Raw genomic sequence first — 57,671 nt, forward strand, 5'->3', positions numbered from 1 at the left:
TCCTCGCCTTGGCCGAACAGGGCACATTGCCGCCCGGTCCCGTTTTGCCCCGTCCCGGTATCCCGAAACCCGATGTGCGTATCGGCGTCGCCAAGGATGGTGCCTTCGGATTCTATTATCCCCGGGACCTGGAACGCTTGCGGGAAGCGGGAGCGGCACTTGTGCCGTTCAGCCCAGTTCGGGACAGTGTCTTGCCGCAGGTGGACGGGCTTTTTATCGGCGGGGGCTTTCCGGAAACCCACCTCGCCGAACTCTCCGCCAATCAATCGATGCGGGATGCCATAAGAGATGCCATCGAGGCGGATATGCCGGTCTACGCCGAATGCGGGGGACTCATGTATCTCTGTCGCTCCATCCGCTGGCGAGGCGAGGCAGCCGAAATGGCGGGGGTAATGCCGGCGGATGCGGTGATGCATGAAAAGCCGGTCGGGCGGGGCTATGTGCGTCTGCAGACGACCGGTCGGGAGCGATGGCCCAATGCTCCCGCAGCGTTGCACGCCCATGAGTTTCACTACTCGTCACTTGAGAATCTCGCTCCAGGCCTTACCTATGCTTATGAAGTAACCCGCGGAGCAGGCATCGACGGGCACCACGATGGATTTGTTTATCGCAACCTGCTGGCCAACTATGTTCACCTGCAGGATGTCGAAGAGCATCACTGGACCCGCCGCTTCGTCGATTTCATCCGGGGGGTGAAGACAAAACGGGAAACCACAGAGAACACAGAGTGATTGACAGGGTGCAAGACAAAACGTACGAGGTTGAGACGTGGACGTCCGGCAGGCATTTGAATCTCGCCCCTCGAATCTCGTATCCGAAGTCTCCTCTGTGCTCGCCGTGGTTCAAGCAGAGATTTAATTAACAGGAGGAACCGAATGATAAAACTGACTGCCGCGGCTGCCGAACAGGTCCGCAACTCGGCGGAACAGGTGGATGCCAAGACACTGTCCCTGCGTATCGCCGCCAGGAAAAAACCGGATGGCAGCATGGATTACGGTATCGGCTTTGACGAATCCAACGATGAGGACATGGTCTTCAACTGCGAAGGTATCGAAGTAGTGATGGCCCCGGAGTACGGTCCCCTGTTGTCGGGCGCCACCATTGATTTCGTCGAGATCGAGCCGGGCGAGCATCGCCTCATCGTCATGAACCCCAATGACGCGAGCTTTGTACCGCCCAAGGAAGTGTAAGTGGCACACCGAGGGTGACAGGAGAGCACCCTCGTGCATCGATCCAGGTCTTATCCCGAAACAGTCTCCGGGGATGGGGGCTCTGTGGTAATATGAGCTGGTTATTCGGCGCAACTTACACAGACCAACCCTGTCCATATTATAACGATGACACAGGCGCGAGATATCGGCGATGCCGGCCGCTTTGACCCCGTTGCCGCCCACGACAAGGCGGCGGCTCAGCGACGGGAGGGATTCCGTTTGCTGAAATACAAGCGGTTTGTGCTGCCGCTGGCCGGTATCGGGCTGCTTATACCGCTGATGGGGATAACCGGCGTCCTGCTCGCCCATTATCCCGCTTACACCGATACCCTGTTCACCGCACTACTCCTCTTCACCGCTAGCGGGCTGGGGCTTGTCTACTTCCTCTTCAAAGCCCTCTACGGGCATGTGCTGACACCCGTCTGGCGTCTCAAGGATTGGGTGGCACGCATACGTAGCGGTGATCACGAAGCCCGTCTGACGGAACACGGCAATGATGAGTTCGACGGCCTCTCGCACGATCTCAATGCGATTGGTCAGTTTCTGGAGACACTCTCGCACAACCTGGACGAAGAGGTTCGCCGCCAAACAGAACGCATCGCCCAGAAAACCAACTCGCTACAGGTTCTCTATGACGTGGCGGCCAGCCTCAACGCCTCCCGGGACCTGAAGGATCTCCTGACCCGTTTTCTGTACACCATGCGGGACATCGTAAATGCCCACGCTGGTACCGTACGCCTGCTGACGGACAACAATCAGATGGAGCTGGTCGCGTCCATCGGCCTCGATGACGAAATAGTGGAACGCGAACGCATGGTCCCGGTTCAACGCTGCCTGTGCGGGAGCGCCCTGTCCGAGGGTGAAGTCCTGTTTCAGCAGGACTTGAAACCGTGTACCCAGTTCGTCGGGCGCCCCATGCTGGAAGACACGTCCCTGGAAATGATTGCCGTTCCGCTACAGTACCGGGGTAAAAATCTCGGCGTCTATAACCTGTTCGTCAACCGCGCCGAATTCGAGGCCCGCGACGAGGTCAAGGCGCTGTTCACCAGCATCGGCAGGCACCTGGGCATGGCCATCGAAAAGGCTCACCTCGACAATGAAGCCAAGCGACTGTCGATCATGCAGGAGCGAAATGCCCTAGCCCATGAGCTGCACGACTCCCTGGCCCAGACGCTGGCCTCCCTGCGCTTCCAGACCTCGATGCTGGATGAGACCGTCGACCAGCAGAGCATGGAAGACATCCACTCGGAAATCCAGCAAATCAAGGGCGGCCTGGATGAAGCGTACACGGAGCTTCGGGAGCTGTTGGCACACTTCCGCGCCCCCATGAATGCCCGCGGCCTGTTGCCGGCTCTGGAAGACCTGATCGGCACCTTCCGCAAGCAGACCGGCATGCATATCCTGCTGCAAAAGGAGTGGGAGTCCACCCGTCTTCCCGGCAATATGGAGATGCAGGTGCTGCGAATCGTCCAGGAGGCACTCGCCAACATTCGCAAGCACAGTCGCGCCCATACAGTGCGGGTAATGCTCAAGTGTAATAACGAAGGCCAGTACCACGTACTGGTAGAAGATGACGGCGTGGGCATGAGTCGCCCCGCCTTCACCGGACACCCGGGCGAACACATCGGACTGTCGATCATGCAGGAGCGGGCCCGCTACCTGGGTGGTGAATTGCGTATCGAATCCGAAGAGAGTGAAGGCACACGAGTACAGCTCAGCTTCCGTCATCCGGATCCGAATACTGACCGTCACAATCAGCGATTTGCCCTGATTTAGTGATCGAAAAATTCCAAAGAACGCACAAAAGAACAAATACAGCTCGAAGAAGTTGGATTGGCAACAACTGTCGCGGCCCGACGCAAGTGCATAGCCAAAAATCAACGACCTGGAACACGGGAACCGTATTTCGAACGCTACGGCGACACGTTTTCCGGACAAGTCGTCCCCAGGAGACTGTCCTTTAACTGGATTGAGAGACCCCATGCGTGTCTTGTTGATTGACGACCACACCCTTTTCCGTAGCGGTCTTGAAACGCTACTCGAACGTCATGGCATCGATGTAGCCGCCGCGGTGGGTGACGGGCGCGAAGGTCTGGAAAAGGCAAAGGAATTGCAGCCCGAGATCATTCTTCTGGACATGCGCATGCCCGACATGAACGGACTCGAGGTGCTGAACGCCCTGCGCCGCGAAGGACTGACCATGCCCATCGTCATGCTGACCACCTCCAACGAAGAGGAGGACCTGGTAGAGTGCCTGCGCAATGGCGCCCAGGGTTATCTGCTGAAAGATATGGAGCCGACAGAGCTGGTCGAAGCCCTCCGCGAAATCGTCGGTGGCAAGACCATCGTCGCCCCCGAACTGGCGGGCGTACTTGCCCGGGTCGTTCAGGGCGACGGCGGCCTGACTGTGGAAGCCCCGAAGACGGAAGCCAATCCCTTCGACGAACTCACTCCGCGGGAGAAAGAGATCCTCTGTTTGCTCGCCGAAGGTCAGAGCAACAAAGTCATCGCCCGCAACCTGGGTATCTCCGACGGCACCGTCAAGCTTCACGTCAAGGCCATCTTGCGCAAGCTGGACGTCCATTCCCGAGTCGAAGCAGCTGTGATGGCCGTAGAGCAGAGTCTCTGCCCAAAGGAGTAACCGATTCGCGCCGAGCTTGTACGGAAGCGACTGGCAGATTAAGGGATGGAGACGCATGCAGGGCTGCATGCGATAGATGACCTCAAGCACAAACCGTGCGGACCCGTAACCGGCCCCGCACGGCGTGCCCTCGTTCAAATCGGGTCAAACCGTTACTCGGGAACCTGCCCTGCCCTTGCGGCGGGTCCTTTCACCGCTACGGTCGGCGCCACGGCTCTGGCGCTTCTTTCCGTTTGCCTGCGAGCGTTCCTGACCGGCAGACCGGCCCGCACCTCCCTTTCCACGACGGCCGTTTTCAATCGGCTCGGGCTTGATGCTCGGGTCCGGCTCGTAACCTTCGATGACCACCTTGGGGATGTCGCGTTTCAACAGACGCTCGATGCCCTGCAGCAGCTTCTCCTCGTCGACACACACCAGAGAGGCGGCCTCCCCTTCCCTGCCGGCACGGCCGGTACGGCCGATCCGGTGCACGTAATCTTCCGAGACATTCGGCAACTCGAAGTTGACTACGTGCGGCAGCTGGTCGATGTCCAGACCGCGTGCCGCGATATCGGTAGCCACGAGTACCCTGACCGCACCCTTCTTGAAGTCCGCCAGGGCCCTGGTACGTGCTCCCTGGCTCTTGTTGCCGTGGATTGCGGCCGCACTGATTCCATCCTTCTCCAGCTGACCGGCCAACCGGTTGGCACCATGCTTGGTACGGGTGAAGACCAGCACCTGGCGCCAATCCCGGGAGCCAATCAGGAAAGAGAGCAATTCCCGCTTGCGGTGGCGATCCACCGGATGCACGACCTGCTCCACCTGTTCGGAGGCGGTGTTGCGCCCGCCGGCCTCGATGAGTTTCGGCTGACTAAGGATGCCGTTTGCCAGCCTTTTGATCTCGTCGGAGAAGGTGGCGGAAAACATCAGATTCTGCCGCTGCGTCGGGAGCAACTTCAGCACTCGGCGAATATCGTGGATGAACCCCATGTCGAGCATCCGATCGGCCTCGTCCAGGACCAGCACCTCCAGTGCGGAGAGATCCACCGTGCCCTGTCCCACATGGTCGAGCAGGCGTCCCGGGGTGGCAATCAGGATATCGACACCGCGCCGCAGTTTCTGAATCTGCGGATTGATGCTGACGCCGCCGAAGACCGCCGCGCTCTTCAGGGACAGATGTTTCCCATAGGTCTCGACACTCTCACTCACCTGAGCCGCCAGTTCGCGGGTCGGCGTCAGGATCAGAGCACGTACGGCCCGTTTCTTTTTTCCGTGGGAAGTGGAAAGCCGCTGTAGCAGCGGCAGGGTGAAACCGGCTGTTTTGCCGGTACCGGTCTGCGCACCGGCCATAATATCGTGGCCTTCCAGAATGATCGGGATGGCCTGGCGCTGCACGGGAGTGGGTTCACTGTAGCCCTGATCGGCCACGGCACTAAGCAATTCGGCCGAAAGGCCGAGCGAATCAAATGACATATTGGAATGAAAACTCTTGGGTTGGGCCAACCGCGTGACAAGAGCCGACAGGCTCCTCACCGGCCCGGTCCAGGCAAATCGAATGGGGTGTGCTTCGAGGTTTAATCGGGGGATCGACCGCGAGCGTCGCAACGCTGACCGGATGTGCGGCGACTACGGGGCACTATACAGTAATGACAGAGAAAGTATACCTACGGGGCTGAAGATCGAATTCGGCGGCAGCCAGGAAAAACCGTGAAAAAACCGCGAAAACCCTGCTTCAGGTGTAATTTTTCATGTTCTTCCGGCCGCCCCCCGGACGTTTGCGCTGGGTGATAACGCCCTTGACTTGATCCAGGCTCTCCAGCTGATGAGCCGGGTAGGCGTGGTTTTCCGCTTCCAGATAAAGCCGGTCGTCGGCGACCATACGCAGCTTGCGGAAGATATACTCTTCATTGTGCAGGGCGACCACATAGGAGCCGTCTTTGACCAGATTGTGTGGCTCGATCACCACCACGTCACCCTCCTGGAACTCGGGTGCCATCGAGTCACCGAGGACCATCAACACGTACGGTTCCTTGCCTTCGCAAGGAGTGCTGAACGCCTCGAGACGCTCATCAATCTCGGGCTCGTCTACCGACTTGATGGGAATGAATTTCTCGACTGCCATATCTCACTCCGTTTTGCCAGGCTGGCCTTTTCAGCTAGCCGAGTGGACTCATGGACTTCTCTTTGAGCTCACCGGTCAAAGCACGTAAAATCCGCCGTTTCCGAAAGACCCTTAAGGCCTACGGACATGAAAACCTTTACCGACCTGATTGCAGAGCACGTTTCCGAAGTCGAGGAATTGTTTCCCTGGGACCTCGTCGACCGCCTGGAGGAAAAACCCGACCTCCTGGTGTTGGACGTGCGTGAACCCTACGAGTTCGACGCCATGCATATCAGCGGCTCTATCAATGCGCCTCGGGGTATTCTCGAAGCCTCCTGTGAGTGGGACTACGAGGAGACCATCCCGGAGCTGGTTCAGGCCCGGGACCGCGAGGTGGTCGTGGTCTGCCGATCCGGCAACCGCAGCGTACTGGCCGCCTATACCATGCAGCGCATGGGCTACAAGAACGTGTATTCCCTGAAGACCGGTGTTCGCGGCTGGAACGACTACGAACAGCCGCTGGAGGACAAAGACGGCAACCCGGTGGATATCGACGACGCCGACGAATACTTCACACCAAAGGTCAAACCGGAACAGCAGCGGCCCAAGTCCTGAACGGCTTTTTGCCACAGAGGACACAGAGGGCACAGAGCAAGAACAGATTTTTAAGTAGTTCTCGGTGAGCTCGGTGGTCTCTGTGGCTTAAGCCGTTTTCGCTTTATTCAGCAGTAACGCCTTTCTGAGCTGTTTCACCACGGCGTCTCATCTCTTCCGATCGGAACCAACCCAGCTTTTCGTGCAGCTTCACCACATTGCCGACGATGATCAGCGTCGGTGGCTTGATGTCGCTATTCTGGATGACGTCGGGCATGGTATTCAGTGTACCGGTAAAGACCCGCTGTCTGGGGGTGGTCGCCTGCTGGACCAGTGCGATCGGCGTCTCCCCGTCCATACCGTTTTCCATGAGCTTGCTGCAGATCACCGGCAGCCCCTTCAACCCCATGTAAAAAACCACGGTCTGGTTGGGCTGTGCCAGTGCCGACCAGTTGAGATTCATGGAGCCGTCTTTCAGATGTCCGGTGACGAATACCGCTGCCTGTGAGTAATCGCGGTGCGTAAGCGGAATGCCGGCGTAGGCAGACGTTCCCAGGGCCGCAGTAATACCCGGAACCACCTGGAAATTGACCCCCTCAGCCGTAAGCGTCTCGATCTCCTCGCCGCCCCGGCCGAACACAAACGGGTCGCCGCCTTTCAAGCGACAGACGCGCTTGCCCTGCTTGGCGAGGTCCACCAGCAGTTGGTTGATCTGATCCTGCGGCACGGAGTGATTATCCCGCTCCTTGCCTACGTAGATGCGTTCAGCGTCCCGACGCGAGAGGTCCAACACCTCCTTGGAGATCAGGCGATCGTGAACGATTACATCCGCCTGCTGCATCAGCCGCAGCGCGCGAAACGTCAACAGGTCCGGGTCACCGGGACCACCACCGATCAGATAGACTTCACCTACCTCCCGGTCCTCGCCCTCGACAATCGCCTGCTCCAGCGCCTGTTCCGCCTCCTGATCCTTGCCGGCAAAAACGAGTTCGGCGACCCGTCCCTCGAGGATGCCTTCCCAGAAATTGCGACGCGCATTGACGGTCGAAAAACGTGCCTTGACCGGATCGCGGAAGCGCTCAAGCATGCCCGCCAGCCGGCCATAGGCGATGGGAATGGCCGACTCCAGCTTGGCCCGCAGCATGCGCGCCAACACCGGCGATGCGCCTCCGGTGGAAACGGCGATCTGTACCGGCGAGCGATCGATAATCGAGGGCATCACAAAGCTGCACAGCTCCGGATTGTCCACCACGTTCACCGGAATACTCCGCGTCTGGGCGCATTCCGAGACCTCGCGGTTGACCGCCTGGTCATCCGTCGCCGCGATCACCAGCATGATACCGTCCAGATCGGACTCCTCGAAACGGCCCGGCCGGTAGTCGATACGACCCTCTTCCACCTGGTCGTTCAAGGTATCGGTCAGTTCGGGGGCCACCACCGTGACCTTGGCGCCCGCCTCCAGCAACACGCCGGCTTTGCGCGCTGCCACTTCACCGCCGCCGACCACCAGGGCCCGGCGGTCGCGGATATTCATGAAAACCGGTAGCAGATCCATATCAAATATTCAAAAAGGCTAATATGCGGAACAGTTTAGCGACTGACCGGGGATAACCCAGCCCCCCTTTGGAGATAGGCGCCCGACGTACAAAGGCCGCGCCGACCGGACGACGGGCTAAAGCCCGATCTACACCATCGGACCACCAGATCCTCCTGTAGGTCGGGCTTTAGCCCGTCATTGGAGTTCAATGGGTGAAGCCCAACCTATCCAAAACACCCGGAAATAAGAGCCATTGTCCGCCCATTTGGCTGCCAATGGAACCTTCGGAACGCCTTCTCCGGGTCCTGGCGCTGCCGTCGGGGCCGGCGATGCGTGCCTTGCCAGAGAGGACCATCAGGTCCACGGGGAAGTCGGAGTAGTATTTTATCGGCGTGGCGGTGCTGGCCACGATGGCGGCGGTGGTGGCGCTGTAGATCCCCAGACCGTTACAGAAGTCGTACCCCGGGCGCCACAGGGTGTAGGGCAGGTTCCCCGAGCCGTGGGGGTTGAAGCGCCGGTACTGCAGGGTGAGATAGACGGGGGGTGGAGTAGGAGAAGGTGAAGCCGGGGACAGGCCGACGCGTGACCCTACTCAGGTGCGAGCGCTCAACTGAGCGCCTGCGCCATCCTAAGTAACGCCTTCCCCGGTGCGTCCTCCAGTACGTCCCGCAACTGTTCCCGTAGCGGTTCATCCAAGAGGTCCGGTCTTCCCACGCCGTCTTCCTCGGCCTCATCGTCGTCCATGGCCCAGAGAATCTCATTCGCTCCATCGGACCACCGTTCGAACACACCTTCTCCCTCATAGGACCAGTACACCAGCACTTGGTCAGCCCCAAGTCCCGCGGCACCCTCCATCATGGGCGCGATGTCGTCATGCAGATCCTCCTCCTCGTGAGGGTCGCCAAACTCCACCAACACGGCGTTATCCAGCCGTGTCAGCTCCCACGGATAGGCAAGGAATTCGAAATGCTCCACCCACCGGACTTCATCGGGCTCAACCTCATCAGGGAAGCTCGGTCGAGTGTCCTCCTCAAGAAAAAACAGGAAGCGCTCCAGTGATGAGGTGTTGGAAAAACGGGCGTAAAGAACAAAGGGGGTGGCATGTGCCATGATGTTATTCTCTTGCTCAGTCAGTGCACCCAGTCTCCCGGGCCAGGGCGTCGCCTTCCTCGTGGCCGCGGTCGATAACCTCGACCACTTCCGGCGGCAGTTCGGCACGGACCTCCGCCAACACGGCTTCCACTTCACGGGCAACGGCCACCTGCTCGGGGAGACTTTGGGACGCGCATTGCAGGCGGTAACGGGACCACTTTGCGGGTTTCGTCAATGGAAGAACATACCCTCGGAAACGTTCATCCTCTTTTGCCGCGTCGCGGAAATGTGTTTGTGTTGGAGCCAAGGTATCACCCCACTCTCTGACCATATACTGCACCATGTGATGCGGGTTTGGCGTGTCGCGGGCGAGGAAGTCGACGATCGAAGCGTCGATTTTTCCGTAAGAACTTGCCGCACGTGCAAGGTACATGGGCTCGCCCAGTTCAGGAAAATCTTCCCGCCGAAACCTTGTCGGGCCGAAGAACCGGTAGAGGCGCTCGTCCAGCCCATCGAACAGGGAACCCTCGTCAGGATAGCCCCGCAGCACCTGAAGGCGGAGACTGCGGCGGGCTTCTTCCCAAAAAAAATCAAAGTCACTACCCGCTTGGTAGGACGCTTTAATCGCGTCCCATGCACGTTCACTGGTGTCAGCACTCAGCCAACATTCGTATAGCATACCCTCCATCAGGGTTTCTTCCGCCATGATGGGGCGAGTATCCGCATAGTTTTCAATGTCGGAAAGCTCCTCTTCCCACTCTGCCGGCGCCGCCCCCGTCAAATAGTAGCTTTTAAGCAGTGTCAGCTCGTCCTTGCCGGTGATGAGCAGGTTCTTCCGAAGCCGCTTCTGCACCCCCTTCCAGCCTCGCTTTCGCTCAGCCATCCACGTCTTGTCCTCAACCCGCCATGCACTGAAATCACGTTCACTCATGCCTGCCCTCATTACCCCTGGTCAAACACCACATCGTTACGGATGAACTCGTCAATCTGCGATTCATCAAGCTGCTCAGTAAGAATGCTTTTTCCAGTCCCTAACAGCCACTCCCGTGGGTTCCGGGGACAGTATACCTATCTCCCTTTGCGGCTCTCGGACCCGGTGATTTAGCGGCCAGCGACCTGCCAGTGATGACCTCTAGATGCCTGGCGAACGCCTTATTGCCGAGCGGCCTTCCCGTTCTCGTGTGCCGTTCGATGATTTCTCCATCGTCCCTATGTGAGTCGGCCAATCGGATATTCTATCCAGCATCGGCTTTACTCTCACCAAAGAGTCGTCTTTGCCCAGCAGGTGCGCCAAGGCGCTCGACCACTTCCAGTCGGCCGGGTGTTCGCATAGCTTTTCCTTCACGGGGTTGAGTTCGATATAGCGAACAGTGGATAACAGATACGATTCGTCCATAACGAACGAATAAAAGCGCTCTTGCCACAGATTCCGCGCCAGCTACTGCGAAAGTTGATACGGCGGGGTGTAGCGGCGGTGTGTCTCCCCAATCGCTGCACACAATCCATCCTCGTGCTTCGGCACCAGTACAGGGCTGGACATGGTCCGGCATCAGGCAGTAGGCCCAGACTTCCGTTTCAGCTCAGCGCTAAACTCAGCCATGAGTCCGATGTAGTAGCGATAATCGTCCTCACGGAAAAACGTCTTCTGGCGGCGATTACCGCGTTGGGTGACATGGTGGGGGGCATCCGGGACTGAGACGCAGCCTATCCAGGCCATAATTCATCTCCTTGTCGGCTCGGTTCAACATGCCACGGCGGGAGGTTGTATGGATATAGATATACTGTCCCCGGAACTCGGACGGGTTTCGCTAATCGCTTACAGTGAGCCAGCCCCCTGAGATCCGGGAGTTAACATTATGGCTCCCTAACTTGATTATCATTTCCCAAATCACCAAACAGACTCTGACCTAACGCAAATTCCAGATTTCGGTCATTCTCTACACTGTTGAGATAATACGTAAACTCAACACGGGAAACGCCTCCTCGAACGCTCCGAAGCGAAAAGCGCACATCTCCATACATTTTTCCATACAAGGCATTTCCCACGTTACCATCTTCATCTTGAGTGGTCCGGATCCGAAAAAAGTACTTTTTAATCCGACTCGGCTTTACAGCCCTTTTTAGCCCGAACCCCTGCTTCCACAGCTTTTCTTTTATATCGTAACCCAGCACTGGCGCTTCATAGGGCACCTTGAAGAGGCTGTCTGGATAAATGTACTTTATCGTTTTCGCTCCATCATCTTCGTTGGAAAAACGTACTCTAAGTTCCCCATAAGCGTCATCAATGTTTCGAAAGGCCCCTTCGTAACGAAACAGAAAATCGCCAATAACACCATTTCCATAAGGAGACACCCAATCGGCCTTTTGCAAATCAAAACCAATCCACTTCTCGGCGACGGGGATTTCGCCCGAATACTTGATGGCGTACAACGGTATTGGATTGCGCTTTTCACGGAGCATTATGGTCACTTCTCGGTCACGAAACACCTCTTTACCATTGACCGCCTCCCATGGCATCACCTTTTTCCCGCCGGGGTAATAACCCGGCTTTGACACCGAAAAAGGTACCGCATACACCGACCGGCCTGATACGGTAGCGACGCCTTCCTCATCGGTAATTTCCACATCCGAGTCAAAGTCGATTGCACCGTAATATGTTGCCCCAACCCTTGCATCGGATACCGGCACCCCGGACTCATCCACAACTTTCACTTTAATGTTCGTCAAAGGTGGGGAAAACGCAAAGGATGATGAAACCACCAGCAACAGCAGCAACGCGAACCACCTCATCGGTCCAGCCTCCCAACGGCAATCATCTTTTTCCACATCGGATTGGTATAATTCAAAGCCACCACACGAAAGTCACTGTGCCACCAAGGCCTTATGCCGTTAGCTTCTGCTGGACGTTCCGTTGTCCAGCGATCGTTTTTCATATCCATCATGTCAAAGTTATTTCCGAGAACCTCTACCTCCTCCACCGGATTTGCCGCCGCCGCAAACGACCTTGCAGGAACCGCCTCCGCCAGCATCTTGAACTGCACCTTTTCGTCTTTCGCGAACTCGTCCGCCCCGGCATCTCCATTTGGAGCGAGCAGGACATCACCATCAAAGTCCTCGACGAGCGAATCCTCCTGCTCAAACCGTTTGAAAAACGGCTCCATGCGCAGGTCAGACTCGGTCAGTTCAATCGCCTTTTGCGGACCGAGCGGCAACCAGTACGGGGGGTCTACCAAGGTCTCGCCATGGGCCTGATTGTATCCCCAGCCGCCGTGCTGGCTACCCATCGAAGTAAAGATGAACAGTGAAGAACTCCCCTTGGCAATCTCCTGCGCCACCCAGCTGTGCCGACCTTTTTGGTTGTTAAAAGTGAACACTTTAATAATCACATCCCAGATGCTGCTGCTGACGGTTTCATTGGGGTTGGGGTTTTCGACCACATCTTCGCCGCTGGAGTAGAAGTTGTAGGTCTTGGTGCCCAACACACTCCGGAACCGGTCGGCCCAGGTCAATGATTTGCGCGAATCGGTAAACAGGTTATGCCAGCCGTCCGCAAAGAGCTTGTCCGAACCGTCCAGCTCCCGATAGGACTTCCAGGAATCTTCTGTCATGCGACCAAGCATCTCCACTCCGTCCCACCCATGGGACTGATCGCTGGCGTAGGCCTCAATCGGAACGGCGGCATTGATCATGTAGTAACGGGTCGCGGGAAAGTCCGCATTGGCGATGGCGCTAGAGGCGACCATGTTCCCGAGGCTATGGATGCATGTGCTTCTATTTTCTGGCAGCTAGCTTCGATTTAAGGCGTAACTGTTCGCTCTGTCGGCAAGATTGGGTAAAACGCACCGGTAGCGGAAACCATCAAGGCTCCCTTACCTGCTGCTCATGCTCCAAGTTTTCGAATAGATTTCTGCCGACGGCAAACTCCAAGTTCCGATCATTAGGCGTTGGATTGAAGTAATAGTCGAACGCCACACCAGCAGCGCCTCCTTTTTTCGTTTTAAAGAAGAAACGTATGTCACCGTATATTTTCGTATAATTAGCACTGACAAGCTCGCCGGCATCATTGGTGCGTGAGCGCACTCTCAAGAAATAGTGCTTTCGTCGGGACGGTTTGTGCTCTTCGTCTACGTCTTCAGACATAGCCAATGCCCACCACTTCTCGGCATCCGAATAACCCCTCTGAGGGGCCAAGTGCGAGAGCCTCATCCGGCTTGCTGCATATACCTGCTCTGACACGTCAATCAATCCGTCACCTTGACTGGAAAAACGCAGCTTCAAGGTTCCTTTCGCATCCCAAAAGCTCCGCATGTATCCTTCATACATCAATTCAAAATCAGTTATTACACCCTTCCCATAGGGAGAGACCCAATCAGCCTTCTCCAAATCAAATCCAATCCACTCCTCGGCGATGGGGATTTCGCCTGAATACTTGATCGCGTACAGAGGTATCAGGTTGCGCTTTTTACGCAGAACTACGGCAACTTTTTTTGGTCCCGCTTCTGTTTCGTCCGCCGGCGGCATTATTTTTTTTCCTCCGGGGTAATACCCCAGCTTCGATACCGAAAACGGCACCGCATAGACGGTTCGCCCCGAAACGACAGCTATTCCTTTTTCGTCAGTCAATTCAACATCGGTATAGTGATCTGTGGCACCGTAATAGACAGCCCCCACCCTGGCATCCGGCACAGGCGCTCCCGATTCGTCTGTCACCGTGACCTCAATCCTCACCACCGGAGCTGTAAATGCCCAAACCGGTTCAAGAAAAAGCAGCAGAAATAACGCAAACCATCTCATTCGCCAAGCCCTCCAAGGGCGATCATCTTCTCCCACATCGGGCTCGTATAGGTTAAAGCCACAGCCCGGAAGTCACTGTGCCACCAAGCACGGATCCCATTGGATTCCACCGGGCGCTCAGTCGTCCAGCGCCCTTGGTTTTTGAAGCCCATCATGTCGAAATTATTCTCCCCGAAGGTATCCAAGGGCTCCAAGGGATTAGCCGCCGCCGCAAACGATCTCGCCGGAATGGCTTCTGCCAAGAGCTTGAACTGTGTGTGCAGCTTGGCCGCTTCAGTATCGGCCGCGCTGTCCTGGTCCGAAGCAAAGAGGACATCGCCGGTGTAACTGAAAACCGCATCGTCCGGCTCGAACCGGCTGAAAAACGGCTCAAGGCGGAAGGTCTCTTTGTCGAGCGAAAGCACTCCACTCTGCCCGTCATAGGCTCCGTTGTAGCCCCAGCCGCCGTGCTGATGCCCCATCAAGGGAGCGATAAGCAGCGAATCACTGCCTTTGGCGATTTCCTGCGCCACCCACGTGTGCCGACCTTTTTGGTTGTCAAAAGTGAACACTTTAATAATCACATCCCAGACGTTGCTGTTGACGTTTTCACTGGGGTTGGGGTTTTCGACCACGTCCTCGCCGCTGGAGTAGAAGTTGTAGGTCTCCGTCCCCAATGCACCTCGGAAGCGATTACCCCAGGTGAGGGCCTGCCGGGCATCGGTAAACAACGTGTGCCACTTGTCAGCGAAGAGCTTATCTGAGCCATCCAAGCCGCGGTACGGCTACCAGCTATCTTCGGTCATCAACCCAACCATTTCGTTACCGTCCCGTCCATTGGCTTGCGAATGGGCGTAGGCCTCAATCGGAACGGCGGCATTGATCATGTAGTAACGGGTCGCGGGAAAGTCCGCTTTGGCGATGGCACTGGAGGCGACCATGTTCCCGAGGCTATGGGCGGCAACGGTCACATCGCCGGAGACAAAGCTCAGCCGCTCGCGCAGCTTGTGCCCGGTGATGAAGGCGTATGGCTGCCACTCCAGTGCATCTCACGGCTCGAACTCCTCCGTGACCGCCAGGATGTCGTAGTCCGAGGCGTGACCCAAGCACCGGTCGGGCTTCAGGGCCGCCGCCTCCTTCCAGTCCCCACGGGCATAGGAACCGAAAAGGATGACGAACTGCACCGCTGGGCAGCCCTCGCGGATGAGAGTGACGAGGCGCTGCAGGTCTTCCTGTTTACGGATGGACAGGTGGGAAAGGGGGCTTCATGTGCTTCTATTTTTGGGCAATCAGGGCCTTTGTAGCGTACAACTTGCCTTCTCGGCAAGATGAAAAACATCGGTTGCGAAAGCCGTTAAGGCTCTCTTACCTGCTGTTCATGCTTGAGGTCTTTGAAAAGATTTTCCCCGACGGCGAATTCTAAGTTTCGGTCATTGGGGGTCGGATTCAGATAATACATAAATTTAATGCTCGATACCCCGCCACGGAGACTCCTCAGGGAGTACTGAATGTCGCCATATAGCTTGCCATAGAGAGCACTTTCGATTTCTCCTTCTTCCGAGGAGATCGTTCGGATACGAAGGAAGTAGGTTTTCGCTTCGTTGGGGACTAATCGCCGGTCCATGTCATAGCCAATCGCCTGGAACCACTTCATCGCTTTCGACGAATATCCGCTGACAGGCGCCTCATAAGGTGTTTTGAAACTGCTATTCGAGTACAAACGAGTGATCTGTTGCATCCCGTCATCTTCATTGGGATATCGCAACTTTAGTTCTCCATGTGCATCATTGATGCCTGCAAACTCACCCTCATAACGAAACAGAAAATCCGACGAGACACCCTTTCCATGGGGGGAAACCCAGTCAGCCTTTTGCAGATCAAACCCCACCCACTCCTCGGCCACGGGAATCTCTCCCGAATACTTGATGGCGTACAGCGGTATTGGATTGCGCTTTTCACGGAGCATTATGGTCACTTCTCGGTCACGAAAAACCTCTTTACCATTGACTACTTCCCGCGTATTCACTTCCACCCTGCTTCGGTAATACCCAATCTTGCCTGCCTTCACCCGTACCGGAAAAAACGACCGCCCAAGTAGTTTGACATAGCCTTTTTCATCCGTGACTTGTCGCTCGACATGGCCATCCCCGGAAACCACGCCCAAAAAGTCACCCCGTACTGAGACACCCTCTACCGGAACTCCATCTTCGTCGACCACCGTAACGTCCAACTCTACTTGCGGCGTCAATACAGCACTTGCTGGCGATGCAACCAGCACCAAAACCATCAACAATCCACGCATGTATTCAATCCCCCAACCGTGATCATCTTAACCCACGTGGCCTGCGTATAGGTCAACGCCACCGCACGGAAGGCGCTGTGCCACCAATCTTCGCCACCAGGTTCATCTAATCGTTCGCTCGCGGCTCAAGGCGGAAGGTCTCCCGGTAGAGCCAAGCCACCCCACTCCGCCCGTCATAGGCTTCGTTAGAGCCCCAGCCGCCGTGCGGATGCCCCATCAAGGAAGCGATAAGCAGCGAATCGCTGCCTTTGGGGATTTCCTTAGAGACGCTTGGTCAAAGCACCCGGCACAGATCGGTCAGCGGTAGGCACGCTTCCAGAAGGGGGCGCTTCTGAAATGCTTATAAGAGAACATTTCTGAATTGGGCTGACAGGATCGGGAGCAAGGCTCTCCACGTACGTATAAGCCCAACAGAGTCCACCAAAGCCGCGGTAGCCATCAGGGACAACTGTTAACGATTCGGTTCAATATGGCTGGCGCCGCCCATGTAGGGCTGGAGGGCAGCGGGGATGGCTACGCGACCGCCTTCATCCTGGTAGTTCTCCATAACGGCTACCAGGGCGCGGCCGACGGCGAGGCCGGAACCGTTCACGGTGTGCACCAGCTGCGGCTTTTTCTCCCCGGGATTGCGCCAGCGGGCCTGCATGCGGCGGGCCTGGAAGTCGAGGAAGTTGGAGCAGGAGGAGATCTCGCGATATTTGCCCTGGCCCGGCAGCCAGACCTCCAGGTCATAAGTCTTGGCCGCGGAGAAGCCGATATCGCCGGCGCAGAGGTTCATCATGCGATACGGCAGCTCGAGGCGCTTGAGGACCTCTTCGGCATGGCTGGTCAGTTCCTCCAGGGTCTCGAACGAACGATCGGGACGGACAATCTGAACCAGTTCGACCTTTTCAAACTGATGCTGACGGATCATGCCGCGAGTATCCTTGCCGTAGGAGCCCGCCTCCGAGCGGAAACAGGGGGTATGGCAGGCGAACTTGAGCGGCAATTCGTCGGCGGCCAGGATCTGGTCCCGGACCATGTTGGTGACTGGAACCTCAGCGGTCGGAATCAGGTAATAGCCGAAATCACCCTCCAGTTTGAACAGCTCCTCTTCAAACTTGGGCAGCTGGCCGGTACCGCGCAGGCTGTCGGCATTGACCATGTAGGGGACGTAGGTCTCGCGATAACCGTGCTCGCCCGTCTGCAGGTCGAGCATGAACTGAATCAGCGCCCGATGCAGGCGAGCCAGGGGTCCGGTCATCACCGTAAAGCGGGAACCGGTCAGCTTGGCGGCGGTGTCGGAGTCCATCTGGCCCAGGGCATGACCCACATCCACATGGTCCTTTGGCTCAAATCCGAACTCGCGCGGCTGCCCCCAGCGGCGGACCTCGACGTTGTCCTCTTCACTGCGCCCCTCGGGCACCGACTCGTCGGGCAGGTTCGGCACTCCCATGAGGATGCCGTCGAGCTCCTGCTGTATCTCCGAAAGACGCGACTCGGCCGATTTCAGCTTGTCGCCCAGATCGGCTACCGCATCCAGCAGCGGCTGAATATCCTTTCCTTCGGCCTTCGCCTGACCAATGGCTTTGGAGCTCTGGTTGCGCTCGTTCTGGAGTTCCTGGGTCCTTGTCTGGATCGCCTTGCGCTCCGTCTCCAGACCAGCGATGGCATCGGTATCCAGTTCGAAGCCCCGGCCCTTCAACTTCCGGGCGACTTCTTCCAGTTCACTACGCAACAGTCTCGGATCCAGCATTTCTTACCTTTTCTGTTTTGGTTTAACCACGGGGAATTACTGATAACCACAGAGGACACAGAGGTTGAAATGGTCTTTGTAGTCCTCCGTGATCTCTGTGCCCTCTGTGGTGAAAGAATGTTTTTAAACCCCCGTGCACCCCATGGTTTTTATTCGTTGACCCGGGCGTTCCAGGTGAGCATGTGGCCGGGTTTGATGGTGTCGCCCAGGTGGTCGATGATGGCCTCCATCTTCTCGGGCGTATCGAAAAACTCCACCACTACCGGCAAGTCCAGAGAGAGGTCGACCCATTTACTGGTATGGATTTTTCCGGATTCACCGTATCCGGCAATGCCCCGAAAAATGGTGACGCCGCGAACCTGTTCCCAATCGTGCAGCCGTTTGAGCAATACCTCGGCCTGCTTGTTGCCCTCGCTGAGATAGATCCGTGCGATGGTCACTTCGGTACCCTTCATAGCCACTGCCTCCCTGCCAATACCCCTGCCCAGGCGGCTGCGACGCAGAGTACCGCACTGAATGCCACGTTGCCGAATGCCTTGAGCGGCTCACCGCCTTCAAGCAGGTGGATGGTCTCGATGGAAAAGGTGGAGAAGGTGGTGAAGGCCCCCAGAATCCCGACCATGAGGAAGGCTCGCCACTCCGGCGCCAGCACCGAGCGCTCCACCAGCCAGATAAAGCACCATCCCATGGCCAGGGAACCGATGATATTGACGGCCAGCGTGCCCCACGGGAAACCGCGCCCAACGGCATTATAGACCCATCCGGATACCCAGAACCGCAGCAGTGCCCCGATAGCACCGCCGCCGGCGATGGCAAGCGCCTGCAACATCGTTCAGCCCACCTGACGACAAAGCAGTCATTCTAACCGATAGGAGATACGAGATAGAAGGCGAGGGGCGATGCTAACCGCGGGGGGCTACGGGGCACACGGAGTCAAAGAATTTTAACCACAGAGGTCACAGAGGACTACTATTTTTACCTCTGTGGTATCAGTAATTTCCCCGTGTTCTCCCGTGCACCCCGTGGTTAGAGATTCGGGTGCTTGTGGGTGGGATCTTCGTAGATGTGGTGGTGGTCCAGCACATGCACGGTGGAGGCCTGGGGTCCCTCTTCGCCCTTTTCTTCGGCAAACCATACCTCGGACCCCACCTTCAGATGCTCGAAGGCATCATCCACGACCGAATTGCGATGGAAATAGATCAGCCTTCCATCAGCCGCGTCGATAGTGCCGTGATCGTCAAACAGTTCCGTCACACGACCGTGGGGTGGCGGCTCATGCAGCTTGACGTCATTGCGTAACCGGCCCACGTAGCCATCCAGTTGCTTGTAGATGGCGTCGAAGGCGTCCCGAATCACCGCATTCATATCGGTATGACGGTGATGCTCGTCCGGGCTGCGGCTCGCGACCAGCTCCCCATCGGGGACTGTCACATCGACCCGCACGTGATACAACTTGCCCTTGTGCTTGTGGCGATGGGGTGCCTCCACCATCACCCGGCAACTCATCACCCGATCAAAGTAGCGGTCCAGCTTGGACGCCTTTTGCCGTATGCGCTGCTCGATGGCCGGAGACGGTTCCATATCGCGAAACGTGATTTCCAACGGCAATTGCATGACGCCTCCTCCCTGAATGGGGCTGTCGGAGTTTCCTCCAATTATAGGGCACTTCCATTGATCCAACGCGGATTCTGTTAATCCAAAAGAAGAACCCATGGCAATGGTCCCTTCCTCCACTGCCATCAATGCGATTCCGCTCCAGATCCAGAGCCAGGGTAAACGGCTCCTATCCCTTTTGGACTATTGCACTAATTCCCGAGCAATCTAGTCTACTTTACTAGAGTCATTTTAAGAGTGGGTCTACCTACTGCTGCCGCGGGGAGGAGACCCGGACGGCTTGGGAAAACACGTTTACCGTTATGGGAGATGGATATGGCTAAGAAGATGCACGAAACACCCATGCTTGATCAGCTGGAAAGTGGCCCCTGGCCCAGCTTCGTAACCAGCCTGAAGCGACTGGCCGACGACAACAACATGATGGTCGACCTGCTCGGACAGCTGGAGACCTCCTACGAAACCAAGAAAGGCTACTGGAAAGGCGGAACGGTCGGGGTACTCGGCTACGGCGGCGGTATCATTCCGCGTTTTACCGAACTCAAAAACGATGCAGGAACTCCGCTCTACCCCGACGCGGCAGAATTCCATACGCTGCGTGTACAACCACCTGCCGGCATGCACTACGACACCCAGACCATCCGCAAGATGTGCGATATCTGGGAGCAGTACGGATCCGGCTTGATCGCCTTCCACGGACAGTCCGGGGATATCATGTTCCAGGGCTGCACCACGGAAAACGTTCAGCCCGCCTTCGATGAGCTGAATGAGATGGGCTTCGACCTCGGTGGTGCCGGTCCCGCCGTGCGTACCGGTATGTCTTGCGTCGGTTCCGCCCGTTGTGAACACTCGTGTGCCGACGAGCAGCGTATCCACCGCATGCTGGTCAATGCCTTCCTGGACGACATGCACCGCCCCGCTCTGCCCTACAAGTTCAAGTTCAAGGTTTCGGGCTGCGGTAACGACTGCATGAATTCCATCCAGCGAGCCGATATGGCCATTATCGGTACCTGGCGCGACGACATGAAGGTCGACCAGGGTGAGTTCAAGAACTATGTCGAAGCCAAGGGCCACAAGTGGCTCGTCGACAATGTCATCTCCCGCTGCCCTACCCAGGCCTTGTCCATTAACGACGACGACACCCTGGAGGTCAAGAATCAGGATTGCGTACGCTGCATGCACTGCATCAACGTCCTCACCAAGGCGCTCTCTCCCGGCGACGACAAAGGCGTTTCGGTGCTTATCGGCGGTAAGCGTACACTGAAAATCGGCGACCTGATGGGAACCGTCGTTATCCCGTTCATGAAACTCGACAGCGATGAGCAGTATGAAAAGCTGGAGGAGATTGCCGGCGATATCATCGACTTCTTCGCGGAGAACGCCCTGGAGCACGAGCGTACCGGCGAGATGATCGAGCGTATCGGCCTGGTCAACTTCCTCGAGGGCATCGGCCTCGATCTGGATCCCAATATGATCCAGCGGCCGCGTGAAAATCCCTACATCCGCATGGATGGATGGGACGAAGAGGCCGCCAAGTGGTTCGAACGGAAAGCCGCACAGGCGAGCTAGAACAACTGACCACCACGCTTCACAAGGGCGCCTCCGGGCGCCCTTTCTGTTGAGGGCCGTCTCTTCAATCCAAACCTTCGGGCTCGCGGCCGCTTTGTCTGCTGGAGCTACAGCTCGCTCATGGCAACCACAGCCACTCGTTGCGCCTTGTCAGCGCATAAAACGGTTCGCGAACAGAACCGTGCTGGCTTACCAGCAGTGCCCTAGTGGGGTTTTCCATGCCGGGAGGTGAATTCACGATGCCAGCCACTTAGTGCCTTGGCGGGCATCGGCCTGGCGAAGTAGTACCCCTGCACGTCCTCGCACTCCAGTCCGCGCAGCAGCGAGAACTCCGAGCCGGTCTCCACCCCCTCGGCAATAACCCGGAGACCGAGGTTCTTTCCCAAACCTATGATGGCCTCGGTGATGGTAAGGTCGGCGGGGTTCAGCTCCATGGAACGCACGAACGACTGGTCCACCTTCAGCCGGTCGATAGGAAAACGGCGCAGATAACTCAGGCTGGAGTATCCGGTTCCGAAATCATCGATCGACAGCCCCAGCCCCATCGCTTTCAAGCGTTCCAGGGTACGGATCGTCGTCTCCACGTCGCGCATCAACATTCCTTCAGTGACTTCCACCTCGATGCAGGCCGGATCGGCACCCGTCTCCCGCAGGATACGGGCAAACAGATCCGGAAAATCAGGTCGATGAAACTGGACGGCCGAGACATTGATGGCCATGGTAATGTGCACACCATCATCGGCCCAGACACGCTGCTGCCGACACGCCTCGCGCAGAACCCACTCCCCGATGGCCACCATGGTGCCACTCTCTTCGGCGACTGAAATGAAATCGGACGGCATGACAATCCCTTCCTTGCGGCGCCAGCGCAGCAAGGCCTCCACGCCGACCAACTGCTGGGTCACGGTATTCACCTGTGGCTGGTAGTAGAGGGTCAGTTCATCCCGCTCAACCGCGGTTCGCAAGTTGTTTTCCAGGACCAACCGATCCCTGGCCCGTGCATTCAACTCGGGGATAAAGAACTGCATATTGTTACGGCCCTGCGCCTTGGCATGATAAAGCGCTGCACCCGAATTACGGATAAGCACCTCCACGTCATTGCCATCGTCCGGATAGACACTGACGCCAATACTGGTGGTCATCCGCACATCCGTGCCGTCAATTCCGAAAGGAGTGGAAAGGGTATCCCTGACGCAGTTGGCGAAGTTCACGGCATCAGTGGGTTCCTTTATCCGAGAGAGCGTGACGATGAATTCATCGCCGCCACCGCGGGCGACGATATCGTCGGAGGCGGTGCAGCCGGGCAACTTTTCACCAAGCTCCCGCAAGATTTGATCGCCGGCACCGTGGCCCAACGATTCATTGATGGTTTTGAAGTGATCCACTCCCACCGTCAATACCGCCATTCGATACCCCTCCCGGCTTGCGTGGGCGATGGCCTGCTCAAGCCATTCCCGTAGCAGGCGACGGTTGGGAAGGCCCGTCAGCAGATCATGGCGGGCGAGAAAATCGATGCGCGCCTCGGCCTCCTTTCGTTCGCTGATATCGGAGAACATGGCCACATAGTTGATCACTTTCCCCTGCTCATCGTGGACGGCGCTGATTGCCATCCACTCGGGATAGATCTCACCATCTTTGCGACGGTCGTAGATTTCACCCTGCCAATGGCCCACCTCGTCGATGGTTTCCCAAATGGCCTGGAAAAACGCGTGGTCGTGGCGACCGGAAGAGAGGAAATGGGGATCGTGCCCAATCGCTTCAGCCGGCGAATAGCCGGTTACACGGCTGAAGGCATCATTCACCAGGACGATTCGCCGCTCGGCATCGGTAATGAATATCCCCTCACTACTCGACTCGAACACCTTGGCCCACAGCCGCAACCGCTCTTCGACCTGCTTGCGTTCCGTGATATCAATAAGCGTACCGGCCATTCGCAGTGGCCGCCCATCCCGCCCCCTGCGCACGACCAGGCCACGGGCCAGCACCCATGCCACCCGTCCCGATTTGGTCTGTATCCGGTGCTCCGAGCGGTACTGCGGCACCTCGCCCTTGAGGTGCGCTTCCAGTGCCGCCTTCACCTGCGGAAGATCTTCGGGATGGATAAGCTGCTCCCAACTTCCCAGGTCTTTGTTCAGCTCATCCGGTGCATAACCAAACAGCTCGGTGAAGCGCTCACTGAAGTAGCTCTGGCCAGTTTCGAAATCGATATCCCAGAAACCGTCCCGGGAACCTTCCAGTGCCAGTCGCAACCGCTCCTCACTGCTGCGGAGTGCCCGCATTGCCTCGATCTGTTCGGTCACATCGTCATAAACCACTACCACCTCGTTTGTGGGCAGACGGTAGAGCCAGATTTCGCGCCAGCCCCGGGTGTCGTCGTCCCGGTAAAATTGGGGCTCAAGATGTAGTGGCTCTCCGCTCTGCCACACCCTGCGCAAAGCGGAAGGTATTCCTATCGCATCGGCCCCGGGAAACGCGTCCGCCAGTGAACGATCAATCACATCAACCCGGTTGGCTCCCTCGATGCGCTCCAGAGCCTTGTTGACATCGGAGAAGACGAAATCGTCACGCTCCGGCCGGTACTGGAAAACGGCCACTCCGCTGTTCATGTTGTTGAAAAGTTGCCGGTAGCGATATTCACTCTCGCGCAGCGCTGCCTCGGCCTGACGGCGGTTCGCCTCAAGCTGAAAGCTGTCGAATGCAAACGAGATGTCGAGCGCCATTTCGTTGAGCAACTCCAGCAGCTCCGCATCGAAAAAGCCGCTCTCCCGCGCACAAACGGCGAGCACACCCACCGGCTGGCCACCTTGGCGCAAGGGCAACGCGGCCCCCGAACGCAGCCCCCCCGCCGCCACTAATACCTGTCCGTCCACGGCAGCCGGCTCTGCTCCGAAGTCGTTACTGAACTGCAGCGCATCCTCACGCATTGCACCCAGGATCAGTCTGGGAATGCCCGTTACCTCCGCCTCCAGTGAAAGAACCAGATCACTACAGGGTGCAATGTCCCCATAAGAAGCGGCCGTGTAGAGCCGCTCATCCTCCCGCATGCCAATCCAGGCAACGCGAAAGCCGCCGTAGTCGACAGCAATACGACAGATGTCCGCCAGCAGGTACTCCCGGTCCCGCTCCCGCACAATCGCCTGATTGGTTTCACTGAGTGCCGCATAGAGATTGGTCAGGTGACGGATCCGCGCCTCTGCCGTTTTACGTTCGGTAATGTCGCGAACAATCGCCTGCAGGTAGACGGCCTCTTCCACCTGAATGGCGCGAGCACTAACTTCCACCGGGAATTCACTGCCGTCGGCTCTCCAGTGAACGTTTTCATACCGCTCCGCCTCACCGGGCGTCGGGGGTTCGCCGCTCACCCGGTTGAGCGGGGTTACACCCTGGTGACACAGGTCCCCCCAGTGCCGACCAAGCAACCCGTCACGCCCGTACCCGTAGGTCTCCACAGCCCGATCATTGGCTTCCACGATACGGCCGCGGTTGTCGGTGAGCAGTATGATGTCGTTGGCGTATTTGGTGAGGTAATCAAAGTGCCGGGCCAGCGCCCTTTCTCGCAGTGCCGTCCAGTAGCGAAACGCACGGAAGTCGGCCTGCTGCTTTCGCCACCAGGACGCGGCAGCGACCGTCATACCCAGCAGTATCAGAAGAAAGATGCCCGTCAGGTGAAAGGCCAGTTCATCTATGGGTGCAAACACTTCCTTTTGATCGATCTTGGCCACAAGGGCCCACGGGCTGAATCGGACCGGACGGGTTGCGGCAAGGACCGGCTCACCTCGATAGTCCACACCACTGAAAAACCCCTCCTCCAGAATGGCTTGTGCCCCTACTATTCCCGGAGTATCCCGGGGCAAGGCCAGCGGCGCCTCCGCCTCCAGTAGCTGGCTGATAAAAACCACCTGCCCATTATCGGCGCTCACCAGCAGCAGCTCTGCAGTAGGGCTTGCAGTGGGCCAGGCGGTCAGGAGAGGATAAAAATGTACGTAGGGTACGATGTGCACGATCAATACACCGGCAACGGCATTCCCCTTGAGGAGCGGAATGGAAAGCGTGAACCGAACCGGCTGGTCGCCCCCATCCGTGCGCCTGTAGTTGCTGAAATAGACCTGCCTGCTCTCCACCGTCCGATCCACGTCTTCTGAAAACCGGCCCCCGCGCACCTCTCCCGCCTCCACCACTACCGTCCCGTCGGCAGCCACTATCTGCACGGTCTCATAACGGTCCTGCTCGGCGAGGGCCTGGAGGGATTCGGTCAGGTTCCCCTCCTGCTGCAGCGAAATGTCTTCTCCGTCCAGCAACTGCAGTGCCGTCCGGCGAAAGGACTCCCGCTCGAGCAGTAGTTGCATGTCACTGACCCGATCTTCCTGCCAGATGGTAACCTGCTGCGACTTGTTACTGACGACGGCATCCAGCTCCGCCCAGGTCTGCTCCAAGGCTTCAGTGTGCTGCTGGTTCCAGATCCCATACGCCGCCAACGCCAGCAGGATTACGGCTCCGACGAACGCGAGAATGAACCGCGGACGAAAGCGTTGCAGATCGGGGGGGCGACCAGGAAAATCATCCCTCTCCGATTCAATATGAGTGGAATCCGGTAGTTGGGGCTCCTGTCCCCGCATTCTGCTTTGTCCCCTCCTACGAATAAAGTCTGTCCGGGCGTGCCCTTACTGCCGGCAACCCGGGTTTGGTCTCCGTATAACTTTAGACTTATCCGTGCCGGTCAGACTTCGGCCAAACCGGTCGATATCCACGTGGGGCCGAACCGAGCACTGCTAAACTCGGGAGATGAAAGGATTTCGTCTTCGCTACTCGGGATCCGGCGATGAGTGACACCCGCCCCCTGGCGCACTCTCTGGAGCCCTTCAATGAACACCTCGAGTCGATCTTCGAGGCGTTTTATGAACGCCTGATGTCGGACCGTCACTTCTCGGTCTTTTTTCGTAACGACAACGAAGTCCGAAGCCTGGTGGTCCGCCAGAGGGAACATCTGCGCGCGGCCCTGTACGAAGACGAAGCACACCTGAAGACCCGCTACCGGGAATTGGGGCACCTCCATCATCGTATCTTCGTTCCCTATCCCGACTTCTCCGTCGGCATCGATTTTCTGGCCGAACAATTTTACGCAGTGGTCTCCAGGATGCCCGACAACACCAACTGTTCGGCCGAACAGGTGTTCCAGTTTTTCCACAAGGTCAAGAACTACACCGCCAGGGGATATCTGGACTGTATGCTGGAAGAGGACAAGGCCAATCTGGAAGTCTTTATCGAGCATATGCAGGAGTCGCGGGAGAGTCTTTCGGGACTACTCATGAAGCGTCTCTCCTGGTTGAACCGGATGTTGCGGGCCATCGAAAGGGAAGACGAGGATATCCTGCCGGATCTGGAGATGGACAATTCGGAGTTCATCGAATGGATCCTGAGCGACGATGCTGCACGCTACATTGTCCGTGACGAGGATCGGATCAAACTGTTCGATCTGAATCGACGCATCTTTACCGACGCACGAAACATCTTCTATTTCATCAAGACGGGGCACTATACCGAGGTGCTGGTGATGTTCACCACCATCAGCAAACACCTGTTGACCCTGACCCATCTGGTGACTGTATTCATTGCCAATTACAAGATGCGGCACATGGTCCGTGACCCGCTGACCGGCCTGCTCAATCGCCAGACCATGAAAGACAATATCCGGCAGAAGCTTCGACTCTCCGTATTGAGTCAACGGCCGATCTCCGTGATCCTGACGGACCTGGATGATTTCAAGCAGGTCAACGACCAATTCGGTCACGTCGCCGGAGACTGTATTCTGAGGCGCAGCGCCGAGATCCTGCAGCGGTTCATACGCACCAGTGATTCCGCCTACCGGTTTGGTGGCGAAGAGTTTCTGTTGCTGCTGGAGGACACTGACGAAAAGGGCGCCCGGGTGGTAGCCGAGAGCATCCGTGAGGCCGTCGCCGATACACTCTTCCAGTGCGAGGAGCATCAACTGCGCATCACCATGAGCCTGGGAGTCGCCACCAACCAGGGCAGCCGCCAGTATTCCCCCGTCAATCTCATCAGCATTGCCGACGCCGGGCTCTACCGGGCAAAACGAGGTGGCAAGAACCGGGTCGGCTCGTGATCCCCACAACGCCCGGCGCGGCCGAGCAATCCCTGTCGCCGACGCAGAAGTGTGACACGTTGGCCCTGCTCCAGGCTTTATCTGGCTTGACCTGAAAGGGCACGTGAGGATAATAAAGCCAATAGTCGCAGATAGGGAACTGCCTGGATGTACCGGTGTAAAAGCAATAACAGGGTAAACGGCGGCAAAAATCGGCAACTGGCACGGCATGCGGTTTCATCGGCCACTTTGAAAAAACCTCGTGAAAACACCTCAGGGGCCGCGGTACGCCCCCTCCCTTCCCCGGGTTGCCGGAGATCGACCCGAATCTCCGGATTCAGTTTCCCTGCCCTCGCCGGATCCCGTCTCACCGCCACGACCAGGCGCCTGAGAAAAACCTAGGGAACTCTCTCGTTCGAAGTCGAGTAATCGCTCTCTCACCTGCCCTACTCTCAACCCGGCAGTAATGATATCCGCATGTCGCCACCGCCATTGAAAACCAGCCGATCCCATGTTGTCCGCTACGCGGCGATTCTGGCGTTGGCCTGGACGGTCACAATTATCGTGCTGGTGTTGTGGGATTCGCACCAGGACAGGCGTATCACTGAGGATTTGGCCTTCAGCGAAGGAAATATCCACTTCGACAAGGATCAGGCATTCCGCCAATGGGTCAACTCCCATGGCCGAATCTACGTACCAGTCACCGAAGAGAACCCACCCAATCCCTACCTGGCCCATGTCCCCGAACAGATCATCAAGTCTCCGTCCGGGCAGGTCTTTACACTGCTAAACCCCGCCAGCACCATCCGCCAGATCGAAACTCGCTTTAGCAAGCTCTATGGCGTGGCCGGCCGGATTACCGGTTTACAGCCCCTGCGCCCCGAAAACGCGCCGGACCCGTGGGAACGCAACGCTCTGGCACAATTGCGTGAAGGTGCTGAACAAATCCACGAATTTACACAGTTCAACGGACAGCCGTTTCTACGCCTGATGCGGCCGATGGTGATTCAGGAGGAGTGCCTGCTGTGCCATGGTCAGCAAGGCTTCGAGGTAGGCGAGATCAACGGCGGCGTCAGCATCAGTGTCCCCATGGAGGGTTATCTGGCTCGGGAGCAGAAGGAACAGTTCGAGCGAAATGTCAGTTTCACGTTCCTGTGGCTGCTCGGACTCATCGGTATCGGTGTAGGAGGACGGCGCCTGCAGGTTCATGACCACGGGCGTGTCAGCGCTCTCGAACAGGTGCGCCAGGGAGAAGCGCGTAAACGCGCTATCCTCGATTCCGCCCTTGACTGCATCATCACCATTGATGGTGACGATCGGGTACTGGAGTTCAATCCCGCTGCCGAACGGGTGTTCGGATACAGCCGTAACCAGATCATCGGCCGGGAGTTAGCAGAAATGCTGATCCCACCCCATTTGCGCGAATACCACCGCCAGGGACTACGGCGCTACCTGGCAAATGGCGAGGCAAAGGTCATGGGACGACGTATAGAGACCACCGCGTTGCGTGCCGATGGTGAAACATTTCCCGTGGAGTTGGCCATCACCCATGTGGAGCGTACCGAACGACCGCTGTTTACCGCCTACATTCGCGACATCAGTGACCAAGTGGAGGCTGAACATGCACTTCGGGAAAGCGAAGAGCGGTACGCCTTGGCAGCCCGGGGCGCGAATGACGGGCTCTGGGATTGGAATCTTGTCACAGATCGGGTCTACTACTCCGAGCGCTATCAGGACCTGCTCGGGCTGAAGCAGCAGGAACACACGGCATCACCCGAGCACTGGCTGGAACGAATCCACCCGCAGGATCGCCTTGAGGTGACCGCCGACCTCGAGGCTCACCTGGCCGATGCCAGTGCCCACTTCGCCAGTGAACACCGGGTGTGGCACGAGGATGGAGCCTATCGCTGGGTACTCGCCCGTGGACTGGCAGTCCGGGATGAAACGGGCAAACCCTACCGTCTTGCCGGTTCATTGTCGGATGTCACCGAACGTCGAGTGGCCGAAGAGCAGCTGCGTCACGATGCATTCCATGATGCCCTCACCGGACTCTCCAACCGCGCTCTGTTCCTGGACCACCTCGATATCGCCGTGCGCCGGGCGCAACGGGTGTCCCACTATCGCTTCGCCGTTCTGTTCCTCGACCTGGACCGCTTCAAGCTCATCAATGACGGGCTTGGACACCTGGCCGGTGACGAACTGCTGGTGACCACCGGCCGGCGGCTGGCTGAATGCGTTCGCCCCGACGATACCGTGGCCCGGCTCGGTGGTGACGAATTTGCCGTACTGGTCGAGGATATCGAGGAGCTGGAAACCGCAGAGGAGCTCGCTCGACAGATCATCGATATGCTTTCACGGCCGGTTTCCGTGGGTGCACAGAGAGTGACGACAACCTGCTCGATTGGCATCGCCTGGAGCCGTAACAGCACCGGCTACAGCCGCGGTGAGGAATTGTTGCGCGACGCCGACACTGCCATGTACCAGGCCAAGCTGCAGGGTAAAGCCCGTTACGCCGTATTCGAAACAGGAATGCACCTGAAGGTGCTGAGTCAGCTGCAGCTGGAAAACGATCTGCGGGGGGCGCTTGATCGTGGAGAGTTACACCTCGCCTATCAGCCGATCATCAATCTCAACAACGGGCGCGTATACGGCTTCGAGGCCCTGTTGCGGTGGATGCATCCTGAGCGTGGCCAACTCTCCCCGCTGGATTTCATCCCCGTCGCGGAGGAATCCGGACTGATCGTTCCCATCGGACGCTGGGTGCTCAAGGAGGCGTGTCGGCAACTGCAGAAATGGCAGGCGCAGTTCGACCCATGGCTGAGCATGAGCATCAATGTCTCCCCCATGCAGTTTACGGAGGCATCACTATCAGAAACCGTTGCCAAACTGCTCCAGCAGCTGCAGCTGAGCCCGGAAACCGTCAAACTGGAATTGACCGAAAGTACCTTGCTGGACAACGAGGATGTCAGCAGCCGCCTGCATGCGCTGCGCGATCTCGGGGTTGGATTGTGCATCGACGACTTCGGGACCGGCTACTCTGCGATGAGTTATCTGCACCGGTTCCCCGTCACGGTGCTCAAAGTGGACCGCGCCTTTGTCAGCCGACTGGTTAGCGGCGGCAAGGAGACCGTCGCCACGATCGTCGCCCTGGCCGACAGTCTGGGGCTGGAGGTGATCGCCGAAGGAGTGGAGACCGGGATCCAGGCAGACCTGCTGCGTACTGTCGGCTGTCGACTGGTTCAGGGCCACTACTTTTCACGTGCACTCTCCGCAGGCGAGATTGGCTCCTTTCTGGAAGAAAGCTTGTGGTGCGCCGGCAGCCGGTAATCGTCACTTTCCTTGCGGCTCCATCTGCAGACCTGCAGTTCCCACCCCCTGGCCGTGCAGCACTATAGAGTCACGCCCCATCGAATCCGAACAACGATGTTTTTGTTCGCCAGCGGGTTAACGCAAAAACAACAAGTTAGGAGCAATTATCCATTTCTAACGGCGATCAGGAGGAAAAATTCGCTGAGTTCGACAATACTTCTGCGTTAGGAACCGTTACGGACAACAACGGCAGGATGCTTATGACTAACCGGAACTGGACCGAAGCACAACTGAAAGCCGATTTGGAAGAACTTCATCAACTGTTCGACCGGGCGACCAGGGAATCCCGTGGGAGCCCCGATGATATCCTTGCCCAACGGTTGTTCCAACAGCTGATTCGGCGCAGACGGATGCAAATCGGGACCATTCGCCAACGTTCGGCCTGTGTGGGATGTGACATCGGGGGCCCCACCTCCGCCGCCTCTGAGCCCGGAGAGGCCTGTCGCCGAGCCTAGTGGTCCATGCGGAAAATAGTGTGGCACTCAGAGCCCCACTAATGCACCAAGGCAAGGCGCGCTGCGCAGGGAATGGCGCACCGGGGCCGGATGCCTGTAGGTCGGCCTTTAGGCCGTAATCGGGTTCCGACGTGCTAAAGCCCGACCTACATCGCCGACGACAGGACCAGCGCGCCCTTTGATGTGCAGGGATGCACGAATACCGCGAGCGCAAGGATGCGCAGGAGCGGCCCAATCAGCGCACAAATCCGCCGGGAGCGGATTTGGACAACCGTAGGCTGGGCCCGAAGGTTGGCCCCCATGGACGGGGGCCGCAACGCAGCATTGGCCCATTAGAGGGGCTGACTTCGGGCCGGCTCACAAGCCCCCTCGGCTGCGTTGCAGTCGCTTGAATTGGCTACGGCTCCTTCGCCTTGCCGAGGGCGCTTGTGAGACCGGCTGAGCGTTGCACTATTTTCCGCATGGACCACCAGGAGCCTGTCCGAGAACAGACTGACCTACTGCGGTCAAACTCTTTCCTGCTGGCGGAGCGGACAACCGGTTCCGGGGCTGGCGCCCTGACCGGACGCACGAAAACGATACTGTTCTAAACTGCCGGTAACGGAAAAGACACGGAGGTCTGACCCATGAAACTCTGGCTGATCGTCGGGGCATTGACCGCCCTGTCGGGCGGGGTACACGCAGCAGCTCCCGATTCCGCTCCAGCTCCAGGCCGCGACCTGCACGCCATGGCACCTGCGCAGCTCATCAAACGCGATGTCTACACACGATTCGATGAAGACCTCGGCAAGGTGAAAAAGATCGTCGTTGACGAGCAGAGCCGCCGACCCTATGTGGTGGTGAAAGTTGCCGGCTTTCTGGGTCTGGGTGTCCTGCACATTGCCGTACCGACCTCCGATATCCAGCTCCAGGACGAGGGCCTGATCATCTCCAGCGAGGTAAAAAAAGAGAAGGTCGACCGCGAATACCCCTACCTGGAAGAGCATTTCGCAGAAATCCCGACCCGCCGTCCGATAGCCGAACTCAGCCGTGAACCCAAAGCGGAGCCCCATGGTCCCATAGTGACACGGGTCCAGCATTGACCTGTCCATCCGTCGGCAACAGGACCGCCTGCAACGAAGTCCCTTTCACCATCAAATCCGGGACGTGCTGGCGTACCTGTTGCAGATGCGCCAGTGCGTCCCCGGAAGGTACGCTCCGCTACCAGACGCCTCGGCCAATCAGATCGCGTTGAGGTTATAGACCGGTTTTGTTGTAGAACCCGGCACTGCAACGCCCCGGCGGGTGAACTGGCGGCGGCTCTGTGTTAATTTCCCCCGCTCTTTAGGCTCCGTACTATCCATCCAGGTAACACGTTCCCTTGCTGATGACCCTCAAGCTATCCGACAGCGACCGCCTTTTGGCCGGTTTCAATCCAGATTATGTTCACCGAGGGCACCGCTACGTCCGTGATCGACGGGTTTTGGAGACCGCGACCGAGGAACGGGACAGTTCGCTGGTCGTCACAGGGCGGGTTCGCGGAAGTGGTCAGCACCTCTACAGTGTCCATGTGCATATCGATGAAGGCTTTGTGAATGGTACCTGTACCTGTCCGGTTGCGTGGAATTGCAAACACGTAGTCGCAGTACTGATTGCGGCAGCAAGGCAGGAGACCACCCTGAATCCACCTGCCCGCGCGGACCGCTACGCACTGCCTGATGCGGACGAAGAGGAGAGCTACCCGCCCGAGATCGACAACCGGCTTCTTTATCTACTCCAGCTCGGAAGCGCGACCAATACCCTGATCATGCGGCCGTTTCGATCACGCCTCACCAGAAGCGGCGCATACGGCACCCTCTCCCCGTTCCGTCCAAGCCGTGTATGGGAACCGTTTCCGCCCCGTTATCTGCTGAAGTCGGATATCGCCATCTTGCGGAATCTCATTCCTGCCCACAACGTCTCGGAGTTTCCCGAGGGGGTTCCGATCCCGCCGGATGCGGTGCCCCTTGTAGAGCGCATGATCGCTTCCGGCCGCTGCCACTGGGCACATGTCGCCAATCCCGCTTTGCGGCCCGGCAATCAATGCCGTGCCGAGGCCAGCTGGGAGTTAATGCCGGACGGCCGCCAGCGGCTGATACTGAGCGCAGGTGACACACCGCTGGTGGCACCGGCGCTAAATCCCCCCCGGTACATCGACACGGTTGACCACGTCTCCGGCCCACTGACCAGCGACCTGCCCGAACTGCTGCTGGCCGAACTGGTGAAACGCCCATTTATCACCGCCAACGAAGTCGACGATGTCCTCGATGACTGGGAACGGCGCTTCGCTGATATTGCTTTCGCCCGGCCCCGGCGCCTCTCCGTGCACCGGCTGCCGCCCACGCAGCCTACCCCGGTTCTGCACCTCTACAATGCCGAGGTAACGGACTACCAAGGGACCCACAGACTGCCCGCTGCGCGTCTCAGCTTTGATTACGACGGCCATCTGCTATCGTGGCCCGGCGAAGACATCGAACAGGTGGTGTCGGGTGAAAAAATCGTACGGCTCGATCGGGACCAGGAGTTTGAAGAGGACGCCGCGCTGCGCCTGCGCGACCGCGGACTCCATCCGCTGTTCGCATTTGAGGGGTTAAGCGCCGCTCCCGATGACAGCAGCGCCTGGGTACCGTCGAACAGCGCTGGGGAACTGGAATCCTGGCTCGCGCTGCAAACGGACTTGCCGACGCTGCAGGCCGAAGGATGGCGCATCAGCATCGGTGACGACTTCAATTATCGGGCGGTGACACCCGACGCATGGTACGGCGATATCGAGGCCGACTCAGGCCGTCAGTGGTTCGATCTGGAACTCGGCATCGAGATCGAGGGCGAACGCATTTCGCTGCTGCCGATGCTGCTGGAGTGGATCGAACAGATCCCTGCCGGCGCCCTCTCAGGCCTGCTGGAGGAGTTTCCGGATGATGAAGGACTGCCCATTCGCCTGGACAACCGGCGCATCGCCTACCTGCCGATAGCGCGACTGAAGGGCATACTGACCATCCTGGTCGAACTGTTCGACCCGGAGGTTCGGCTCAAGGATGGTCGCCTATCGCTGCCCGCCTTGCGCGCCGGCGAACTGCCGCTGCTTGAGCGCAATGACTGGAACTGGTCGGGTGGCGACGAATTACGCCGCCTTGGCGAGCGGCTGCATGCCTTCTCGGGTATCACGGAAGTCCCGCCGCCCACCAGCTTCAAGGCTGCACTTCGCCAATACCAGCAGACGGGGCTCGACTGGCTGCAGTTCCTGCGCGAATTTGGCCTGGGCGGTATCCTTGCCGACGACATGGGTCTTGGCAAAACCGTGCAGACGCTTGCGCATCTGATGGTCGAAAAGGAGAGCGGCCGACTCGACCGCCCTGCCCTGGTGGTCGCTCCTACCAGCCTCATGTTCAACTGGCGCGCGGAGGCGGCCCGATTCGCCCCGAGCCTCAAGGTGCTTACCCTGCATGGCCCCGATCGTGCAGACCGCTTTCGCCATATCACCGATGCCGATCTGGTACTGACCACTTATCCGCTGGTCGGGCGCGACATCGATACTCTGGGCGAGCACCAGTTTCACCTGCTGATCCTCGATGAGGCACAGGCGATCAAGAACCCGCGCGCCAAGGTAAGCCACCATGTACGCGAGCTCTCCGCCCGCCACCGGCTCTGCCTCACCGGCACACCGATGGAGAATCATCTGGGCGAGCTCTGGAGCGTATTCGACTTCTTGTTGCCCGGACTGCTCGGCAATGAACGCCAGTTCCGCCGCCTGTTCCGCAACGCCATAGAGCGCCAGGGCGACGACAGCCGCCGCGCCGCCCTGGAGCGCCGCATACGCCCCTTCTTTCTGCGCCGCACCAAAGCCGAAGTGGCCCCAGAACTGCCACCCAAGAGCGAGATCCTCCGCTCGGTCGCCCTGGAAGGCGCCCAGCGGGACCTCTACGAAACGGTACGTCTGGCGATGCACGGCAAGGTTCGTGCAGCCCTCTCCGAGCAGGGACTGGATCGCAGCCGAATCGTCGTGCTGGATGCCCTCCTCAAGTTGCGTCAGGTCTGCTGCGACCCGCGCCTGCTGAAGGGTACGAAACGTACCGGCCGTACCGGCTCGGCCAAGCTGCGGATGCTCATGGAGCTACTGCCTGAGATGCTTGAGGAGGGCCGCCGTGTCCTGCTCTTCTCGCAGTTCACCAGCATGCTCGCGCTGATTGAGGAAGAACTGAACAAACGCCGGATCCCCTACGTCAAACTTACCGGGAAAACCCGCGACCGGGAAACACCGGTGGAGCGCTTCCAGAGCGGTGAAATCCCCCTGTTTCTGATCAGCCTCAAGGCCGGCGGTACCGGTCTCAACCTCACCGCGGCCGACACGGTCATTCACTACGACCCCTGGTGGAATCCCGCAGTGGAGGATCAAGCCACCGATCGCGCCCACCGGATCGGCCAGCAGAACAAGGTTTTCGTCTACCGGCTCATCACCGAAGGCAGCGTGGAAGAGAAGATCGTCCGCATGCAGGAAGAGAAGCGAGGGCTGGTCGAGTCCCTGTTCAGCGCCACCGGACCCAAAGCCATCGATGCAGGCGATCTCGAAGCCCTGTTCGAGCCACTCGGATAACGCGGCCAAACGACACTCCCGGATAGTCGTTCAGACCGGAAACGGCAGTTAGCAGGCGTTTGCAGGCCATCAATGCATCGGGCCAAGTAAAAGCAGTTGGGATTGGCGGCACTTTCCGGCCATTTCTCAATCCAACCATCAACAAAAGCTTGCATCTGACCTTGACCTACATTTCCCCCAAGGCGAATCCAAATTACCTCGCTCACAGGGGTCACTGGCAGAGTCGGGTTTTTCCACCGAAGGTTCAAAGCCCCGCCAGCTGCCAGAGAGACCGTTCCGCACCAGGCGGAGGAGGCCACCAATGCCGCGCGCCACATTGCTTGTGCTGCTGTCGATTTTCGGCATCGCCGGCGCCGAACCCTTGAAGCTGGGCGTCCACCCCTATCTGCCCGCGACCGAGCTGGTCAGCCGGTTTACTCCACTGGCGGAGTACCTGGAGGACACACTCGAACGACCGGTCGAGATTGTCGTATCCAGCAGCTATGAATCACACATCGAGCAAGTTGCCACCGGCGAATTTACGCTTGCCCTCCTCGGTCCCATCCCGTATGTCGTTCTGACCCGGGATCACGGCACACCGCCCATACTGGCGGCACTGCAAATCGACGGCCATGCGATGTTCCATGGCGTGATCATCACGCGCGAAGAATCGCCCCTGCAGAGGCTTGAAGATCTCGCCGGCAGGAAATTCGCCTTCGTCGACCCGAACTCGACCATGGGCTATGTAGTGCCGCTCTCGATACTGGAGCGACATGGGATCCCGCTGGAGAAGCTCGACCGACACGCATTCCTCAACAGCCACGAAAACGTCGCCATCGGCGTACTCCTGGGCCGCTATGATGCCGGTGCCGTGAAGGACGAGACCTATGGAAAATACCGGGACCGCGGACTGCGGGCGCTCGCGGTTACCTCGGATATACCCGAACATCTGTTTGTGGCCGGCTACCAGGTGGAACCACAATTGGTGAAATCCTTGCGTGCAGCACTGCTCAAGTTGCCGCAGACGCCGGATGGAGAGGAGGTCTTGCGTGCAATCAAGCCGGACCTCACCGGCCTGGTACCCATCCATAACCGCCAGTATGACGCCCTGCGCCAAATGCTGCAGTCCATAGGCACGGCTGGGGAGTAGTCGATGCTATTGAGTGCAGAAAAGCTGCGGACCCTGGTCGGACTGACTCTGGTGCTGGCCGCCTTTCTGCTGGTAGCCGATATCGTGATCTATCAGCACCAGCGCCAGCTACTCTATACCGAAGCACACGAAAACCTCACCCGGGAGCTCGACCTGGTGGGCGGCTTTGTGCGTGAGGCCGCCGTACGCGATGACTACGCTACCATCGAACGCTTCCTGACCCGATGGGGACTGCAACACCCGAAATCACTGGTGGAAGTGGAGGCGGTGGCACCCAACGGGTTCGTGCTGGCCCACTACCAAAGGGATGGTCCCCCTGCCGAGGATGTGGTCGAGGCGACCCGAGTAGTACATCTCGACGAAACGCCGCTGCTTACACTGCGGGCCGTCAAGGATGCCTCCCGGGTAAAGCGGGGGCTGACCAGCCTGATGGGCCAGCTGGCGGGAAGTTCGCTCGTGCTGCTGGCGGCGCTGGCCACCATTCTCTGGTATGTCGTGCGCCGACTGGCCCTGCTTCCCATGGAGCAGGAGATCCAGCGGCGCCGGCATGCGGAATCACTGCTTACCCTGCATCGCGATCGTCTCGACGAACTGGTACAGACCCGCACGCAGGAACTGGTGGAGAGCAACAGACAACTGATTCGGGAGATTGAGGAGCGCGAAGGAGTCGAGGCCTCGTTGCGCGAACGTGAACAGGTACTGAGCCAGACGGACCAGGCACTGCGCGCCCTGCACCGCATCAATGCCACCCCCCTTGCCCATGAGGAAAAAATCGACGCCCTGCTCGAACTCGGCACCCGACTGTTCGGCCTGCCTGTCGGCACCCTCTCGCGCATCGAAGGCGACCATTACACCATAGTGGCGGTCAGTGCCCCGCCGGACACCGGGCTAGCCAGGGGGGCCACGTTCCCCCTGCAGGAGACCAATTGCGGGATCACGGTCGACAGCGAGGAGCCAGTGAGCTTCCATCACGCCGCACAAAGTGATCGGCGCGGGCACCCCTGCCGCTCGCTGTTCGGAATCGAGGCCTATCTGGCGGCACAAGTGGAAGTGGCGGGCCAACCATACGGAACCCTCAGCTATTCCAGTCCGAGCCCGCGCGAAACGCCCTTCTCCTCCACCGACCTGGAGATCGTCAAGCTGATGGCGCAGTGGCTGGGTGCCGAACTGGAGCGCGAGCAGAGCGCCCGTCAGCTCGCACAATTGGCCAACTACGACACATTGACCGCTCTTCCCAACCGCAACCTGTTCTACGATCGGCTTCAGCACGCCCTGGACCGCAGCCTGCGCAGCAATACCCCGATAGCCCTGCTTTTCCTCGATCTGGACGGCTTCAAGCACGTCAACGACACCCTCGGTCATGCCGCGGGCGACAGCCTGTTGCAGGCGGTCACCCGGCGCCTGAACGAGTGCGTGCGTCGGGACGATACTCTGGCCCGCCTCGGTGGCGATGAATTCACCATCATCATGGAGGGGGTTCGACACGCCGAGGAAGCCGCTGTACTCGCCCAAAAGGCCTCCGCAGCCATTGCCCACCCGTTCGAGATAGCGAACCAGGAGATTTTCATCACCACCAGTATCGGTATCGCCGTCTATCCGCAGGATGGACAGGACAGAGAAACGCTGGTTCAACATGCCGATGCGGCCATGTACAAGGCCAAGGGACAGGGACCCAACAACTACGTCTTTTTCACCGAGGAGATCAGTATCCTTGCCAAACAGCGCATGCAACTCGAGCACGGGCTGCGACGCGCGTTGCGACGCGGCCATTTCGAGCTCTACTATCAGCCGCAGATCGACATGACCAGCGGACGCATGGCTTCCATGGAGGCCTTGCTGCGCTGGCACGATCCCGACCGCGGATTGCAGATGCCTTCGGAATTCATCGGTACAGCCGAGGAGACGGGACTGATCGTGCCCATTGGCGATTGGGTGTTACGCACCGCCTGCTCTCAGCATCGCGCCTGGCAAAAGATGGGACTGGAACCGCCGCCGATAGGGGTAAACCTGTCGGCCCGCCAGTTTCTCCAGAAGGATTTGCCGCAGCAGATCGCCGGCATCCTCACCGAGACGGGCCTGGAATCCCGGCATTTGGTTCTGGAGCTGACCGAAACCGCCCTGCTGCACGACGTCGCTGCCAGCCGGGAGATGCTCGTGGAACTGCGTGATATGGGACTGCAAATCTCGATCGATGACTTTGGGGCGGGCTATGCCTCGCTCAACTACCTGAAGCAGCTGCCTCTGGACACCTTGAAAATCGACCAGTCCTTCATCCGTGAACTGGCGGACGATTCACAAGATATGGCGATCGTCTGCGCCATCCTGACGTTGGCCGGTCGGCTCAATCTCACCACCGTTGCCGAAGGCATTGAGACCAGACCACAATTCGACTTCCTGCGTGAAAACGGCTGCGAAGTGGCGCAAGGCTTCCTGTTCAGCCGCCCGGTGCCTGCAGCACAGCTCGAGTTCCTGCTGCGGGAATATTCGGGCAAGGCCATATTGTCGGCAGAAGAGGAGACCCCCAATGGGCAGAGGGGGATGTTTGAAGGCGAACCGGGCAAGCGATAACCACGCCGAATTTTTTCGCTGCTCAAACGACTTGCATTAGAATGAACATTCGATCTAATATCAGGACATGCCTGCCAATTTAGCCAGAAACCGAATTGATACCCGCTCCAAAGTGCTGGAAGCGGCCCTGCATCTGTTTGCCGGAGGCGGATATTTCAACACGTCTGTGCATGATATCCAGAGAGAGGCACAGGTCAGCATCGGTTCGATTTACCACCACTTCGGGGACAAGGAAGGGGTCGCCCGTGCGCTCTACACAGAGCTTCTGGAACAGACGGATGGCGAACTGAAGCGCATCAATGAGCGCGGTGGATCAGCGCAGGAGCGCTGTCGAGCCGCAGTGGCACTGCTTTTCGAAATGACGGAGGCCGAGCCCAAATCGATGCAGTTCATTCTGCATGCCCAGCACCGGGAGTTTCTCCCCAATGAACCGCCCATCTGCTCCTCTGCCCCGTTTCGCCGGATGCGGGAGATGGTGGAGGCTGGCATCCAGTCGGGCGAAATCCGGCCGCTGGATGCAATGATTGCCGCAGCCTGCCTGTTTGGCGGTCCGATCCGCCTGATCCATTTGCGCCTCGATGGCGTACTGGCGGCACCGCTGCAAGAACATCTGGAAACGGCGTGGGACTGCGCCTGGAGGGCAGTGGCCGTGTGATACGGCCGCTGTTTTTTTCGTCGACCGATTAGAACGAATATTCGTTCGAATCAAGGGAGCAAAACATGAAATCACTTGCCATGGTCATTCGCGACGACGGTTACGACAAAATATTGACCCCGCTGGCCTTCGCCTATCTCGCCTCCGCCGAAGGGGTCGAAGTGGACATGCTGTTCGTGAACTGGTCGGTGCGGGCCCTGACCAAAGAGGGAGCCCGCTCACTCCGGGTCGAGGGCAGCCATGCGGACCAGGACGCCTGGGTCCGCGAACAGGTCGCCAAGGCCGGCCTGCCCAGCGACATTCACGAGGTGCTGAAAGCCCTGAAGGAGACCGGCTGCGTTCGCCTCTACGGCTGCAGCCTGGCCGCCACTATTTTTGGCGTTAATGACGACAACCTCATTCCCGAGGCCGAGGGTATTGTCGGAGCCTCCTGGTTCCTCAATGACAAGATGACCCAAGCCGATCACTGCCAGTATTTCTGAATCCGGAGAGATGCTATGAACGACTACACGATCACCAGTACCGTCGATACCTCCGGTACCTGCTGCCCGATGCCGATGGTCAACACCAACCGGGCCATCAAGAACGTCCAGCCGGGCGAAGTCATCGAGATCATTGCTACCGACCCCGCCACCGAGCAGGACATTCCCGACTGGTGCCGACGAATGGGCCATACCCTGATTAAACAGGCCCGGGTAGGAGATACCTACCGTTACACGATTCAGAGGAGCCAGTGATGCGAACAGCACAGAAAACGCTGATCGGATGGCTATTGGGTCTGCTGATACTGACGGCGACCGCTACTGCGGGCGCAACGATGTACAGCGACAGTGCCGCGCTGAAGGGTGTCGATAATGGGCAGGGCGTGTTTCTTTTCGACTTCGACAATCCACAGAAACTGGCGTTTTACCTGAACGTCGTCGCCGGAACCCACGAGAATTTCCGACGGCAGGCGGTGGAGCCGAATTTTGTGGTGGTCTTCATCGGCCCGACGGTGAAGTACCTCACCACCGAACCCGACGATGAAATCGACATGCGGTACCAACAGGAAATGGCCAATATCGCGGCAGCCATCGAGCGGCTCGACGAACTCGGGGTTCGGCTGGAGATTTGCTCGATTGCCAACGAGGTTTTCGGAGTGGACAACAAAACCGTACTGCCGGGACTGGAAGTGATCGGCGACGGCTTCGTCTCTCTCATCGGCTATCAGCAGCAGGGCTATCACCTGGTGCCGATCTTTTAGGTCCGGGTCCGGCCTCTGCCGCTCCGGTCAGTCGCCACCGGGTTCAAAAATGGTGAAGCCCCGGCTCCAGAAGGAGCCGGGGCTTCGGCGTTGGCGTCCCCAAGGGGAGTCGAACCCCTGTCGCCGCCGTGAAAGGGCGGTGTCCTGGGCCTCTAGACGATGGGGACACTGTTTGGTGGAGCTAGGCGGGATCGAACCGCCGACCTCCTGCATGCCATGCAGGCGCTCTCCCAGCTGAGCTATAGCCCCGAAAGGCCGCGCATTATAGGATAGATTCAGCACAATTAGCAATGCCCCGTTGGTCGTTAGATTCCCCGAAGGACCAAAGCCATGGCGGCCACCCTCCCCCGCCGGACGGCTATACAAAAAATTGCAAATTTTTAACCTCACTCTCCGCCACACTCGCTACGATTATCTGAGCCTACCCGGAAAAAAGCTATGGCCGATTCCCGTTTGGGCTTCTACATTTGATTTCTCAAGTTCGACACAAAGGCGAAAACGCATGGACCGGAAAGTGAGTAAAACCGCCCCGACTGACATCTCGACCGAGACCGGAGCGGACAGCTATATGGACGAAGAAATGCTGGCCCGCTACAGGGAGCTGTTGGTCCAGCAGCGGGACGAGGTCCGCGCCCACCTCGAGCGCGCCCTGGAGGAACCCAAACACCACCCCGACGCTCTACCCGACGAGGGTGATCAGGCCTCCAGGGAAGCCGAGACCGAAATGGAACTGCAGGAAATCAACCGACAGCGAAATCAGCTGCGCGAGATCGAGGCGGCTTTACAGCGCCTGGACGAGGGCGAGTACGGTTACTGCGAGGCGTGCGGGCTCGAGATCGGGCTAAAGCGGCTCAATGTCCGCCCGGTTGCCACGCTTTGCATCGACTGCAAGTCGCTTGAAGAAGTCCGTAACCGGCACTAGTGCGATAGGGTGGTTTGGGCGTTCACCATTCCAAATGGTGGGGCCGTACTCGACAGAGCGGCTCCACGCCCACTTTCACCTCTTCCGCTCCCACCATTTCCTCCCCCTCTCTATCGGAAAAGGCGAACGGCGATTTTTCGGTTTTCCCGGCGCAACCTATACCGATTCCAACAGTCCTACTGAGTGACGGAAAAGTGTCCCACTAGGAGCCTGTCGGATTATGGTGTCAGACAGAATCCGACAGGCTCTCAGGTTCGGAATCGACTTCCGACTCTGTACAAGGACATCGTCGCTATCAGTGTTCCACTGACAACAGGGTGAGCCGGAAAATGGCAGCACAAGCTGACAAGATTTTTAATGCCGAACGTCCCCCTTTTGCCGAGGGTTTTTGGCAGAAAGAGGTAAACGTTCGAGATTTCATCTACACCAACATCACGCCGTATGATGGTGATGCCTCCTTTTTGACCGGGCCGACCACAGCCACCAAGGTACTTTGGGAACAGTGTCGCTTCCTTCTCAAACAGGAGCAGGACAAGGGTGGCGTCCTCGATATCGATACAAAGACGATTTCCACCATCACCAGTCATGCACCGGGTTATATCGACAAGGGTCGGGAACAGATTGTAGGTCTGCAGACCGATGCCCCGCTCAAACGCTCCATCAAGCCCTTCGGCGGCTGGCGCGTGGTGCAGAAGGCTTGCGAACAGGCCGGCTACGAGCTCGATCAGAGCGTTGTCGATCTGTGCCGCAACTATCGCAAGACCCACAATGACGGGGTCTTTGATGCCTATACCGATGACAACAAAACACTTCGCAAAAGCGGGATCATTACCGGACTGCCTGATAACTATGCCCGCGGCCGCATCATCGGCGATTACCGTCGTCTTGCTCTTTATGGCGCCGACCGGCTGATCGCTGCCAAGCATGCCGATCGCAAGCATCTGGTCGGCACCATGACTGACGAACTGATCCGCCTGCGTGAAGAGGTAGCCGAACAGATCAAGGCACTGGAGATGGTCAAGGAGATGGCCGCCTCCTACGGCTTCGATGTGGGCCAGCCGGCCCGAAATGCCCGTGAGGCGATCCAGTGGACTTACTTCGCCTACCTCGCCGCCGTAAAGGAGCAGGATGGCGCCGCCATGAGCCTGGGCAACGTAAGCAGCTTCTTCGACATCTATATCGAAAACGATTTGAAGAGCGGCAATATCACGGAGCAGCAGGCGCAAGAGCTGGTTGACCAGTTCATCATGAAGCTGCGACTGATCCGGCATCTGCGCATGGACGAATACAACCAGTTGTTCGCCGGCGACCCTACCTGGGTCACCGAATCGATCGGCGGTGTATTCCGCGATGGCCGGCACAAGATCACCAGGACCAGCTTCCGCTTCCTGCATACGCTCTACAATCTCGGCGCCGCGCCCGAGCCCAACCTGACGGTGCTCTGGAATGAGAAGCTGCCGGAGAACTTCAAGCGCTTCTGCGCCCGGGTCTCCATCGACACCTCCTCTGTGCAGTACGAAAATGACGCGCTTATGAGCGAAGCCGGCCAGTGCGACGATTACTGCCTGGCTTGTTGCGTATCGATGATGGAAACGGGCAAGGAGATGCAATTCTTCGGGGCGCGCTGCAATCTGGCCAAGGCACTGCTGCTTGCCTTGAATGAAGGGCGCGACGAGCTTAGCGGAATGCCCATCGTTCCCGGCATAGAGCCACTGCCGGAAGGCCCACTCGACTATGAGGAGGTGCGCCGCCGCTTTGAGCAGACCATGGCGTACATTGCCGAGTCGTACGTGAATACGATGAACGTCATTCACTTCATGCACGACCGGTATTATTACGAGCGTTCGATGATGGCCTTCATGGACAGCCGGATAAAACGCAACATGGCCTTCGGGATCGCCGGCCTGAGCGTAACCGCTGATTCGTTATCGGCCATTCGCTACGCCAAGGTGACGCCGATACGCAATAAAGAGGGGTTTACCATCGATTTCGAAACCGAGGGAGAATTCCCGCTCTACGGAAACGACGATGACCGTGTCGACACGATTGCCCGGAAGCTGGTCCAGTCCTTCAACCGGGAACTCGGCAAGCACCACATCTACCGGGATGCCACCCCGACGCTGTCGGTGCTGACCATCACCTCCAATGTGGTGTATGGCAAAAAGACCGGGGCGACGCCCGACGGACGCAAACAGGGCGAACCGTTCGCACCGGGTGCCAACCCGATGCATGGCCGTGATAGCTCCGGAGCCATCGCCTCACTGAACTCCGTGGCCAAGCTGGACTACTACGATGCACGGGATGGTGTTTCCAATACCTTCTCGATTGTGCCGAGGTCCCTTGGCATGATGGACGAAGAACGGGAACAGAACCTGGTGTCGCTGCTTGACGGCTACTTCGCAAGCAATGCCCACCACCTGAATGTCAACGTACTCGACCGCAGCGTACTGATGAGGGCAATGGAACACCCGGAGGAGTATTCGCAGCTGACCATCCGCGTATCCGGCTACGCCGTGAATTTCACGAGGCTCAGCCGACAACACCAGCTGGAGGTAATTGCCCGGACGTTCCATGAGGCGATGTAGCGGCTCCCCGGTGAAGCGGGAGTGGAGTATCCATCCACTCCCCTTCGGCGGGGTTAACTGATGTGGGGTATTTCAGGAAGAGTACGATGCTGAAGGTTCACTCCATCGAGACGTTCGGAACCCATGATGGTCCGGGCATTCGTCTGGTGCTTTTCCTCCAGGGCTGTGCCTTTCGTTGCGTCTACTGTCACAATCCCGATACGCAAAGTTGTGCGAATGATCAGGGGACGCCTTACAGCACTGATCAGGTTTTGACGCTGCTGGAGAAACAGCGCTCCTATTTCAGAAACAGCGGCGGCCTGACCGTCTCGGGCGGAGAGCCCACGCTGCAGGCCGGCGAACTGATTACACTTTTCACTGCCGCCAAAGAGCGAGGCTTTCACCTCGCCCTCGATACCAGTGGTGGCGTCTGGTCACGAACGGTTAATCAGCTGTATGACCTGACCGACCTGGTGATCCTTGATGTCAAGCATATCGATGACGCATGGCACCGAAAGATTACCGGTACCGGTAATAGCAATACCCTGCGCAACGCCGACTATCGCGAGCGCTCCGGCAAGCCGCTCTGGCTGCGCTATGTCCTCGTCCCCGGCTGGACTGATCAGCCCGAGTATCTGGAAGCGTGGGCCCGCCATTTCTCCGGTTACAAAAATCTGAAGCGCGTAGAGGTTATCCCCTACCATACCTTCGGTGTTCACAAGTACGCCGCCATGGGCCTGCGTTATCCCCTGCACGGTGTTGCGCCCCCGACCACCGAACAAGTGGACAGGGCGGTTGATATTATCGCCCGTAACCTGGGGGATGTTCCCCAGCTGATTGCCGCCTAAATACGTGGTTCCAAATTGGTGTCCATGCATGTAGGAGCGACGGAAGTCGCGATGACGCCGAATCGCGGCTTCCGCCGCTCCTGCATGTATCTCGGTATGTCACCGAAGGAGCGTGTTGGACACGATTTCGGAACAGCTATTTAAGCACCAAACAGATAAATCCCGTGCGGGATCAACTCGCAGACAAGCACACGCCTCTGAACGCGTTACTGATTCGATGCCGCCCCTTCGGTCGAAGTCTCCGGCCCCTCTCGAGGTGTCCCACGCCTCCCCAGCCATCGCCGCCATACGGCAAGCAGTACCGAAAGCACCACAGGCCCCAGGAAAAGCCCCACCAGCCCGAAAGCACTGAGTCCACCAAGGACCCCGAACAGCACCAGCAGGAAGGGAATATGGGCTGAGACACTGATCACCAGCGGCCGAACCACGTTGTCGACCGAACTCACCCCCAGAGCCCCCCAGGCCAATAGTCCCAATCCTGCCCACAGCTGTGCGTCAAAGAGCAGGTAGAGGACAACCGTGCCCCAAACCACCGGCGCTCCGAACGGCACCAGCGCCGCGAGCGCAGTCAGGACACCGATCAGCACCGGGGCCTCCATTCCGACGATCCAGTAACCGAGCCCCGCCATGGCCCCCTGCGCGATGGCGGTCAATACCAACCCGTATACCACGGCCCGGGTCATTTCCGCCGCCGCAATCCAGTAGACATCCGACTGGCGCCCCAAAAGGATCTGCAGTCCCTGTCGAAACTGGGCCATCACTACCTCGCCGTCGCGATAGATGAAAAAGACCGCAAGCAGCGCCATCCCGAATTTCATGGCATTGCGCCCCACCGCACCAGCGGCTTCCGCAGCCCCTCCGGCGATATTCGGGGCCTGGGTCGTTAGCCACTCGTCGACGATTTTTGGATTTTGGGCGACCTGTTCGGCCAGATCCGCGATCGGCCTCCCGACCAGCGGCAGCGAAAGGAGCCAGGTGGGAAGCCTGTCGGCTTCCCCCGAAAGGGTGTCCTCGATCCACTGAAACAGGTCCCGCGCCTCCTGCTGCAGAGAGGCTATCACCAGAAGTACCGGGACGATGATCAGCACGGCCAGCAGCAGGGTCATCAGAAAGGAGGCCAATCCCGGCCTCGACACCATTCGCCGCAAGCGGCAATTGAGCGGCCAAGTCACATACGCCAGAATAAAGGCCCACAAAAGCGGCACCAGAAAATCCTGGACTACCTGATAGGTCAGCAGCAACAGCCCACCCAAAAGCAGTGCCACCACCAGGCGACCCGCCCAGGGACCCGAAGAAGCCCCGTACTGGACCTTCAGCTCTGTATCGCGATTGGGTTCCATAGAAAAAAGATAGTTCGTCGCGGCTTTTTGACCGCTCGCATTCCGTTCGCTACAGAGCCCCTCCACTTCTCAAAACCCGGTGCAAAAATATTCGAAAAAAAATTTTGACACCCCGGACGGGTGGACTAAATATGTAGACAAGACCTGATAAAGGCAAACCTGTCGAAAGACAGGGGCACAAAGCCACCGGCCTAAGGGACTTCGGTTCTAGGGCAGCGGAGCTACCAGGTCCCGGGATAGGCCTGATAATGGCAAACCTGACGAAAGTCAGGGGCGCAAAGCTACCGGTCTAAGGAGTCCTGCGGGATTCTACGATCGCGGAGCTGCCAGGTCTTCAAAACGGGCCTGATAAAGGCAAACCTGACGAAAGTCAGGGGCGCAAAGCTACCGGTCTACGGAACCTTTCGGGTTCTATGATCGCGGAGCTGCCAGGTCTTCCTTATTATTTCTAGTCCGCCCCCCTGCCTCGTTGTTCGCCCCGGTTAAATGCCGCCGCATACTGCGTCCAGCCAGCCGCGCACCCGCGTTTGCCGGTCGGATCACCAGCGTGCAGGCGCACCAAACAAAAAAAGCCCCGACTCCAGAAAGGAGTCGGGGCTTTTCGAATTGGCGTCCCCAAGGGGAGTCGAACCCCTGTCGCCGCCGTGAAAGGGCGGTGTCCTAGGCCTCTAGACGATGGGGACGGAAACCATCTTCAACAAAACCGAAACCGCGAGGTCCCGGGTACAAACCTGGTGGAGCTAGGCGGGATCGAACCGCCGACCTCCTGCATGCCATGCAGGCGCTCTCCCAGCTGAGCTATAGCCCCCGAAAGGCCGGCCAGTATAGGTAAATTCCCCCTCGAACACAACGCCGTTCCGAAGCTTTTTCCGCCTGCGGCGACTCTCATAAAGCTGAGCGACGATGCGGCGCGCGGTTCGGCTGCAGAACCCCGAACCGCGCGCAGGGGCCGTTTCACGCCCCTGCCGTCAGGCCTCGCCTGGATATCTAACTCCACTCGCCAATCGGAATGCCTTCACCGTGAAGGCGGTGTGCTTTCCGGACTTTCTCTCTTTCACCGGTTGAGACATGCTGAGGCCTACCAGCCAGTAGACCCAAATCCGATGGTAGACCCCGCCGCGTCTGACCCTATCGCCCGTCACCATTCCGTCCATTTCATCCAGCGTCCGCCTCTCGTATCATATTCGTTTTACCGGACGGGTCTCGCCGTGCCTTTCACTGCCTTCGCCCACATCAATGCCGAGAAGTCCGTGCTTTATCGGCGGATCATGGCGGTATTCGCCGATGCCAAGGCGCATTTCATCGTCCATCTGCGCCCGGAGGACGTGGCGGAGAGGCTGGGTGAGGGCGTCGCGGCCGAAGAGGTGCAGGCGGCGCTCGGCCAGCTGGCGAATTGGGGCAATCTTCAGGCGGAGCCCGATACCAGCCGCGTCACCTCGGTCGAGGATTTCTACCGGGCGCGTTTTCTCTACCAAATCACCCGCGAAGGGGAGGCGGCCGAACAGGCGCTGCGCACCTTCGAGGAGGTGCTGGGCCGGCGCGGCGCACTCCAGTCCGTAGCGCTGGAGGAGATCCGCACCCATATGCGGGCGCTGCTGCCGCTGGCGCAGGACGGGGGACCCGACTCCGGCCGTGTCACCCTGCTGCTGCGCGACCTCTCGCGGGTGTTCGCCGACCTGGCCGAGAACGCCCGCGCCTTCATGGCGGGGCTGGGGCGCAGCATCGACCTGCGCGAGGGCGAGCGCGAGGCGTTCCTCCTCTACAAAGAGCGTCTTATTGACTATCTGGAGCGCTTCCTCGGCGAACTGGTGGTGGCGGCGGCCGAGATCAACGCTCTGATCCGCCAACTCGACGGACCGCCCATCGAGCGCCTGCTCCGCATCGTCGCCGAGCGCGACGCGCGCGATGCGGCGCCGGACCTGGAGGCGCGCGAGGACGACGGCGGCCGGGAATTCGAGCGGGCACTGGCGAACTGGCGCGCCCATTGGGAGGGGCTCACACGCTGGTTCGTCGGCAGCGCGGGACACCCGTCGCAGGAGGCGCTGCTTCGCAGCCGCGCCCGCAAGGCGATCACCCAACTGATGGAGACGGTGGTGCGTCTCAACGAGCGGCGCCTCGGCCGCAGCGATCGCTCCGCCGACTTTCGGGTACTCGCCCGCTGGTTCGCCGAGTGCGAGGACGACGCCGACGCCCACCGGCTGTGGCGGGCCGCCTTCGGCCTGGCGCCTGCGCGCCATCTCACAGTCGACCCGCAGACCCTCGCCGCCTGGGAGGAGCGGCCGGTCCCGGCCGGCACCCCGTGGGCCGCGGCACCGCCGCTGGCGGTCAGTCCGCGGCTGCGTGCAACCGGCCGTTTTCAGCGCCGGGGCGCGCCCGCCAAGGTGCGGCGCCACCGCGAGGAGAAGGCGGAGTTGGGTCGCCAGATCGCCCGCGAGGCGGAACAAACGCGGCGCGCCCGTGCCCGGCTGGCCACCGGGAAGCCGACGCGACTCTCCGAATTCGGCGAACTGGATGCAGACAGCTTCGGCCTCTTTCTGCGTCTGCTGGGCGAGGTCCTCTCCTCGGCCGCGGGACCGGAGGCACCCATCGAGACGGTAACCGGAGACGGCAGCCTGCGGGTGGTGCTGGAGCCGCTGGAGGCGGACAGCGAGGCGGCGTTGGTGACGCCGCTCGGTACCCTGCGCGGGCGCGATTACCGCATCTGCATCACAGACCTGGAGGGTTGACGTTGATTGCTGCCGAATCCCTCGACGACGTCCTCGATCGCAACCGACTGGATGAGCGCCGACGCGCCCTCCGGTCGCTGCTACTTCGTCCGCTGCTGGAGAGCGACACCCCCGCCTTCGCCCTGGTGCGCCGCCACACGGAGTGGCTGCGCGAGTGGCTGGCGCGGGAGACCGGTTGGGCACTCCAGGTGGAGGGGGATTTCGCCCGTCTGCATAAGGCGCCGGCGGACCACGGCGACGCCTCCCGCGGGGCGCCGCCCCACTACCGCCGGGCCGGTGCAACGCCGTTCGATCGGCGCCGCTACGCCCTGTTCTGTCTGGCCCTGGCCGACTTGGAGCGCGGCGAGAGCCAAGTCACCCTGGGCAACATCGGCAACGCCGTGGTCCACGGTGCGACGGACCCCATGCTGACCGGCGCGGGGCTGCGTTTCGAACTGGAGGGGCGCGACGAGCGACGCGATCTGGTGGCGGTGGTGCGCCTGCTGATGGAACTCAGGGTATTGAGTCGGGTAGCCGGAGACGAGGAATCGTACATCGCCGCCGGCCGCGACGTCCTCTACGACGTGGACCGCCGGGTGCTGGCGGCACTGCTGGTCACCGCCCGCGGTCCCTCCCTGCTCCCACCGGACGAGTTACCCGCCGGCACCTTGGAGCGCATGACCGCGGTCACCGCGCGTTACGTCCCCGACACCACCGAGGCCCGCAACCGGGAACTGCGCCAGCGACTCACCCGTCGCCTGCTCGATGACCCGGTGCTCTACTGGAGCGAACTGGACGAGGACGAGCATGCCTATTTGACCAGTCAGCGCGCCGCCATCGCGCGACGTATCGAGGAGGCCACCGGCCTGATTCCCGAGGTACGCGCGGAGGGGATCGCGATGGTCGACCCGTCCGCCGACCTGACGGACGAGCGCATGCCGGCCGAAGGCACCGAGGGGCATATCACCCTGCTACTTGCCGAGCATTTGGCAGCTACCGACGCCCAGCAGACGCGGGCCGGCCTGGAGGCGCGGGTGCGCGGCTGGGTCGCCGAATACGGGCGTTTCTGGAAGAAGGCGGCCCGCGAGCCGGGCGCCGAGTCGATGCTGGTTCAGCAGGCGCTGGAGCGACTCGAGGCGCTACGGCTGGTGGTGCGCGAAGGTGAAGAGGTAATGCCGCTGCCGGCCATCGGCCGCTTCAAGCTGGAGCGGCCCCGTGCTCATGACGGCAGTCCCCTGGAGGGTATCGGATGAGCGACCTTCCGCAGCCTACCCGCCCGCGCTGGCAGCCGCTGCGCACCGGCCTGGTCGACCTCTTCTACTACGACGAGGAGACCTTCGCCTTTCGCGACGGCCACCTGCTGCTGCGCGGCAACAACGGCACCGGCAAGTCCAAGGTGCTGGCGCTGACGCTGCCCTTCCTGCTCGACGGGCGCCTCGCCCCGACCCGCGTGGAGCCCGACGGCGACCCCCACAAGCGCATGGAGTGGAACCTGCTGCTGGGCGGCAAGTACAGCGAACGGCTCGGCTACGCCTGGATCGAATTCGGCCGGCTCGACGAGAGCGGCGAGCCCCGCTACTTCACCGCCGGCTGCGGCCTCAAGGCGGTGGCGGGACGCTCCGTACAGAGCTGGTTCTTCACTACCGACCGGCGGGTCGGCGGGGATCTTGCACTGATCGACGGGCACGACCGCGCCCTCAGCCGCGATCGCCTGAAAGAGGCCCTGGAGGGCAGCGGCGAACTCTTCGATACCGCGGCCCGATACCGCCGCGCCCTCGACGAGACCCTGTTCCACCTGGGCGAGGAGCGCTACGAAGCGCTGATCAACCTGCTCATTCAACTCCGTCAGCCACAGCTCTCCAAGCGCCCCGACGAACAGGCCCTCTCCCATGCCTTGACCGAGGCACTGCCACCCTTGAACCAGGCGGTGCTCGCCGACGTGGCCGAGGCGTTCCGCAATCTGGACGCCGAGCGCGAGGAGCTGGACTCCCTGCACGAGGCACAGGTCGCGGTGGAGGAGTTCCTGCATCACTACCGCGAATACGCCCGCATCGCCGCCCGGCGGCGCGCCCGCGAGGTGCGCGGCGCCCAGAGCCGCCACGAGAAAAGCAGTGCCGCCCTCACCGGCAAACGCGATGAACAGGGCAGTGCATGGGCCGAGGAGAAACGGCTGGAGGCGCTCGACCGTCAGCTGCGGGATGACCTGAAGAGAGCACGCGTCGAGGCCGAGACCCTGCGCGCCTCCGAGGAGATGCGCGATGCCCGCGAACTCAAGCGGGCGGAGGAAGAGGCGGAGCGCGAAATACGGGAGGTGGAGAGCCGGCGCGGCGAGGAGCGCCATTTGAAAGGCGAACTCCAGTCGAAGGCGGATCGCCTGCGCCGCGGTCAGGGACGTGTGGCGGAGAGCACCGCTCGGGTCGAGGCGGCACGCGCGGAGCTGGACCCGGCCGCGCAGGCAGCCGGCTTGCAGGCGCTCAACCGGCGCGTAATGGAGCCCCTGCGTCTGCCCAACGGGCCGGAGCCGGCCGACGATGCCCTGATCGACGAAGCCGACCGTCTCCTGCGGGAAGAGACGGCCAAACGCCGGGATGCCATCGAGCACCTGCGGCAGCTCAACCGGCAACACCGGGAGGCGGAAGCGGCGCACGACACCGCCCGCGACGTGCGGCAGCGCGAGGCCGACGAAGGGCACCGGCTTGACGAAGAGCGCGCCGAGGCGGAGCTGGCCGTCGAGGCGTCGGGCGCGGCCCTGACCGCCGCATTCCGCGGCTACGCCGAGGGCCTGCAGGTGTTGCATCTACCGGACCCGGAGGCGGTCGCCGCCGAACTGGCCGACTGGTCCGAGAGCCTCGACGGGGTCAACCCCGCCGCCGAGACGGTGGACGAGGCCTATCGCGTGCAGCTGCGTGCCCTCGCCGACGAGCGGGCGGGAGTGCGCAGCCGCCGGGAGGTGCTGGATGAAGAGCGCCAAACGTGGCGGGCGGAGCGCAGCCGACTGGAACGGGGTGAGCACGCCCGCCCACCACGACCCCATGTGCGGGATCCGGCCGTACGTGCCGAACGCCCCGGCGCTCCCCTTTGGGAACTGATCGACTTCCGCACGGAGCTACCGGCCAAACGCGCCGCCGCCGTCGAGGCGGCCCTCGAGGCCTCGGGCCTGCTGGACGCCTGGGTACTCCCCGACGGCGGGCTGCTGGCGCCGGAGACCTGGGACACGGTGCTGGTGCCGGACGCCCCGACCGAAACCCACCTGGGCACTCTACTGCGACCGGCCGTGGACCGCGATGACCCGCGCGCCGCAGATGTCGAGGATGCCGTGCTGGAGCGGCTGCTGGCCGCCATCAGCTGGGGTGAATCCGACCATCCGGCCTGGGTGACGGAGGACGGCCGCTGGCGTCTCGGCCCCGCCCGCGGCGCCTGGGGCAAGCCGCGCGCCGAATACATCGGCCGCGGCGCACGCGAGGCAGCCCGCCGGCGCCGGATCGCCGAATTGGACGAGCTGATCGCCCGCCAGGAGGCATTGATTGCCGAACTGGACGCCGAGCTCAAACGCCTGAGCGGGCAGTCGCACACGGCGGATCGGGAACGTGCCGCCCTGCCGGGTGACACCGAGCTTCGCGCCGCCCACGAGCGGGTGACCGAGCTGATAGCCCGCCGCCGGCGACAGCAGGAGCGCATCGATCGGGCCGAACAGGCGCTCGCCGCCGCCCGCGAACGGCTCCACGAGGCGACCCGAAGCCGCGACGAGGCCGCCGGCGACCTCGGACTGCCGACCGACGATACCGCCTTGGCCGAACGGTTCGAAGGGGTACGCGACTATACGGCGGCGGCGCGGGCGTTCTGGCCGACCCTGCGCGAACACTGGCAGAACCGTGCCGTGCTTGCCGAGATCGCGCGGGACGTGGCGCAGACCCGCGAACGCCTGGAGGCGCGGCGGCTGCGCCGCGAGGAGGCGGAGCGCTCCGCCGAGGCCGCCGAGGTGCGCCGCGATACCCTGCGCACCACGGTCGGCGAGGCGGCCGAGACGGTGCTCGCCCGGCTGGCCGATGCCGAGGCGCGGATCGCACAGGGCGATCAGGCGATCGAGGATAACGGGGTCGACCAGCGGACCCTCACGGGGCGCATCGAGCGGTTGCGCGCCGACATCGGCCACCTCGAAGGCGAACTGCGCCAGCGCAACGAGGCACGCGAGCGCGCGGTGCGGGCGCTGGAGCAGTTCGCCGACGAAGGGCTGCTCGGGACCGCCCTGCCGGCGCTGGAATTGCCCGAGCGCCGTCCCTGGGCCGCCGATCCGGCGGTGCGCCTGGCCCGGCGCATGGAGGAGGCGCTGGTCGCGGTCGACGATGCCGATTCCGCCTGGGAACGCCGCCAACGCGGGCTCATGGAGCACGTCACCGCCCTCCAGCAGGCGCTCTCGCGCCACGGACACCAGGCCAGTGCCGAACCGGTTGGCGAGCTGTTGGTGGTGCAGGTCGTCTTCCAGTCCAAAGCCCAAGGGCCCGACGAACTGGCGGGCAATCTCGAGCGCGAGGTAACCGAGCGCGGGCGTCTCCTCAATGCCCGTGAGCAGGAGCTGTTGGAGAACTACCTGATCGACGAGGTCGCCAGCCAGCTACAGGTCATGGTCTCCGGTGCCGAGCGGATGGTCGCCGCCATGAACGAAGAGCTGGAGAAGCGCCCCACCAGTACCGGCATGCGGCTGCGTCTGCAGTGGACTCCGGTCCAGGAGGGCTTTGATGCGGACGGCGTCAACCTGCCCGGCGGCTTCGCCGAGGTGCGCCGACGCCTGCGCCAGCTGGCCGAGGCGTGGACTCCGGAAGACCGGGAGGCGGTGGGCGGCTTTCTCAAGCAGCGCATCGACGAGGCGCGCGCCGATACCCGCGGCGGCTCCCTGGCCGAGGTCCTGGAGCGGGCACTCGACTACCGTCGCTGGCACCGCTTCGTGGTCGAGCGCTGGCAGGACGGCCGCTGGCGCAAGGCCTACGGCCCCGCTTCCGGCGGCGAGCGGGCGCTGGTGGTCACCATCCCCCTCTTCGCCGCCGCGAGTAGCCACTACTCCAGCGCCGCCGAGCAGGCCCCGCGTCTGGTGATGCTCGACGAGGCCTTCGCCGGCATCGACGATGACGCCCGCGCCAAGTGCATGGGGCTGCTCGCCCAGTTCGACCTCGATTTCATGATGACCAGCGAGCGGGAGTGGGGCTGCTACCCCGACCTGCCGGGCCTCGCCATCGCCCAACTCGTGCGCCGCGAAGAGTTCGACACCGTCTTCGTCTCCCGCTGGAACTGGGATGGCCGCCGCCGCCACAAAGAGCCCGACCCGATCAGCTCCGAGCTGGAGGCCAATCCCGAGCTGTTCTGATTGCCTATCGAACCATGGCCGGCGCGCTGCGACTCCCGGCCACTTCCGACGTAGAATGCCGCCATGTCAGATGATACCGAACGCCTGCAGCGCCTCCTGGGCCGCGCCGACCTGCGCTGGCTGCTCGCTGCGGTGCGCCGGCGTCTCGAACGCGGCGGCGGCGACCGATTGTCGGTGTCCGGGCTGGAGCCCCCGCAACGCGCCGCCGCCGAGGCCCTGTTCGGACGGCGGGCGGGCACCGGGCGCAGCTTCAGCTTTCGGCTGCCGGAGCTGGAGGCGATACTCCAGAGGGCTGGAGCGGCCAGGGACCTGGTTGGCGCCATCGAACGGCTCACCGGACCGCTGGTCGACCATAGGGCCGAACAAGCCAGAGCGCGGGGAGCGTGGGACGCGGTATTCGCTGCTGCCGAGTCGTGGACCAAAGAGCGCGGCCTTGAGCGTTGGCTGGACGACCTGCGCCGCAACGGCCTGCTGAAGCGGCTCGCCGAGGGCGAACCGTCCACCGCCGAGCGGCTGCTCAATGAGTCGCGCCGGGTGATCGAACGCCTACCTTCCCATGGCGAGAGCCTCAGTACTCTGGCCGCCCGCGCCACCGGTGACGCCCACGGTCTGGACCCCGGCCGCCCGCTGGCCGCCCTCGTGCGGCGCGCCCTTCGGTACATAGCCGATCTGACCGCGGAGCCCGATGACCCACGCGCACTCTGGGCCACGGTCGGCGTCTCGGTGGGTGGCGCCCTTACCAGCACCGTCCTAGTACTCAATCTGCCGGCCTGCGGCGACACCCCAACCGACCGAAGCCTCGTACTACAGCGCGAAGCGGGCGAACCGACCTGGCTCACCCTCCGTCAGTTGCTACGGCAGCCGCCCGGCTGGCGCGCCTCGGGAAGCCCCATCCATATCTGCGAAAACCCCGCCGTTGTAGCCGAGGCCGCCGACGCCTTCGGTGCCGACAGCCCACCCCTCGTCTGTACCTACGGCCGTCCTACCGCCGCGGTCACCACCCTTCTGGACTCCCTTACCGCCGCTGGCGCCGAACTCCACTACCACGGCGACTTCGACTGGACCGGCATTGCTATCGCCAACGCTGTCATCAGCCGCTACGATGCCCTCCCCTGGCGCTTCGCCGCCGCCGACTACCGGCGTGCGGCCGAGACCGGCGAAATGCCACTCACCGGTAACCCTGTCATCGCCCACTGGGACCCGAGCCTCACCGATACCATGCGCAATACCGGCATCGCCGTGCACGAGGAATCAGTAATGTCCCTGCTGCTGGCGGACCTGGTCCGAATGCCTCAAAACGGTTCGTAACGAGCGTTTCTACCGCGAACAGCCTTGCAAAGGCGCGACAATGGACTACCGCGTGGCAGCCGTGGCTAACCTGCCGTGCTATTCACTCCGATCCCTTTTCACTTTCGCGGCAGGATGCCGCTCCCACAGCGGTAGTGCCTATATCTTGCGATATCATTAAACATAAGCTAACCGCTTTCACCAGACGCCGGTTGCGACACCGCTATAGCGTGGCCCATAATCGTTTGCATGCCCCATTCCACCACCATCGAACAAATGCGTGCCGCCCTTGAATCTTAAGCATCCGGCCTCGTTTGCGCCTATCTGTTTGGGAGTGAGGCACGCGGGGAGGCCATAGAGAGCAGTGACCTGGACCTAGGGATTCTGTACCGCCACGAGCCGCCTCCTTCGCTGGACGGCCTCGGCCTCGACATCGCCGCTACTTTGGAAGCGGCGCTCCACCGCCCCGTAGATCTGGTGGTGCTTAATCACGTATCGCCCGACCTGATCCATCACGTTCTGCGGGACGGCGTACTGCTGCTGGAGACCGATCGTTCGGCCCGCATCCGCTTCGAAGTCAAATCCCGATCGGAGTACTTCGACGTTCTGCCCTATCTGCGCCAATATCGCCACCGCCGTGACCCGAGCCATGACCGATCCTGACCTGCTGGAAAAGAAACTCGCCTTTGTCGAAACCTGCATCAGCGAATTACGGCGACTTGCCCGGCCGGAGTTGATCGAGTCCGATGTGCGCGAGGAGATTTCGTCGCGCATACACTCCAATTAGCTATTCAGGCAGCGCTGGATACCGCCTCTCATATCGTCTCGGACCTGCGCCTGGGTGAACCGGAAACCAACCGGCAACTCTTCGGGCTGCTGCGCGATGCGGTCGACCTACCGGATGCCTTAGCCGACAATCTTCAGAAATGGCCGGGTTCCGCAATTTGCTGGTCCATGGATACGAAACCATCGACCGCCGTATCCTACGCCACGTGGTGGAACACAACCTCGACGATCTGCTCGCCTTCGTCCACTCAGTACGCTCCCGTTTCCTGAACTGACCGCGGGCACTTGCCTCGGCCCGTTGTTGTCCCCGGCCTGATTATTCGAACCGAACCCCGAGACGGCCTTCTCGACCAGAAATGTAGGATGGGGTGAACTTGCGAACCCCATCGAGAAACGACCCTGTCCCGGTCATTGATGGGGTTCGCAGGCTCACCCCCATCCTACGGTTTTCCGGCAAAAGGGCCCTGGTCACCCCGGAAACGAAAAAAGCCCCGGCTCCATACAGAGCCGGGGCTTCCTGAATTGGCGTCCCCAAGGGGAGTCGAACCCCTGTCGCCGCCGTGAAAGGGCGGTGTCCTAGGCCTCTA

Annotated in this window: 43 protein-coding genes, 5 tRNA genes, 2 pseudogenes and 3 riboswitches (2 of these 53 running past the window's edge); of the genes and pseudogenes, 26 read left to right on the forward strand and 24 right to left on the reverse strand. The window is 60.1% G+C overall.

Annotated elements, in window-relative coordinates:
• From BLP65_RS09555 to BLP65_RS09570, 4 genes are all read left to right on the forward strand, one after another.
• Positions 1-731, forward strand: partial view of a cobyrinic acid a,c-diamide synthase CobB gene (locus BLP65_RS09555; protein ID WP_092995987.1) — the 3' portion only. 658 nt of this gene lie to the left of the window's left edge; only the last 731 of its 1,389 coding nucleotides appear in the window; its start codon lies beyond the left edge, outside the window; it ends in the stop codon at positions 729-731.
• Positions 732-875: 144 nt separating this feature from the next.
• Positions 876-1,190: a HesB/IscA family protein gene (locus BLP65_RS09560; protein ID WP_092995990.1), complete on the forward strand. Its 315-nt coding sequence runs from the start codon at positions 876-878 to the stop codon at positions 1,188-1,190.
• Positions 1,191-1,337: 147 nt separating this feature from the next.
• Positions 1,338-2,987, forward strand: coding sequence for an ATP-binding protein (locus tag BLP65_RS09565; RefSeq protein ID WP_092995993.1), 1,650 nt, complete (start codon positions 1,338-1,340; stop codon positions 2,985-2,987).
• 205 nt (positions 2,988-3,192) lie between these two features.
• A complete protein-coding gene (locus tag BLP65_RS09570) occupies positions 3,193-3,852 on the forward strand; it encodes a response regulator (RefSeq protein WP_092995996.1) in 660 nt (219 codons plus the stop codon).
• Between the two features lie 144 nt (positions 3,853-3,996).
• Here the strand turns inward: BLP65_RS09570 and BLP65_RS09575 are convergent, their stop codons facing one another.
• Both BLP65_RS09575 and BLP65_RS09580 read right to left on the reverse strand, forming a co-directional pair.
• Positions 3,997-5,304: a DEAD/DEAH box helicase gene (locus BLP65_RS09575; RefSeq protein ID WP_092995999.1), complete on the reverse strand. Its 1,308-nt coding sequence runs from the start codon at positions 5,302-5,304 to the stop codon at positions 3,997-3,999.
• A 259-nt stretch (positions 5,305-5,563) separates the two neighbouring features.
• Positions 5,564-5,953 (reverse strand): S24 family peptidase, encoded by a 390-nt coding sequence (locus tag BLP65_RS09580; RefSeq protein WP_092996002.1) that lies wholly within the window; start codon positions 5,951-5,953, stop codon positions 5,564-5,566.
• Between the two features lie 126 nt (positions 5,954-6,079).
• On the opposite strand from BLP65_RS09580, the gene BLP65_RS09585 reads away from it, so the two are divergent.
• Complete coding sequence (locus BLP65_RS09585) at positions 6,080-6,547, forward strand: rhodanese-like domain-containing protein (RefSeq protein WP_092996005.1); 468 nt, start codon at positions 6,080-6,082, stop codon at positions 6,545-6,547.
• A gap of 103 nt (positions 6,548-6,650) precedes the next feature.
• On the opposite strand, the gene cysG is transcribed toward BLP65_RS09585, so the two are convergent.
• The 15 genes and pseudogenes from cysG to BLP65_RS09655 form a co-directional block, all read right to left on the reverse strand.
• On the reverse strand, positions 6,651-8,081 hold the full coding sequence (gene cysG, locus BLP65_RS09590) for a siroheme synthase CysG (protein WP_092996008.1): 1,431 nt from the start codon (positions 8,079-8,081) through the stop codon (positions 6,651-6,653).
• Positions 8,082-8,669: 588 nt separating this feature from the next.
• Positions 8,670-9,173, reverse strand: coding sequence for a hypothetical protein (locus BLP65_RS09595; protein ID WP_092996011.1), 504 nt, complete (start codon positions 9,171-9,173; stop codon positions 8,670-8,672).
• A 16-nt stretch (positions 9,174-9,189) separates the two neighbouring features.
• Positions 9,190-10,086, reverse strand: a complete 897-nt coding sequence (locus tag BLP65_RS09600) for a hypothetical protein (RefSeq protein WP_092996014.1) — start codon at positions 10,084-10,086, stop codon at positions 9,190-9,192.
• 100 nt (positions 10,087-10,186) lie between these two features.
• Positions 10,187-10,872, reverse strand: a pseudogene (locus BLP65_RS17415) (transposase).
• Between the two features lie 137 nt (positions 10,873-11,009).
• Complete coding sequence (locus tag BLP65_RS09610; protein WP_139181466.1) at positions 11,010-11,930, reverse strand: Ig-like domain-containing protein; 921 nt, start codon at positions 11,928-11,930, stop codon at positions 11,010-11,012.
• 11 nt (positions 11,931-11,941) lie between these two features.
• Positions 11,942-12,844 carry a hypothetical protein gene (locus BLP65_RS16920; protein WP_175452512.1) on the reverse strand — a complete coding sequence of 301 codons (903 nt, stop codon included), beginning with the start codon at positions 12,842-12,844 and terminating at the stop codon, positions 11,942-11,944.
• Between the two features lie 169 nt (positions 12,845-13,013).
• Positions 13,014-13,949 (reverse strand): carboxypeptidase-like regulatory domain-containing protein, encoded by a 936-nt coding sequence (locus BLP65_RS09620; RefSeq protein WP_092996022.1) that lies wholly within the window; start codon positions 13,947-13,949, stop codon positions 13,014-13,016.
• Complete coding sequence (locus BLP65_RS09625) at positions 13,946-14,659, reverse strand: hypothetical protein (protein WP_092996025.1); 714 nt, start codon at positions 14,657-14,659, stop codon at positions 13,946-13,948. Before BLP65_RS09625 ends, BLP65_RS09620 begins: the two co-directional genes overlap by 4 nt.
• 54 nt (positions 14,660-14,713) lie before the next feature.
• Entirely contained in the window at positions 14,714-14,899 is a 186-nt protein-coding gene (locus BLP65_RS16705; RefSeq protein WP_139181467.1) for a hypothetical protein, read from the reverse strand.
• A 78-nt stretch (positions 14,900-14,977) separates the two neighbouring features.
• The gene (locus BLP65_RS16710) at positions 14,978-15,112 is read right to left on the reverse strand and encodes a nucleotidyltransferase domain-containing protein (protein WP_139181468.1); all 135 of its coding nucleotides are present in this window, start codon (positions 15,110-15,112) and stop codon (positions 14,978-14,980) included.
• A 170-nt stretch (positions 15,113-15,282) separates the two neighbouring features.
• Entirely contained in the window at positions 15,283-16,230 is a 948-nt protein-coding gene (locus BLP65_RS09635; protein ID WP_139181469.1) for a carboxypeptidase regulatory-like domain-containing protein, read from the reverse strand.
• A gap of 451 nt (positions 16,231-16,681) precedes the next feature.
• Positions 16,682-17,965 carry a serine--tRNA ligase gene (gene serS, locus BLP65_RS09640; protein WP_092996034.1) on the reverse strand — a complete coding sequence of 428 codons (1,284 nt, stop codon included), beginning with the start codon at positions 17,963-17,965 and terminating at the stop codon, positions 16,682-16,684.
• 149 nt (positions 17,966-18,114) lie between these two features.
• Entirely contained in the window at positions 18,115-18,420 is a 306-nt protein-coding gene (locus BLP65_RS09645) for a DUF190 domain-containing protein (protein ID WP_092996037.1), read from the reverse strand.
• Positions 18,417-18,794: a fluoride efflux transporter CrcB gene (gene crcB / locus BLP65_RS09650; RefSeq protein ID WP_175452513.1), complete on the reverse strand. Its 378-nt coding sequence runs from the start codon at positions 18,792-18,794 to the stop codon at positions 18,417-18,419. Before crcB ends, BLP65_RS09645 begins: the two co-directional genes overlap by 4 nt.
• 197 nt (positions 18,795-18,991) lie before the next feature.
• Complete coding sequence (locus BLP65_RS09655) at positions 18,992-19,579, reverse strand: HPF/RaiA family ribosome-associated protein (RefSeq protein WP_092996040.1); 588 nt, start codon at positions 19,577-19,579, stop codon at positions 18,992-18,994.
• Between the two features lie 315 nt (positions 19,580-19,894).
• Here BLP65_RS09655 and dsrA point away from each other — a divergent pair, with 315 nt between their 5' ends.
• Entirely contained in the window at positions 19,895-21,145 is a 1,251-nt protein-coding gene (gene dsrA, locus BLP65_RS09660) for a dissimilatory-type sulfite reductase subunit alpha (RefSeq protein ID WP_092996043.1), read from the forward strand.
• A gap of 203 nt (positions 21,146-21,348) precedes the next feature.
• Here dsrA and BLP65_RS09665 read toward each other — a convergent pair whose 3' ends face one another.
• The gene (locus BLP65_RS09665; protein WP_092996046.1) at positions 21,349-25,761 is read right to left on the reverse strand and encodes a PAS domain S-box protein; all 4,413 of its coding nucleotides are present in this window, start codon (positions 25,759-25,761) and stop codon (positions 21,349-21,351) included.
• 203 nt (positions 25,762-25,964) lie between these two features.
• Here BLP65_RS09665 and BLP65_RS09670 point away from each other — a divergent pair, with 203 nt between their 5' ends.
• The 10 genes from BLP65_RS09670 to BLP65_RS09720 all read left to right on the forward strand — a co-directional run bounded on the left by BLP65_RS09670 (position 25,965) and on the right by BLP65_RS09720 (position 41,273).
• Positions 25,965-27,266, forward strand: coding sequence for a GGDEF domain-containing protein (locus tag BLP65_RS09670; protein ID WP_092996049.1), 1,302 nt, complete (start codon positions 25,965-25,967; stop codon positions 27,264-27,266).
• 456 nt (positions 27,267-27,722) lie between these two features.
• Positions 27,723-30,572, forward strand: coding sequence for an EAL domain-containing protein (locus tag BLP65_RS09675; protein WP_092996052.1), 2,850 nt, complete (start codon positions 27,723-27,725; stop codon positions 30,570-30,572).
• A gap of 1,123 nt (positions 30,573-31,695) precedes the next feature.
• A complete protein-coding gene (locus tag BLP65_RS09685) occupies positions 31,696-32,151 on the forward strand; it encodes a PRC-barrel domain-containing protein (protein WP_092996058.1) in 456 nt (151 codons plus the stop codon).
• 284 nt (positions 32,152-32,435) lie between these two features.
• Complete coding sequence (locus BLP65_RS09690) at positions 32,436-35,678, forward strand: DEAD/DEAH box helicase (protein WP_139181470.1); 3,243 nt, start codon at positions 32,436-32,438, stop codon at positions 35,676-35,678.
• Positions 35,679-35,979: 301 nt separating this feature from the next.
• A complete protein-coding gene (gene phnD, locus BLP65_RS09695; RefSeq protein WP_092996063.1) occupies positions 35,980-36,807 on the forward strand; it encodes a phosphate/phosphite/phosphonate ABC transporter substrate-binding protein in 828 nt (275 codons plus the stop codon).
• Positions 36,808-36,810: 3 nt separating this feature from the next.
• Positions 36,811-39,375, forward strand: a complete 2,565-nt coding sequence (locus tag BLP65_RS09700; RefSeq protein ID WP_092996065.1) for a putative bifunctional diguanylate cyclase/phosphodiesterase — start codon at positions 36,811-36,813, stop codon at positions 39,373-39,375.
• A 67-nt stretch (positions 39,376-39,442) separates the two neighbouring features.
• The gene (locus BLP65_RS09705; protein ID WP_092996068.1) at positions 39,443-40,030 is read left to right on the forward strand and encodes a TetR/AcrR family transcriptional regulator; all 588 of its coding nucleotides are present in this window, start codon (positions 39,443-39,445) and stop codon (positions 40,028-40,030) included.
• Between the two features lie 65 nt (positions 40,031-40,095).
• Positions 40,096-40,512 carry a DsrE family protein gene (locus BLP65_RS09710; protein ID WP_092996071.1) on the forward strand — a complete coding sequence of 139 codons (417 nt, stop codon included), beginning with the start codon at positions 40,096-40,098 and terminating at the stop codon, positions 40,510-40,512.
• Between the two features lie 15 nt (positions 40,513-40,527).
• Entirely contained in the window at positions 40,528-40,767 is a 240-nt protein-coding gene (locus BLP65_RS09715; RefSeq protein ID WP_092996074.1) for a sulfurtransferase TusA family protein, read from the forward strand.
• Positions 40,767-41,273 carry a DsrE family protein gene (locus tag BLP65_RS09720; RefSeq protein ID WP_092996077.1) on the forward strand — a complete coding sequence of 169 codons (507 nt, stop codon included), beginning with the start codon at positions 40,767-40,769 and terminating at the stop codon, positions 41,271-41,273. The genes BLP65_RS09715 and BLP65_RS09720 overlap by 1 nt, the downstream gene beginning before the upstream one ends.
• 91 nt (positions 41,274-41,364) lie before the next feature.
• Here the strand turns inward: BLP65_RS09720 and BLP65_RS09725 are convergent.
• Positions 41,365-41,440 (reverse strand) — tRNA-Glu (locus tag BLP65_RS09725).
• 6 nt (positions 41,441-41,446) lie between these two features.
• Positions 41,447-41,522: transfer RNA gene (locus tag BLP65_RS09730), tRNA-Ala, on the reverse strand.
• A 253-nt stretch (positions 41,523-41,775) separates the two neighbouring features.
• On the opposite strand from BLP65_RS09730, the gene BLP65_RS09735 reads away from it, so the two are divergent.
• From BLP65_RS09735 to pflA, 3 genes are all read left to right on the forward strand, one after another.
• Positions 41,776-42,195 carry a TraR/DksA family transcriptional regulator gene (locus tag BLP65_RS09735; protein ID WP_092996080.1) on the forward strand — a complete coding sequence of 140 codons (420 nt, stop codon included), beginning with the start codon at positions 41,776-41,778 and terminating at the stop codon, positions 42,193-42,195.
• Between the two features lie 329 nt (positions 42,196-42,524).
• On the forward strand, positions 42,525-44,780 hold the full coding sequence (pflB, locus tag BLP65_RS09740; RefSeq protein WP_092996083.1) for a formate C-acetyltransferase: 2,256 nt from the start codon (positions 42,525-42,527) through the stop codon (positions 44,778-44,780).
• Positions 44,781-44,866: 86 nt separating this feature from the next.
• A complete protein-coding gene (gene pflA, locus BLP65_RS09745) occupies positions 44,867-45,607 on the forward strand; it encodes a pyruvate formate-lyase-activating protein (RefSeq protein ID WP_092996086.1) in 741 nt (246 codons plus the stop codon).
• A gap of 206 nt (positions 45,608-45,813) precedes the next feature.
• Here the strand turns inward: pflA and BLP65_RS09750 are convergent, their stop codons facing one another.
• From BLP65_RS09750 to BLP65_RS09760, 3 genes are all read right to left on the reverse strand, one after another.
• Positions 45,814-46,947: an AI-2E family transporter gene (locus BLP65_RS09750; protein ID WP_092996089.1), complete on the reverse strand. Its 1,134-nt coding sequence runs from the start codon at positions 46,945-46,947 to the stop codon at positions 45,814-45,816.
• A 142-nt stretch (positions 46,948-47,089) separates the two neighbouring features.
• Positions 47,090-47,176: riboswitch (cyclic di-GMP riboswitch) on the forward strand.
• 11 nt (positions 47,177-47,187) lie between these two features.
• Positions 47,188-47,278: riboswitch (cyclic di-GMP riboswitch) on the forward strand.
• A gap of 12 nt (positions 47,279-47,290) precedes the next feature.
• A riboswitch (cyclic di-GMP riboswitch) is annotated at positions 47,291-47,380 on the forward strand.
• A 174-nt stretch (positions 47,381-47,554) separates the two neighbouring features.
• Positions 47,555-47,630, reverse strand: a tRNA-Glu gene (locus tag BLP65_RS09755).
• Between the two features lie 49 nt (positions 47,631-47,679).
• Positions 47,680-47,755 (reverse strand) — tRNA-Ala (locus tag BLP65_RS09760).
• Between the two features lie 400 nt (positions 47,756-48,155).
• On the opposite strand from BLP65_RS09760, the gene BLP65_RS09770 reads away from it, so the two are divergent.
• The 7 genes and pseudogenes from BLP65_RS09770 (at position 48,156) to hepT (ending at position 57,359) form a co-directional block, all read left to right on the forward strand.
• A complete protein-coding gene (locus tag BLP65_RS09770; protein WP_092996095.1) occupies positions 48,156-49,673 on the forward strand; it encodes a TIGR02677 family protein in 1,518 nt (505 codons plus the stop codon).
• A gap of 2 nt (positions 49,674-49,675) precedes the next feature.
• Positions 49,676-50,905 carry a TIGR02678 family protein gene (locus BLP65_RS09775; protein ID WP_245688287.1) on the forward strand — a complete coding sequence of 410 codons (1,230 nt, stop codon included), beginning with the start codon at positions 49,676-49,678 and terminating at the stop codon, positions 50,903-50,905.
• Positions 50,902-55,011, forward strand: coding sequence for a TIGR02680 family protein (locus tag BLP65_RS09780; protein WP_092996099.1), 4,110 nt, complete (start codon positions 50,902-50,904; stop codon positions 55,009-55,011). Before BLP65_RS09775 ends, BLP65_RS09780 begins: the two co-directional genes overlap by 4 nt.
• A gap of 63 nt (positions 55,012-55,074) precedes the next feature.
• Positions 55,075-56,319: a TIGR02679 family protein gene (locus BLP65_RS09785; RefSeq protein WP_092996102.1), complete on the forward strand. Its 1,245-nt coding sequence runs from the start codon at positions 55,075-55,077 to the stop codon at positions 56,317-56,319.
• A gap of 348 nt (positions 56,320-56,667) precedes the next feature.
• Positions 56,668-56,961: a nucleotidyltransferase domain-containing protein gene (locus tag BLP65_RS09790; protein ID WP_245688294.1), complete on the forward strand. Its 294-nt coding sequence runs from the start codon at positions 56,668-56,670 to the stop codon at positions 56,959-56,961.
• Positions 56,948-57,085: a hypothetical protein gene (locus BLP65_RS17195; RefSeq protein WP_245688288.1), complete on the forward strand. Its 138-nt coding sequence runs from the start codon at positions 56,948-56,950 to the stop codon at positions 57,083-57,085. Before BLP65_RS09790 ends, BLP65_RS17195 begins: the two co-directional genes overlap by 14 nt.
• 32 nt (positions 57,086-57,117) lie before the next feature.
• Positions 57,118-57,359, forward strand: a pseudogene (gene hepT, locus BLP65_RS17420) (type VII toxin-antitoxin system HepT family RNase toxin).
• Between the two features lie 248 nt (positions 57,360-57,607).
• On the opposite strand, the gene BLP65_RS09800 reads toward hepT, so the two are convergent.
• Positions 57,608-57,671, reverse strand: a tRNA-Glu gene (locus BLP65_RS09800) (it continues 12 nt past the right edge of the window).

It is taken from the genome of Thiohalomonas denitrificans (genome assembly GCF_900102855.1).
GTDB lineage: Bacteria > Pseudomonadota > Gammaproteobacteria > Thiohalomonadales > Thiohalomonadaceae > Thiohalomonas > Thiohalomonas denitrificans.

Excerpts from the sequence above, each read along its gene's own strand:
- BLP65_RS09565 (WP_092995993.1), top strand. The coding sequence starts at position 1,338 with ATGACACAGGCGCGAGATATCGGCGATGCCGGCCGCTTTGACCCCGTT.
- BLP65_RS09600 (WP_092996014.1), bottom strand. The coding sequence starts at position 10,086 with ATGAGTGAACGTGATTTCAGTGCATGGCGGGTTGAGGACAAGACGTGG.
- BLP65_RS09595 (WP_092996011.1), bottom strand. The coding sequence starts at position 9,173 with ATGGCACATGCCACCCCCTTTGTTCTTTACGCCCGTTTTTCCAACACC.
- serS (WP_092996034.1), bottom strand. The coding sequence starts at position 17,965 with ATGCTGGATCCGAGACTGTTGCGTAGTGAACTGGAAGAAGTCGCCCGG.
- BLP65_RS09585 (WP_092996005.1), top strand. The coding sequence starts at position 6,080 with ATGAAAACCTTTACCGACCTGATTGCAGAGCACGTTTCCGAAGTCGAG.
- BLP65_RS09715 (WP_092996074.1), top strand. The coding sequence starts at position 40,528 with ATGAACGACTACACGATCACCAGTACCGTCGATACCTCCGGTACCTGC.
- BLP65_RS09675 (WP_092996052.1), top strand. The coding sequence starts at position 27,723 with ATGTCGCCACCGCCATTGAAAACCAGCCGATCCCATGTTGTCCGCTAC.
- BLP65_RS09575 (WP_092995999.1), bottom strand. The coding sequence starts at position 5,304 with ATGTCATTTGATTCGCTCGGCCTTTCGGCCGAATTGCTTAGTGCCGTG.
- BLP65_RS09780 (WP_092996099.1), top strand. The coding sequence starts at position 50,902 with ATGAGCGACCTTCCGCAGCCTACCCGCCCGCGCTGGCAGCCGCTGCGC.
- BLP65_RS09785 (WP_092996102.1), top strand. The coding sequence starts at position 55,075 with ATGTCAGATGATACCGAACGCCTGCAGCGCCTCCTGGGCCGCGCCGAC.
- BLP65_RS09735 (WP_092996080.1), top strand. The coding sequence starts at position 41,776 with ATGGACCGGAAAGTGAGTAAAACCGCCCCGACTGACATCTCGACCGAG.
- phnD (WP_092996063.1), top strand. The coding sequence starts at position 35,980 with ATGCCGCGCGCCACATTGCTTGTGCTGCTGTCGATTTTCGGCATCGCC.
- BLP65_RS09750 (WP_092996089.1), bottom strand. The coding sequence starts at position 46,947 with ATGGAACCCAATCGCGATACAGAGCTGAAGGTCCAGTACGGGGCTTCT.
- BLP65_RS09670 (WP_092996049.1), top strand. The coding sequence starts at position 25,965 with ATGAGTGACACCCGCCCCCTGGCGCACTCTCTGGAGCCCTTCAATGAA.
- BLP65_RS16920 (WP_175452512.1), bottom strand. The coding sequence starts at position 12,844 with ATGATCAATGCCGCCGTTCCGATTGAGGCCTACGCCAGCGATCAGTCC.
- BLP65_RS09685 (WP_092996058.1), top strand. The coding sequence starts at position 31,696 with ATGAAACTCTGGCTGATCGTCGGGGCATTGACCGCCCTGTCGGGCGGG.
- BLP65_RS09635 (WP_139181469.1), bottom strand. The coding sequence starts at position 16,230 with ATGCGTGGATTGTTGATGGTTTTGGTGCTGGTTGCATCGCCAGCAAGT.
- BLP65_RS09560 (WP_092995990.1), top strand. The coding sequence starts at position 876 with ATGATAAAACTGACTGCCGCGGCTGCCGAACAGGTCCGCAACTCGGCG.
- BLP65_RS09570 (WP_092995996.1), top strand. The coding sequence starts at position 3,193 with ATGCGTGTCTTGTTGATTGACGACCACACCCTTTTCCGTAGCGGTCTT.
- BLP65_RS09620 (WP_092996022.1), bottom strand. The coding sequence starts at position 13,949 with ATGAGATGGTTTGCGTTATTTCTGCTGCTTTTTCTTGAACCGGTTTGG.
- BLP65_RS09645 (WP_092996037.1), bottom strand. The coding sequence starts at position 18,420 with ATGAAGGGTACCGAAGTGACCATCGCACGGATCTATCTCAGCGAGGGC.
- pflA (WP_092996086.1), top strand. The coding sequence starts at position 44,867 with ATGCTGAAGGTTCACTCCATCGAGACGTTCGGAACCCATGATGGTCCG.
- BLP65_RS09705 (WP_092996068.1), top strand. The coding sequence starts at position 39,443 with ATGCCTGCCAATTTAGCCAGAAACCGAATTGATACCCGCTCCAAAGTG.
- BLP65_RS09665 (WP_092996046.1), bottom strand. The coding sequence starts at position 25,761 with ATGCGGGGACAGGAGCCCCAACTACCGGATTCCACTCATATTGAATCG.
- cysG (WP_092996008.1), bottom strand. The coding sequence starts at position 8,081 with ATGGATCTGCTACCGGTTTTCATGAATATCCGCGACCGCCGGGCCCTG.
- pflB (WP_092996083.1), top strand. The coding sequence starts at position 42,525 with ATGGCAGCACAAGCTGACAAGATTTTTAATGCCGAACGTCCCCCTTTT.
- BLP65_RS17195 (WP_245688288.1), top strand. The coding sequence starts at position 56,948 with ATGACCGATCCTGACCTGCTGGAAAAGAAACTCGCCTTTGTCGAAACC.
- BLP65_RS09720 (WP_092996077.1), top strand. The coding sequence starts at position 40,767 with ATGCGAACAGCACAGAAAACGCTGATCGGATGGCTATTGGGTCTGCTG.
- BLP65_RS09690 (WP_139181470.1), top strand. The coding sequence starts at position 32,436 with ATGACCCTCAAGCTATCCGACAGCGACCGCCTTTTGGCCGGTTTCAAT.
- BLP65_RS09655 (WP_092996040.1), bottom strand. The coding sequence starts at position 19,579 with ATGCAATTGCCGTTGGAAATCACGTTTCGCGATATGGAACCGTCTCCG.
- dsrA (WP_092996043.1), top strand. The coding sequence starts at position 19,895 with ATGGCTAAGAAGATGCACGAAACACCCATGCTTGATCAGCTGGAAAGT.
- BLP65_RS09700 (WP_092996065.1), top strand. The coding sequence starts at position 36,811 with ATGCTATTGAGTGCAGAAAAGCTGCGGACCCTGGTCGGACTGACTCTG.
- crcB (WP_175452513.1), bottom strand. The coding sequence starts at position 18,794 with ATGTTGCAGGCGCTTGCCATCGCCGGCGGCGGTGCTATCGGGGCACTG.
- BLP65_RS09710 (WP_092996071.1), top strand. The coding sequence starts at position 40,096 with ATGAAATCACTTGCCATGGTCATTCGCGACGACGGTTACGACAAAATA.
- BLP65_RS09580 (WP_092996002.1), bottom strand. The coding sequence starts at position 5,953 with ATGGCAGTCGAGAAATTCATTCCCATCAAGTCGGTAGACGAGCCCGAG.